General features: G+C 62.7%; 37 protein-coding genes. 14 read left to right on the forward strand and 23 right to left on the reverse strand.

The genetic code is table 11. From position 1 onward, the window contains the following. Positions 1 to 717 precede the first annotated feature (717 nt). Together ASD50_RS06210 and ASD50_RS06215 are read left to right on the forward strand one after the other, a co-directional pair. Positions 718 to 1,494 carry a VOC family protein gene (locus ASD50_RS06210; RefSeq protein WP_056237519.1) on the forward strand — a complete coding sequence of 259 codons (777 nt, stop codon included), beginning with the start codon at positions 718 to 720 and terminating at the stop codon, positions 1,492 to 1,494. Positions 1,495 to 1,646: 152 nt separating this feature from the next. After that, entirely contained in the window at positions 1,647 to 2,240 is a 594-nt protein-coding gene (locus tag ASD50_RS06215) for a hypothetical protein (protein WP_056237521.1), read from the forward strand. 46 nt (positions 2,241 to 2,286) lie between these two features. Here ASD50_RS06215 and ASD50_RS06220 read toward each other — a convergent pair whose 3' ends face one another. The 7 genes from ASD50_RS06220 to ASD50_RS06245 form a co-directional block, all read right to left on the reverse strand. Continuing rightward, positions 2,287 to 4,617 carry an ABC transporter ATP-binding protein gene (locus tag ASD50_RS06220; protein ID WP_244484446.1) on the reverse strand — a complete coding sequence of 777 codons (2,331 nt, stop codon included), beginning with the start codon at positions 4,615 to 4,617 and terminating at the stop codon, positions 2,287 to 2,289. Positions 4,618 to 4,627: 10 nt separating this feature from the next. After that, complete coding sequence (locus ASD50_RS06225; protein ID WP_056237525.1) at positions 4,628 to 5,785, reverse strand: ABC transporter permease; 1,158 nt, start codon at positions 5,783 to 5,785, stop codon at positions 4,628 to 4,630. A gap of 13 nt (positions 5,786 to 5,798) precedes the next feature. Beyond that, the gene (locus ASD50_RS06230; RefSeq protein WP_156464960.1) at positions 5,799 to 6,833 is read right to left on the reverse strand and encodes an ABC transporter permease; all 1,035 of its coding nucleotides are present in this window, start codon (positions 6,831 to 6,833) and stop codon (positions 5,799 to 5,801) included. A 163-nt stretch (positions 6,834 to 6,996) separates the two neighbouring features. After that, entirely contained in the window at positions 6,997 to 8,652 is a 1,656-nt protein-coding gene (locus ASD50_RS06235) for an ABC transporter substrate-binding protein (protein WP_056237533.1), read from the reverse strand. 43 nt (positions 8,653 to 8,695) lie between these two features. Beyond that, positions 8,696 to 8,902, reverse strand: a complete 207-nt coding sequence (locus ASD50_RS22965; RefSeq protein WP_156464961.1) for a hypothetical protein — start codon at positions 8,900 to 8,902, stop codon at positions 8,696 to 8,698. 54 nt (positions 8,903 to 8,956) lie between these two features. Continuing rightward, positions 8,957 to 13,132 carry a translocation/assembly module TamB domain-containing protein gene (locus tag ASD50_RS06240; protein ID WP_056237535.1) on the reverse strand — a complete coding sequence of 1,392 codons (4,176 nt, stop codon included), beginning with the start codon at positions 13,130 to 13,132 and terminating at the stop codon, positions 8,957 to 8,959. 25 nt (positions 13,133 to 13,157) lie between these two features. After that, positions 13,158 to 15,086: an autotransporter assembly complex protein TamA gene (locus ASD50_RS06245; protein WP_056237543.1), complete on the reverse strand. Its 1,929-nt coding sequence runs from the start codon at positions 15,084 to 15,086 to the stop codon at positions 13,158 to 13,160. Positions 15,087 to 15,355: 269 nt separating this feature from the next. Between ASD50_RS06245 and ASD50_RS06250 the strand changes: the two genes are divergently transcribed. From ASD50_RS06250 to ASD50_RS06285, 8 genes are all read left to right on the forward strand, one after another. After that, positions 15,356 to 20,824, forward strand: coding sequence for an alpha-2-macroglobulin family protein (locus ASD50_RS06250; protein ID WP_056237548.1), 5,469 nt, complete (start codon positions 15,356 to 15,358; stop codon positions 20,822 to 20,824). A gap of 4 nt (positions 20,825 to 20,828) precedes the next feature. Continuing rightward, positions 20,829 to 22,910 (forward strand): penicillin-binding protein 1C, encoded by a 2,082-nt coding sequence (gene pbpC / locus ASD50_RS06255; protein ID WP_056237553.1) that lies wholly within the window; start codon positions 20,829 to 20,831, stop codon positions 22,908 to 22,910. Positions 22,911 to 23,172: 262 nt separating this feature from the next. Further along, positions 23,173 to 24,201 carry a sulfate ABC transporter substrate-binding protein gene (locus ASD50_RS06260; protein WP_056237556.1) on the forward strand — a complete coding sequence of 343 codons (1,029 nt, stop codon included), beginning with the start codon at positions 23,173 to 23,175 and terminating at the stop codon, positions 24,199 to 24,201. 27 nt (positions 24,202 to 24,228) lie between these two features. Further along, the gene (gene cysT / locus ASD50_RS06265) at positions 24,229 to 25,080 is read left to right on the forward strand and encodes a sulfate ABC transporter permease subunit CysT (protein ID WP_056237559.1); all 852 of its coding nucleotides are present in this window, start codon (positions 24,229 to 24,231) and stop codon (positions 25,078 to 25,080) included. Then, positions 25,073 to 25,954: a sulfate ABC transporter permease subunit CysW gene (gene cysW, locus ASD50_RS06270; protein WP_056237562.1), complete on the forward strand. Its 882-nt coding sequence runs from the start codon at positions 25,073 to 25,075 to the stop codon at positions 25,952 to 25,954. Before cysT ends, cysW begins: the two co-directional genes overlap by 8 nt. Positions 25,955 to 25,966: 12 nt before the next feature. After that, positions 25,967 to 27,013: a sulfate/molybdate ABC transporter ATP-binding protein gene (locus ASD50_RS06275; protein ID WP_056237566.1), complete on the forward strand. Its 1,047-nt coding sequence runs from the start codon at positions 25,967 to 25,969 to the stop codon at positions 27,011 to 27,013. Between the two features lie 144 nt (positions 27,014 to 27,157). Then, on the forward strand, positions 27,158 to 28,144 hold the full coding sequence (cysP, locus tag ASD50_RS06280; protein ID WP_056237632.1) for a thiosulfate ABC transporter substrate-binding protein CysP: 987 nt from the start codon (positions 27,158 to 27,160) through the stop codon (positions 28,142 to 28,144). A 220-nt stretch (positions 28,145 to 28,364) separates the two neighbouring features. After that, the gene (locus tag ASD50_RS06285; protein ID WP_056237569.1) at positions 28,365 to 28,814 is read left to right on the forward strand and encodes an RrF2 family transcriptional regulator; all 450 of its coding nucleotides are present in this window, start codon (positions 28,365 to 28,367) and stop codon (positions 28,812 to 28,814) included. Here the strand turns inward: ASD50_RS06285 and ASD50_RS06290 are convergent. From ASD50_RS06290 to ASD50_RS06305, 4 genes are all read right to left on the reverse strand, one after another. Beyond that, the gene (locus tag ASD50_RS06290) at positions 28,811 to 30,040 is read right to left on the reverse strand and encodes an MFS transporter (protein ID WP_056237570.1); all 1,230 of its coding nucleotides are present in this window, start codon (positions 30,038 to 30,040) and stop codon (positions 28,811 to 28,813) included. The genes ASD50_RS06285 and ASD50_RS06290 overlap by 4 nt on opposite strands. A gap of 112 nt (positions 30,041 to 30,152) precedes the next feature. Next, a complete protein-coding gene (locus tag ASD50_RS06295; RefSeq protein ID WP_056237573.1) occupies positions 30,153 to 31,703 on the reverse strand; it encodes an alkaline phosphatase family protein in 1,551 nt (516 codons plus the stop codon). Between the two features lie 51 nt (positions 31,704 to 31,754). Continuing rightward, complete coding sequence (locus ASD50_RS06300) at positions 31,755 to 32,495, reverse strand: FadR/GntR family transcriptional regulator (RefSeq protein WP_056237577.1); 741 nt, start codon at positions 32,493 to 32,495, stop codon at positions 31,755 to 31,757. A 57-nt stretch (positions 32,496 to 32,552) separates the two neighbouring features. Continuing rightward, the gene (locus tag ASD50_RS06305; RefSeq protein WP_056237580.1) at positions 32,553 to 33,569 is read right to left on the reverse strand and encodes a sugar-binding transcriptional regulator; all 1,017 of its coding nucleotides are present in this window, start codon (positions 33,567 to 33,569) and stop codon (positions 32,553 to 32,555) included. Positions 33,570 to 33,723: 154 nt separating this feature from the next. On the opposite strand from ASD50_RS06305, the gene ASD50_RS06310 reads away from it, so the two are divergent. Then, on the forward strand, positions 33,724 to 34,530 hold the full coding sequence (locus ASD50_RS06310) for a hypothetical protein (protein ID WP_056237582.1): 807 nt from the start codon (positions 33,724 to 33,726) through the stop codon (positions 34,528 to 34,530). 92 nt (positions 34,531 to 34,622) lie between these two features. Here ASD50_RS06310 and ptsP read toward each other — a convergent pair whose 3' ends face one another. From ptsP to ASD50_RS06335, 5 genes are read right to left on the reverse strand one after another with little or no spacing between them, the layout of a single operon-like run. Further along, positions 34,623 to 36,593 carry a phosphoenolpyruvate--protein phosphotransferase gene (gene ptsP / locus ASD50_RS06315; RefSeq protein ID WP_056237585.1) on the reverse strand — a complete coding sequence of 657 codons (1,971 nt, stop codon included), beginning with the start codon at positions 36,591 to 36,593 and terminating at the stop codon, positions 34,623 to 34,625. Between the two features lie 46 nt (positions 36,594 to 36,639). Beyond that, positions 36,640 to 37,020 carry a PTS glucitol/sorbitol transporter subunit IIA gene (locus ASD50_RS06320; RefSeq protein WP_056237587.1) on the reverse strand — a complete coding sequence of 127 codons (381 nt, stop codon included), beginning with the start codon at positions 37,018 to 37,020 and terminating at the stop codon, positions 36,640 to 36,642. 21 nt (positions 37,021 to 37,041) lie between these two features. Beyond that, on the reverse strand, positions 37,042 to 38,052 hold the full coding sequence (locus tag ASD50_RS06325; RefSeq protein ID WP_056237590.1) for a PTS glucitol/sorbitol transporter subunit IIB: 1,011 nt from the start codon (positions 38,050 to 38,052) through the stop codon (positions 37,042 to 37,044). 17 nt (positions 38,053 to 38,069) lie between these two features. Next, complete coding sequence (locus ASD50_RS06330) at positions 38,070 to 38,831, reverse strand: PTS glucitol/sorbitol transporter subunit IIC (protein ID WP_156464962.1); 762 nt, start codon at positions 38,829 to 38,831, stop codon at positions 38,070 to 38,072. A gap of 53 nt (positions 38,832 to 38,884) precedes the next feature. Beyond that, positions 38,885 to 39,322, reverse strand: a complete 438-nt coding sequence (locus ASD50_RS06335) for a transcriptional regulator GutM (RefSeq protein WP_056237595.1) — start codon at positions 39,320 to 39,322, stop codon at positions 38,885 to 38,887. Positions 39,323 to 39,484: 162 nt separating this feature from the next. Between ASD50_RS06335 and ASD50_RS06340 the strand changes: the two genes are divergently transcribed. Then, a complete protein-coding gene (locus ASD50_RS06340; protein ID WP_056237598.1) occupies positions 39,485 to 40,135 on the forward strand; it encodes a hypothetical protein in 651 nt (216 codons plus the stop codon). Between the two features lie 75 nt (positions 40,136 to 40,210). Then, positions 40,211 to 40,885 (forward strand): HAD family hydrolase, encoded by a 675-nt coding sequence (locus ASD50_RS06345; protein WP_056237602.1) that lies wholly within the window; start codon positions 40,211 to 40,213, stop codon positions 40,883 to 40,885. Positions 40,886 to 40,898: 13 nt separating this feature from the next. On the opposite strand, the gene ASD50_RS06350 is transcribed toward ASD50_RS06345, so the two are convergent. The 5 genes from ASD50_RS06350 to ASD50_RS06370 form a co-directional block, all read right to left on the reverse strand. After that, entirely contained in the window at positions 40,899 to 41,636 is a 738-nt protein-coding gene (locus ASD50_RS06350; protein ID WP_056237604.1) for a 5'/3'-nucleotidase SurE, read from the reverse strand. Next, positions 41,624 to 42,802: an MBL fold metallo-hydrolase gene (locus ASD50_RS06355; RefSeq protein ID WP_056237606.1), complete on the reverse strand. Its 1,179-nt coding sequence runs from the start codon at positions 42,800 to 42,802 to the stop codon at positions 41,624 to 41,626. Before ASD50_RS06355 ends, ASD50_RS06350 begins: the two co-directional genes overlap by 13 nt. After that, the gene (locus ASD50_RS06360; protein ID WP_056237611.1) at positions 42,799 to 43,878 is read right to left on the reverse strand and encodes an ABC transporter ATP-binding protein; all 1,080 of its coding nucleotides are present in this window, start codon (positions 43,876 to 43,878) and stop codon (positions 42,799 to 42,801) included. The genes ASD50_RS06355 and ASD50_RS06360 overlap by 4 nt, the downstream gene beginning before the upstream one ends. After that, a complete protein-coding gene (locus ASD50_RS06365) occupies positions 43,866 to 45,569 on the reverse strand; it encodes an ABC transporter permease (protein ID WP_056237613.1) in 1,704 nt (567 codons plus the stop codon). Before ASD50_RS06365 ends, ASD50_RS06360 begins: the two co-directional genes overlap by 13 nt. Before the next feature lie 162 nt (positions 45,570 to 45,731). Beyond that, a complete protein-coding gene (locus ASD50_RS06370; RefSeq protein WP_056237617.1) occupies positions 45,732 to 46,718 on the reverse strand; it encodes an ABC transporter substrate-binding protein in 987 nt (328 codons plus the stop codon). 228 nt (positions 46,719 to 46,946) lie between these two features. On the opposite strand from ASD50_RS06370, the gene ASD50_RS06375 reads away from it, so the two are divergent. Next, entirely contained in the window at positions 46,947 to 47,918 is a 972-nt protein-coding gene (locus ASD50_RS06375) for a sugar-binding transcriptional regulator (RefSeq protein ID WP_056237619.1), read from the forward strand. 9 nt (positions 47,919 to 47,927) lie between these two features. On the opposite strand, the gene ASD50_RS06380 is transcribed toward ASD50_RS06375, so the two are convergent. Both ASD50_RS06380 and ASD50_RS22970 read right to left on the reverse strand, forming a co-directional pair. Continuing rightward, entirely contained in the window at positions 47,928 to 48,218 is a 291-nt protein-coding gene (locus ASD50_RS06380; protein WP_244484447.1) for a hypothetical protein, read from the reverse strand. 217 nt (positions 48,219 to 48,435) lie between these two features. After that, on the reverse strand, positions 48,436 to 48,536 hold a 101-nt coding region (locus ASD50_RS22970; RefSeq protein WP_200952383.1), incomplete at its 5' end, for a 2-oxo acid dehydrogenase subunit E2.

The following is a 48,536-nucleotide window of genomic DNA, read 5'->3' on the forward strand; positions in this document are numbered from 1 at the left end:
GGGGGCTCATCACCCAGCCGCACACCGTTATGCGACCAATCCGGCACCGACGCCCTTCCCTGATACCCGGTGCGCACCAGGTCTCCCGCAAGGGCGATGGCATGAGTATGGGGGAGATGCCGAGGAGGTGGATAAATGGGGTGAAGGATTTTGCGGGGAGGCGTGATTTGTCCACTACGCGATCAGAAGCCTCACAAGAACAACACCCCCCTCTGGCCTGCCGGCCATCTCCCCCTCAAGGGGGGAGATCGGCAGCTTCAAGCTTACAGCCGCCTCTGTGACCTCAGCACCGGATGAAAGCATGGCAATCGGGTGATCTCCCCCCTTGAGGGGGAGATGGCCGGCAGGCCAGAGGGGGGGTGCCTGACGAGGCACTCGATCGGCAACCGGATTGCGCCTCTTCATCAAAGGGGAGAGAAAGCGCGCTGGTGCCCAGAGTAGTGCCGCGATGTCACGGAATGGATCCCGGATATTCCTTCCTCGCTTCGCTGGAAAGCGAATTCCGTGATGACGAAACGTAGGGATGCCTTGCTTCAGCCGGGTTACGGGAAGCGGAGGTGTTGTGCGCTCGTGCTTGCGCAGGGGCGTGGCGGCTCCCCGGCTGGCGGGAAGTGTCAGCTTTGATCATCCGAAAAAAATATTGTCGGGTATCCGTCGCGATGATCGTCCTATGATGGAACTGCCACCGATCCCACCCCAGCCAAGGAGCAAGCCATCATGCCAAGCGCAGCGAAATCCTTCTTCTGGTACGAGTTGATGACCACCGACATGGACGCGGCGGAAGCGTTCTACACCAGGGTTGTGGGCTGGGGCGCCGAACCGTTCGACGGCGGGCCTGGAATGCCACGCTATACGGTCATGAAAGTCGGCGACCGCGGTGTCGGCGGCATCATGACCTTGCCCGAGGAGGCCGGCAAAATGGGCATGCCGCCGGCCTGGGTCGGATATATCCACGCCGACGACACCGACGCAGCGACCGCCTCGGTGAAGAAGGCGGGCGGCAAGGTGCACAGGGAACCTTCGGATATTCCGGACGTGGGGCGGTTCTCGGTCGTCGCCGATCCGCAAGGCGCGGTGTTCATGTTGCTGCAGCCGAGCGGTCCCGACCAGCCACCCGTAGCCATGGGCACGCCGGGCCATATCGGCTGGCGCGAACTCATGGCCACCGACTGGCAATCGGCGCTGGATTTCTATTCCGGCCAGTTCGGCTGGAAAAAGGACGACAGCATCGACATGGGCGAGATGGGCATCTACCAGCTGTTCTCGGTCAATGGCGAACAGAACGGCGGCATGATGAACCGCTCGCCGAACATGCCAGCCCCCGCATGGCAATTCTATTTCAACGTGCCGGCCATCGACGCCGCCGCCAAGCGCGTGACCGATGGCGGCGGCACCATCACCTTCGGCCCGATGGAAGTACCCGGCGGACAATGGGCGATGAATTGCATGGACCCGCAAGGCGCGCATTTCGGCCTCGTCGCGCCGGTGCGCTGACCTCGATCCAGCCAGGTTTTCCAATGGCTTGAACCGGATTGAAGACTCTGCATAGGAACAAGTTGAATCGGAACGCGAAGCCGCGCGTTCCGATGAAAACGTTAAGATCCGCAGCAAGATTCCCTTTATGAATTGCGCTTAAAGCTGCGGCCATGTCCGCGTACAGTTTTAGTCGAATTGTTCCTGTCCTCGCCCTGCTTGCGCTTGCGTCTTGTGCAACGCCGCCGAGCCAGATCAACAATGTCTGCGCCGTGTTCGACCAGCGCGACGGCTTCGTCGGCAATTGGCGCACCGCTGCCGAACAGACCGAACGCAAATATGGCGTGCCGGTGCCGGTGCTGATGGCGACGGTGCGCAAGGAATCCGGCTTCAAGGGCAATGCGCAACCGCCGCGCGCGACACTGCTGGGCTTCATTCCATGGAAGCGACCCTCCAGTGCCTACGGCTACTCGCAAGCGCTTGATGGAACCTGGGCGCAATACCGCGCCGAAAGCGGCAATTTCGCGGCCCGCCGCAGCAGCTTTGCCGACGCCATCGACTTTATCGGCTGGTATCACGCCAAGAGCGCCGACAGCCTCGGCATCGACCGGACCGACACCTACAATCTCTACCTTGCCTATTATTCCGGCTGGACCGCCTACAAGCGCGGCGACTGGCGCAGCAATACCGGCATCCAGAGATACGCCCGCGAGACGGACGAGATGGCCCGCAACTACGCGGCGCAGTTACAGACCTGCACGCAATAACCAAGACCTCGGTATCGCTGATACCGAGACTTGATCGGGGTCGCCGCTACTTGCTCTTGGCCGGCTTGGCCTTCGGTGCGGCTTTGCCCTGAGCTTTCGCAGCCTTGGTCTTGGCGGGCTGGGCCTTTGCGGGTTGGGCCTTCGCGGACCTGGCCTTCGGTGCCGCACCAGCCTTGGCTGACGCCGGTGCGGTGGCCACAGGCTTTGCTTTGGGCGCAGGCTTGGCCGACGCAGGTTTCACGGGTGCCTTTTTGGCCGGCGCTTCCTCCGCGTCGCCATTTGCGAAGCTGATCACCGGCTCCATCTTTGCCAGCACGTCATCGGCCAGCCAGCACAGGCTCTTGTGGCCGCCGCCGAGGTCCTTCACCGGCGGAACCTTTGTCTCGCACAGATTGTCCGGCACCAGATGCTTGTAGCGGCAGCGGGTCTGGAACGGGCAACCGGTGGGTGGGTTCATGGCCGAAGGAATGTCGCCCTCGAGCACGATGTGCTTCTTGACCACCGAGGTGTCGGCAATCGGGATCGCGGACAAAAGCGCCTCGGTGTAGGGATGATAAGGCGGCGAGAAGATCTGGTCCGTCGTGCCCTGCTCGACGATATAGCCGAGATACATGACGACGACGCGGTCGGCGATATAGCGCACCACCGACAGGTCATGGCTGATGAACAGGAGCGTCGTCTTGTTCTTGCGCTGGATATCCATCAACAGTTCGGTGACGGCGGCCTGAACCGACACGTCGAGCGCCGAGACGGGCTCGTCGGCCACCACCACCTTGGCCTGGCCGGCAAAGGCGCGGGCAACGCCGATGCGCTGCTTCTGGCCGCCGGAAAGCTGGCGCGGCTTGCGTTCGGCGAAGGCCCGCGGCAGCTTCACCAGGTCGAGCAGTTCCAGCATGCGCTGGCGCCGGTCTGCCGGTGTATTGCCGACGTTGAACTTCTCCAGCGTGCGGATGATCTGCGAGCCGACGGTGTGGCTGGGATTGAGCGTATCGAACGGGTTCTGGAACACCATCTGGATCGAGGAGACGGTATCGACGTTGCGCTTTTCGATCGGCGTCGATTCGATCTCGGTGTTGCCGAGCGAGACATCGCCGGAGCTTGCCGTTTCCAAGCCGAGCAGCACCTTGGCGAGCGTGGACTTGCCGCAGCCGGACTCGCCGACGATGGCCACCGTCTCGCTTTCGCGCGCCTCGAAGCTGATGGTTTCGTTGGCCTTGACGGTGCGCCCCTCGCCGCCGCCGAAGACGCCGCCGGCGCCGACCTGGTAGTACTTCTTGAGATTGTCGACCTTGAGCACCGGCGCGCCGGGCTTGACCGGCGCGCTGGCTTTCTTGGTGCCGGGCGGCAGCGCCTCCCAGTCGATCTCGTTGAAGCGCACGCAGCGCGAGAAATGGCCTTCATGGCCTTCCACCGGGATCATCGGGATTTCGGCGGCGTTGCACACGCCTTCGACGAAGTGGTGGCAGCGCGGGCCGAAATTGCAGCCTTTCGGCCGTTCGTGCGGCAGCGGCAGCTGGCCGGGAATGGCGATCAGCGGACGCGCGTTCTTGTCCGCGCCCGGCAACGGGATGGAGCGGAACAGCCCTTGCGTATAGGGATGGCGCATGCGGTCGAAGACATCCTTGATCTCGCCGGTCTCGACCGCCTCGCCGGAATACATCACCGTGATCTTGTCGCAGGTCTCGAGGATGAGGCCGAGATTGTGCGAAACGAAGATCATCGAGGTGCCGAAGCGCTGGCCGAGCCCCTTGACCAGTTCGACGATGCCGGCCTCGACGGTGACGTCGAGGGCCGTGGTCGGCTCGTCAAGCAGGAGCAGCGCCGGCTTCGACAAAAGCGCCATCGCGATGACGATGCGCTGCTGCTGTCCGCCCGAGAGCTGGTGCGGGAAGGACCGCATCATGCGCTCCGGGTCAGGCAACTTGACGGCGCGCACCATTTCGAGCGCTCTGCCGTAGGCTTCGCTCTTGGACACCTTGTCGTGGATCAGCGGCACTTCCATCAACTGCTGGCCGATCTTCATCGCAGGGTTGAGGCTCGCCATCGGCTCCTGGTAGATCATGGCGATCTTGTTGCCGCGGATGGAGCGAAGCTCCTCCTCCGACATATCGCCCATGTCCTTGCCCTGGAACCTGATGCGTCCGCCGACGATCCTGCCGACATTGGACAGGTCGCGCATGATGCCGAGCGAGACGGTCGACTTGCCGCAACCCGATTCACCGACGATGCCCATCGCCTCGCCGGGCATGACGGTGCAGGAAAAGTCCATCACCGCCGGGATCTCGCCCTTGCGGGTGAAGAAGGAGATCGACAGGTTTTCGATCTCGATGATGGGTTGGGCGCCTGCTGTGTTCGTAGCTTTGACGGCTTCGTTCATGGCTGGCTCCTCAATCCTTCATCGATTGCTCGCGTAGCGAGTCGGCTAGCAGGTTAAGACCGAGCACGAATGACATCAGTGCGATCGTCGGCGGCAGCGCCGGATGGATGAAGGAACGCAGCAGGCGGCTGGCGTCCTTGATCGCGGTGCCCCAGTCCGGGCTTTCCGGCGCAAGACCCAATCCGAAATAGCCGAGCGTGCCGAGCAGGATGGTGGTGTAGCCGATGCGCAGGCAGGCATCGACGATCAGCGGGCCGCGCGCATTGGGCAGCACTTCCCAGAGCATGATGTACCACGGGCTCTCGCCGCGGGTCTGCGCGGCGGCAACGTAGTCGCGCGTCTTGATGTCCATGGTGAGACCGCGCACGATGCGGAACACGCCGGGCGACGAGGCGAACACCACCGCCACGAAGATGTTGAGCTGGTTGGGATCGATATGGACGATGCCGAGCGGATCGGCGTCGAACACCAGCCCCACATACACCCAGCCTCCCAAGATGAGGGTGATGCCGAGCAGGAGGTAGAGCCGGTCCGGCCGCTTCTTGAAGCGTGTCCAGAACAGCGTGCAGAAGAAGATGATCGGGAACAGGAAGAACAGCCCGGCCATGCCGTAGGGGATCGGGGTGTCCATGATGCCTGGCGTCACCAGAAGATAGAACAGAAGGATGACGGGGAAGGCCAGCACAAGATTGGCGAGGAACGACAGGAAGGAGTCGATGCGCCCGCCATAATAACCGGCAGGCAGGCCGAGCGTTATGCCGACCATGAGCGCAAAGGCGGTAGCCGCCGGTGCGATGATGAGCACGATCTGGCTGCCATAGACCATGCGCGAGAACACGTCCCGCGCCAGCTTGTCGCCGCCAAACAGGAACACCTTGTGCGTGGCCGGCTCGATGGCGCCGGGTAGCGCATCCTTCATGACGACGATCTGCTCGAGCGGATTGAACGGCGAGATCGTCGAAGCGAAGATTGCCGTAAACAGCCAGAACAGGCAGATGCCGACGCCGGCAATGCCGACGCCGCTGTCGAACAACTGGCCGTAGAGGCCGAGCTTCTTCTTGAAATAGAAGCTGCTACCCATCACCAGCGCAATCGCCAGCCATGTCGGCCAGAAGCGCGCGATCACGCCTAAAATGACGCCGAGGGTTCCAACATACTCAAGCTGCATGGTCCGGATCCTCCTACTGAACCCGGATACGCGGGTTGAGATAAGCGTAGCCCACGTCGGAAATGAGTTGCGTAATGAGAACGATGAACACCGACACCAGCGAGCAGCCGAGCAGGAGATCGATGTCGTTGTTGCCTGCCGCTTCGACAAGCACGTAGCCGAAGCCCTGGTAGCGGAACATCACCTCGACGATGACGACGCCGGTGAGCAGCCACGGGAATTGCAGCATGATGACAGTGAAGGGAGCGATGAGCGCATTGCGCAGCGCGTGCTTGATGACGACGGACGAAAAGCTGAGGCCTTTCAACCGCGCAGTGCGGATATATTGCTGCGTCATGACTTCGACCATCGAGGCGCGCGTCATGCGGGCGATGTAGCCGATGCCGTAAATGGCGAGCGTCATCACCGGCAGCGTGAAATTGTAGAAGGTGATGCCCTGGCTGGCGGACGCAGCCGAGCCGTTCAGCCATCCGAACCAGGAGGCGAAGATGACGGTGAAGATAACGCCCGAGACATACTCCGGCGTCGCCGTCGTTGCGATCGAGGCGACGGACAAGGTGCGGTCTGTGCGCGAGCCTTCGCGCATGCCGGCAAGGATGCCGATCAAAAGCGATATCGGCACCATGACCGCCAGCACCCAGAACATCAGGATGCCGGTGGCGCCGAGCGCCGGAAACAGCTTTTTCGAGACGTCTGCCTTGAACTTGGTCGAGCAGCCGAAATCACCTTGCAATACGCCTGAATAGACCGGCTCGACGGGATCGCTGCAGAACGAGAAGCGTTGCGAAGCCTTGCCGGTCGCCGGATCGATGATCGGCGATTTCTTGATGACACCCAGCCATTGGCCATAGCGGACGAAGAAGTTCTGGCGGTAGCCGTGGTTGACCAGCCACCCTTCAAGCTGCTCCGCCGAAGTGTGCATCTCGGTCTGGCTGATGGCGAGCTTCTTGAGGTTAGGCTCGAGATTGACCAGGAAAAACACGACGAGCGTGAGGCACAACATGGTCAATGCCATTGTGCCCAGGCGTCTCAAAACAAAGGATAACATGGCGCCCCCTGCCGGCAGGGTCGGGGTCAGGTGCAATCAACCCACGAACGTTGGCATGAGCCGACCCGGAAAGTCAGGTGATTTTCGCAAAGCCGGCATGCTTGCGTATCGTACCCGCGAGGGAAGGGAGCGCAAGGCTCCCTCCCCTGCTGGGTTCGATTGGTCAGGCCTCGTCGAGCCAGACCTTACCGTAGTCGTGCTCGAAAGTTGGGTGCATGGCATAGCCCTTCACCGCGGCTACCGAGTGGCTGTAGAGCTTGCGCCAGTACGGCTGGATGAGAACGCCGGAATCCTGCAGGATCTGCTCGATGTCCTTCATCAGTTCCTTGCGCTTGGCAGCGTCGGCCACGGCCAGCGCAGCGTTCAGCTTGGCATCCCAATCCGGGTTGGACCAGGCTGCTTCGTTCCAGGCTTCGCCGGTGCGGTAAGCGATGGCCAGAACCTGCACGCCGAGCGGGCGCATGTTCCAGTTGGTCATCGACAGCGGATATTTCGTCCAGTCGTTCCAGAAGGTCGAGCCAGGCAGGACGGTGCGCTTCACCTTGATGCCGGCGTCGCGCATCTGCGCGGCGATGGCGTCACCGGTGTTCTTGTGCCAGTCCTCGTCCACAGTGATCAGCTCGTGCTCGAAATCAGCCTGACCGGCTTCCGCCATCAACGCCTTGGCCTTGGCCGGATCGCGCGCCACCTTCGGCAGCTCGTAATATTCCGGATGAATCTGGCAGACGTGATGGTTTTCGGCGACCGTTCCCGCATTGCCGTAGCCGAGCTGGAGGACGACGTTGTTGTCGACCGAAAGCTGCAACGCGCGGCGCACCTTTTCATCGTCGTAAGGCTTGTTGGCGACGTTGGTGCGGCAAACGATGGTCGATGCCGTGACGACTTCCGACTTGACCAGATCGAGGCCGTCGAGGATCGACACATAGTCGGCGGAGGTTTCGAAATTGGTGTGGACTTCGCCGGCTTCGAAGGCACTGACCATGGCGGCCGGATCGGTGCCGTAGTCGATCAGCTCGACGCCGTCCAGATAAACCTCGCCATCCCACCACTTGTTGTCTTCGCGGCGCTTGTAGACGACCTTCTGGCCGACATCGTAGGACACGAGTTCGAACGGACCGGTTCCGATCGGGCAGGCCTTGAAGTCGCCGCCCTTCTCATCGAAGCTCTTGTGCACGATGAGGCCCGGATAGTCGCACATGTTCGGGATCAGCGCGATGTCGGGCTTGGCGAGCTTGAGCTTGACGGTGTTGTCGTCGACCTTGGTGACGGCGCTTTCGTCGAGCTTGCCGGTCTTTTCATCGACCAGCGTGCCAAGGCGGCCAGGCATGGAGTTGCCTTCGGCGCTCTTGTCGCCCCAGCGCTTGAGGTTGAAGATCACATCGTCGGCGGTGAAGGCGTCGCCATTCGACCAGGTGACGCCCTTGCGCACATGCAGCGTGTATTCGGTGGCGTCGTCGTTGACGTCCCAGCTCTCCAGCAGATAGGGGCGGAAGGTGTAGTCGTTGGTGTACTTGACCAGCGGCTCGAGCGCCTGGCGCTCGGCATTGGCGATTTCCGACCAGTCGGCCTTGCGCGGGTCCTTGGGATCCTTGATCCACTGGGCAACCTTGAGGATGCCGCCCTTCTTGGGCTGGTCCTGAGCCTGAGCCGGCGTCGGGGCGGCAAGCCCGATCATGCCGTAAGCCATCGCCGTGGAAGCACCGAACACGCTGGCGAGAGCAAGGAACTCGCGACGGTCGACCTTGCCAGCTTTCGCCAACTCGGCCATTTCGACGATATGTGCGGGAACTTGGTCGCCATTACTTTTATAGGTTTTCATTTGTAACTCCCATTGTTGGCTTTCCGCCTTTTAACATTCCGCATCACATCGCCGATGTCAAAACCGGCGATAAATTTGGAACCTGCGCAAATGTGCAACTTTGAAAAGCAGGCAGTGTGCGCGATTGCGACAGGATTGACGTAAATTTGTTATTGGCGGCGCGTTTTTTTGATTTCCGCACGCCACGACGCGCAAGCATTTCATGCCCTTGCAGCAACGGCATATCTGCGCATCCGCTGTCAGCGGCCATTGCCCCGCTATGCAAATTTGCGTGAAGGAACCCGATCCCCAAGCTTGGGTCGGACTAGTATTCCTTCTCGTAGAAGATGCCGCCCTTGGCCTCGCCTGCATCGGAAGCTTCGCCGCGAAGCTTCACGCCGCGTCCGACATTGAGGTCGATGCGGGCCTTGCCGGAACCCGGCTTCTCACCCTTCTCAAGCGAAAGGTAAGTGCGGTCGTTAAGGTATTTGCCGGCGGAAACGGCGGTGCCGCCCTTCTCGTCGGTGGTGACATCAAGGTCGTCGATGCCGATGGCGTTGCGCAGGTTCTGCAACAGCGAGGTGGAGCCGCCGACGCCGGCAAGCTGGGCGGCGGCCGATGCGAGTTGCGCGATCTGCAGCGGCGACAGGTTCGACATCGAGCGCCCGAAGATGAGCCGGGCCAGCACCTCGTCTTCCGGCAGCGCAGGCACGGAGGAGAAGATGAACTTCGGATTGGTCGCCTCGCCCGAGACGGTGATGGTAACCGTCGCATCCGACGCGGTCGATTCCGCGACAAGGTTGAGATAGGGCACAAGCGAGCCGGAGAAGCTCAGGCTTCCTTCGGTGAAATTCAGCCGCTTGCCGAGGATTTCGAGGCGGCCGCGCCTGAGCGTGAACTTGCCGACCGCCTGCGGTGACGATGTCGGGCCGGTGAGCTTCAGCGAACCGCCGAGTTCGGCATCGACGCCCCTGCCCTGGACGAAGATTTCGTTCGGCGCATTGATGGTGAGATCGAGCGTGACCGCGCCGCTGCCGCTTGCTCCGCCACCTGCCGGGCGCAATGCCCTGTCCTGTTCCCTGACGGCCGCCGGCGCATTCTTGTGCCGGACGCCGAGTTCCGACAACGAGCCGGGCAACTTGTTGGGCACGGTGATGACGGTGCGCGCAAGATTGATGACACCGGAGAGAACCGGGGAACTGGTCAACTGCCCCTTGATGGCAAGGTCGCCGCCAAGGTTCGCCGTGACGATGCGGCCATCGGTGTAGCGCCCGTTGGTGAGCTTGAGATTAAGGTCGGCCGGGAAGCCGGACGCAGGGTCGATGCCAACCGTGCCGCCCGCAGTCAGACTGCCTCCGGACGACAGCGTGCCGGTGAGCCGGTTGACCGTTGCGACGCCATTGCCAAGGCCGATGTCGAGGGCGATGTCGTTGATGGCGATGCCGGCAGAGGCGGCGACGAAACGCGCGCCGTTTGCGCGGACCGACCCGCTGATGACGGGCTTGGAGGCAGGCCCGCGCACCTGGACGGCGACGTTGGCCGTGCCGCTGAGCGAGAGGCCCTGCGCCGCCATCTTGCGCGACAGGAAGGCGAACGGGACGTTGCCGTTGAAATCAAGCGACAGGTTGGGTGCGCCGGCAGTGGTCACAGTGCCGCCGCCCTTGAGGCCAAGACCGGCGCCATCGGCAATGTCGGCCGTAAAGGTCAGCTTGTTGGCCTGGAAGGTGCCGGACGAACCGACGTTCAGCGCACCGAGGCCGGCGCTGCGCGTCTGCGCCACCTGCACGCCGGAGGTCTTGATGTCATAGGCAATGCTCGGATTTGCCGGCGCGCCGGTCACTTTGACCGTGCCCGAAACCGAACCGGACGCATCGAGGCCTGGAGCGAAGTTATTGGCGACCGCAATCGGCACGCCGGCAAGCGCGGCGTTGATGGCGAGAGCGTCGCCGACCGAGCCGGTGACCGTTGCCTTGCCGCCGCCGATGGCGAGCACGATCTTTTCCAGCGTCGTCTTGCCGTTGGCGATCGCGATGGTCGATGGTGCTGCGATGCTGGCCTTGACGCCCCGGAAAGTCGCGTCTCCCGAGACAAGCTCGACAGTCGTCGTGCCGCTGGCGACTTTGACGCGGCCCTTGGCCTTGGCCGGAATGTCCTTGACGGTCGCGCCGCCTGAGAATGCCGTCCAGTCGCCGTCTCGCGCCAGATCGACGGCGATGCCGCTGATGACGGTGCCGCCCAAGGTGACGCCGTCGGCGCGGATGGCTCCCGAGATTGCAGGCGCAGCGGCATAGTTGGCGATGAGCGCATCGATGGTGACGCCCTTGGCGGAGAGGTCGCCGCGCGTGATGCCCGCCGTGCTTGCCTTGACGTCGACCTGCGGAACGCCGCCGGGCTTGGAAAAGACGACGGCGCCGCGCACTTCGCCCTCGGCCTTTTCAAGCGCGAGCGCGGCCAGCGGGCCGATGTCGGGCAGTTCGAAGCTGACCTTGCCTTCGGGCAGGAACGCATCGTCAAGCACGAGATCGCCAGCGATCCGGTTCTTGCCGAGCGACAGCGTGAGCCCATTGATCTCGCGCCGCCCGTCGGTGGTCTTGAGAACCGCCTTGCCCTGCAGGGCCTGGCCGGCGACATCGGCGGCAAGCGTCACCTCGGCTGCAGGATTTGCCGCATCCGCCTTGCCGGTGGCGCTGAGCTTGAGGCCGGTGATCTCGCGATTGGCGACGACGAGCTTGTCGCTGTTCAGCGTAGCGGCGACATCGGGCGCCAGAGGCGAACCCTTGGCGGTGACGGCAAGCGCAATGGCGCCGCTGGCATCCTTGGCGAGCGTGGAGATGTCGGCCAGCGCGCCCTTGAGGTCGGCTGCGATCTGGCCGTCGATGAAGGAACCGCTGCCGCTGGCCGACAGCGGGCCGGACAACAGGTCGAGCTGGTCGGCCGTGACGTTGCCGCTGCTGTCGCGCTTCACGGCGACGGAGAGCGTGGTGCGTTCGCCAAGTACGGGCCGCGCGGCGACCGGCAGCGCGGCGGACGCGGCATCGGCCTTGACGTTGAGTTCGATCGAACCATCGGCAAGCGAGACCTGGCCGTCGAAGCCGCCCTTCAGCGCATCGCTGGTGATGAGGCCCTTGCCGACCGTGATGGTGTCCTTGGTCACGTCGCCGTCCACCTGAGCGGTGATCTTGCCGGCGATGAGCGGCGCGATGGTGGGATTGTCGAGGCCGATCCTGTCGGCAGTCACGGTGCCCGAGATCGGGCCGCTGCGGTTGGCCACGTCGAAGGCGTCCGAATGCAGCGCCATCGCAATGTTGTCGACCTTGGTGACATTGGTCGCGACCTTGGAAAGACGCGCCTCGATATCGACGGCAGGCGCGCTGCCCTCGCCAAAGGCGCGCAGCGATGCCGATTTCAGCTCGATGTCGATCGGGCTTTCCTCGCTGCCGAGGGACAAAGGCACTGTCGGGCCGGCGGACTTGAACTCGACGGAAAAGTCGCTGGCGCCCTTAGGATTGATGCTGCCCTTGGCCTCGCCATGCACGGCGGCGGTGTCGAAGGTGGCGTTTTCGATCTCGATGCCGCCATCGTTGGTGGCCGTGCCGGCAAGGTCGAAACTGGTCCGGCCGCCGAGCAGCGACTTCAGGCGCAAAGGCACGAAGCCCGCGAAATCGCCATCGCCCCTTGCTTCCACGCGGCTGCCCTTGTCGGTGAACTGATGGCGGCCGGTGATCTGGGTGATCAACTGGCCATCGACGTTGAAGGCGGCGCGGCCGTTCCAGTCGGCGAGCGGCCCGTTGCCGGAAACGACGATGTTGACCGGCGGCGCATCCGGCAGCTTGAGCAGGTTGGCGATGATGCCGCCGGCCGGCTCGTCGGCGCGCACATCGAGGTCGAGCCGGTTGTCATCGGGCAGGAAATGCACGGAGGCATCGACGGTGCCTTGCTTGCCGTCATGGCGCGCGAGGCTGAGATCCGCCTCGACGGCGAGCGGCGAACGCTCGGCCCGCACACCACCCTTGGCGGCGAGTTCGGCAATGCCGGCTCCGGCCAGCGCCTCGCCGAGCGCGATCTGAGGCAGGTCGATTTCGCGGATGTCCACGGAAACGGGCAGCGAAAAGCCGTCGCTGTTCTTCGGCTGCGCGTTCGGATCGGCGACAGGCGCACGGGCCGCCTCGATGCGCCCGACTGCAACGCGGTCGGCGCGGAAGGTACGCGACAGCAGGGCGAGCGGCGACCAGTCCACCGCGACCTCGCGCAGCACCAGCCACGGCCCTTGCGTGTCTTCCAGGACGACATGATCGACGGTGAGGTTGCCGGACCAGACGCCGCCAATACCGCTGACGGTGACCTTGCTGCCCTCGGACGAGGCGGCATTGGAAATCAAGCCCGCAAGATTGTCGCGGCCACGCTCGGTGGTGGTGAGGACGACAAGCGCGCCGATGGCTGCGGCCACCACGACGAGGGCCGCATAAAACAACACGCGCAGGATGCGTCTCACGATTGCCATTTGGTCCGCTCGCCGTTCAGTCCCGTCAGAATGCCTGGCCGATGCCGGCATAGATGCCGAAACGCGGATCACCCGGGTCGCGGTTCAGCGGCACTGCCGCATCGACCCGAAGCGGTCCGAACGGTGTCAGATAGCGCAGACCGACGCCCGCGCCCACCTTTACGTCGGAAAAATCAGGAAACTGCTTCGTTGAAACCGTTCCGGCATCGATGAAAGGCACGATGCCGATGGTGTCGGTGACGGCGATGCGCATCTCCACCGATGTCTCGAAGAACGACAGACCACCGGTCGGTGTGCCGTTGATGTCCTTCGGGCCGATGCCTTGATAGGAATAGCCGCGCACCGACCCGCCGCCGCCAGCATAGAAGCGCCGGTCCGCCGGCACCTCGTCGACGTTGGCGCCGAGGATCGAGCCGATGGCTGCACGGCCGGCAAGCACGAACTTGTTCGAATCGGAAAGCGAGTAATAGGCGGACCCCTCGCCCTTCAGCTTGATGAAGGCATTGCCGTTTTCGATGTCGTAGCTGGGCTCGGCGAAGGCAAGCGCCCTGAAGCCCCTCGTCGGGTTCAGCTTGTTGTCGCGGTTGTCGAAGACATATTGCAACGGCACCGAAGCGATCAGGAACTCGTTCTTGCCGAAGGCGTCGGTGATTTTCGAATAGTCGAGCGAAAGTTCAGCCGAAACCGTCTGGTATCTGGTCAGCTCGTAGGAAAGCCCGACCCCGCCCTTGACCGAAAAGCGGTCGTATGCGTCGGGATGCTCGTAGACCGTTTTCAGATTGGCGAAGAATTTCGAGGCAGGCCCGACCACGCCCGGTTTCTCGAACATGATGCCGGCATTGTAGTTCAGTTCCGAGAGATCGTTGGAGCCGATGCCGCTGATCGAACCGTCTATGCCCAGCTTCTCCGCACGTCCGAACAGGTTGCGGTGGCCCCAGTAGCCTTCCAGCCCCAGACCTTCGGTATTGGAAACCGTGCCGCCGATGCCGAAATAGCGCGGCTTGCGCTCGCTGACCTGGACGGCAATGGGAATATTGCCGTCAGCATCGAGCTGATCGGCTTCCTTCAACGTAACGCTGTTGAACACCTCAAGGCCAAGCAACCGTTCGCGTGCCTGGTCGATCTGCTCGGGCGAATATTGCGCGCCGCGCTTCAGGCCGGTCATGTATTCGGTAAATTCGCGATCTACCTGCTCGGTGCCCTCGACGGTGGTGTTTCCATAACCGGCGACCGGACCGGCCGCGACCGTCAACGTCACGTCGAGCGTGGTGGTCTTGTGGTCGGCCACGATCTCGCGGTCGGTGATTTGCGCAAGGGGCCGGCCTTCTTCCTTCAACGCCCGGACGATCAGGCCCTCGGCCTTCAGGATCGCGCCGGAACTGGCGTCGCCGCCCGCGATCAGGCCGAAGTCGGCACTGGCAAGGCCAGCCGCATCGCCTTTCAGCACGATGTCGCCAAGCGTGAACTTCGGACCGGGCGCAACGTCGATCACGACCGGGATCGGTTGCGGTCCCTTGAATTCCGCATCCGGCGGCAGATCGTCAATCGACTGGCCGGCAATGGTGACGTTGACGACGCCCTCGTAGCGGGCATCGGAGTAAAGTGCCGCCACCAGTTGCTCGCGGTCGCCGCGCGCCTTGGTCAGCAAGCCGAGCGAACCGGACACCGGCCTGTCTTCGTCGCTCTTCAGCGCCGAGGCCGCTTCCAGTTTCTTCATGAGGTCCTTGTCGGCGTCCGGCGCGTTGATGGTGACGGAATAGCGCATGGGGTCGACAATGTCGGCATCGTCCTCCTCGGACGATCCCCACAACTTGATGCCGAAAAGTTCGAAGGCGGCGGCAGGTTGTATCTGGGGCAGAAAAACCGCCGAGCCGAGCAGCGCGAGCACAAGCCAGCGCGTAAGCCGCAGCTTCGCTTCCCGCCCTCCTGCTCTGAACGCAATACTCTTCAGCATCACCCCTGTTTAACGCACAAAGTTAAAATTCGACTGAAGTTTCACGCATTTCGTAAAGCGGCCACAATCCACTTGTCTGAAATGAGAAGACGTTGGAATTCACTCCTTCTGTCCCTTTGCAAGAATGCGTGACTTCAATTTAAGGCTGCATAGCGGCGATCGGTCCAGAATGAAACCGTTACATCACGGCACGTGGCCGTCGCCAGATTGACAAGCATGAGCGATATTTGAAACCTGCCGGCATGGCAGAAGCATCTGGAGGGAATGCGATGACAATTCGCGCTGCTCGTGGTTTCCCCGTCCTCATTCTCCTCTTCCTCGCTTTGACGGGAGCGGCATTCGCTGCCGAAACCCGGCGCATCGTCACCACCCAGAATGCCGACTATTTCGGCTTCGACCTGCGCTCGGAGCAGAACGTCACGCTCGACCAGTGCGAAAGCGCCTGCCTCGGCGACCCGGCCTGCCGCGCCTTCACCTACAACAACAAGGCCAAGTGGTGCTTCCTGAAGTCCGACTTCAACGCCTTGAAGGCCTTCAACGGCGCAACCGCAGGCAAGGTGGTGGTTGCCGACAGCGACCCCGACATCGGCGCGCCGCCCGCGCTCGCTTTCTTCCCGGCATGGATGGCCGATCAGGCCGACCAGTATCGCAACCGGCTGACCGGCCCCAACTATCCCAAGCCGGGCGACGGCCTGGGCGAGCTGATCAACCAGGCCGAGCAGTCATCGCTGACCGGCGACAGCCGCGGCGCCATGCAAAAATACGAAGCCGCCGTTTCGGCGATGCCCAGCGATGGCAAGCTCTGGCTTGAGCTGGCGCGCGCAACGCTTGCAACCCAACCGACCGACAGCCAGGAAACCGCAAACCTGCAGGCCAATGCGACCTCGGCCGCGCTCAACGCCTATAAATTGCTGCGGACGCAAACGACGCGCGCCGACGCGCTTGCGCAGATTGCCGCCGGCCTCGACCGCCGCGACCTCTACCGCCCGGCCCTGCAGGCCTATGAGGCAAGCCTTACCTTGCTGAACTCGGCGTCCGTTCGCGCCGGCTACGAGGATCTCAAGGCACGCAAGGGTTTCCGCGTCATCGAACACAGCGTCGATGCCGACACCAGCGCACCCCGCATCTGCGCGCAGTTTTCCGAGGATTTGGTCAAGACCGGCGTTGACTATACGCAGTTCGTGCGCGTGGACGGCGGACCGCCCAAGGGCATCGAAGCCAAGGACCGCCAGATCTGCGTCGAGGGCCTCGAACACGGCCAGCATTATGAAGTTTCGTTCCGCTCCGGCCTGCCGGCTGCCGTCGGCGAGGTCATCGCAGCGCCTGTGGTGCTGTCCATCTATGTGCAGGACCGTGCGCCGTCAGCCCGCTTTACCGGCGACAGCTTCGTGCTGCCGGCTGGCGCGCGGCGCGGCATTCCGATGGTCAGCGTCAACATGGCCGCCGCCGACATGAAGCTCTACCGCATCGGCGACCGTGCGCTGACCCAGCTTCTTTCCGGCTACCAGTTCCTGCGGCAACTGGATGGCTACGATATCTCAAGCATCGCCGACCAGATGGGCGCACCCGTGTGGGAAGGCCAGCTCGAAATCGCCAACGACCTCAACAAGGAAGTCACGACCTCCTTCCCGGTGGACGAGGCGCTGCCGCAGCGCAAGCCGGGCGTCTATGTGCTGACCGCGCAGCCGGTGGATGACCACAGCGACGAGTGGAACTCGCGTGCAACGCAATGGTTCGTCGTCTCCGACATCGGTCTTTCGACTTATACCGGACAGGACGGCTTGAGCGTGTTTGCCCGCTCGCTTGGCAGCGCCAAGCCGCTGGCAGGCGCGGAACTGACGCTGCTTGCCCGCAACAATGAAATCCTCGGCACCGCGACCACCGACGCTGACGGCCGCGCGGTGTTCAATCCCGGGCTAACACGCGGCGAAGGCAGCATGGTTCCCGCCGTGCTTATGGCCAAGCAGGGCGATCAGGATTTCGTCTTCCTCGACATGGCGCGCGCCGGATTCGACCTGTCCGACCGCGGCGTGGCTGGCCGTGCTGCCCCCGGCGCACTGGACGTCTATGCATGGACCGAGCGCGGCATCTACCGCGTCGGCGAAACGGTGCATGTTTCGGCGCTTGCCCGCGACGACACCGCAAAGGCCGTGGACAACCTGCCGCTGACCTTCATCTTCACCCGCCCCGACGGCGTCGAGGACAGGCGGATCGTCAGTGACGGCGCGACTGCTGGCGGCCATGCTGTCGATCTTGCGCTTGAAGCCAACGCCATGCGCGGCACCTGGTCGGTTGCCATCCACACCGACCCCAAGCAGGCGGCGGTCGCCAGCCAGATGTTTCTGGTCGAGGACTTCGTGCCCGATCGCATCGAGTTCGACCTGACCGCCGACAAGACGGAAATCGCCGCAGGCGAAACGGCCAACGTGACCGTTGACGGGCGCTTCCTCTATGGCGCGCCAGCGGCGGGGCTTGCCATCGAAGGCGAGCGCACGCTCTCGACCACGCGCGAATGGGATCGCTTCAAGGGCTTCGTGTTCGGCCTTGCCGACGAGCAGGCCGGCGAACCGTCGGTTACGCCGCTGGCCGACCTGCCGCGGGTGGGCGACGACGGCAAGGCGACCTTCCCCCTGGCGGTGGACCAACTGCCTTCGACGACGCAACTGGTCAATGCCAAGGTGACGGTGCGCATGCGTGAGACCGGAGGGCGGGCCGTCGAGCGATCGCTGACGCTCAACATTCGCCCGCAAGGCGAAATGATCGGCATCCGCCCCGACTTTACGGACGTGCCGCAAGGCGGAACGGCGAAGTTCAGCCTGATCGCCGTCGATCAGGCGGGCAATCGCAAGGCACTGGCAGGCGCGAACTGGTCGCTGGTCAAGGTCGAGCGGAACTACCAGTGGTACCGTTCCGGTAATTCGTGGAACTATGAGCCGGTGACCTTCACCAAGGCGGTTGCCGACGGCACGCTCGACATCGCCGCCGACAACGAAGGCACGGTGTCCCTGCCCGTGGACTGGGGCCGCTACCGGCTGGAGGTGGATTCGCCCGATCCGGATGGCCCGGCGACAAGCTATGAGTTCGACGCCGGCTGGTATGTCGAGGCAAGCTCGACGGAGACGCCGGACGGACTGGAAATCGCGCTCGACAAGGAAAGCTATGCCGCTGGCGACACGGCCAAGCTCAAGGTCTCGCCGCACTTCGCCGGCGAGCTTCTGGTGGCGATCGGCGCGGACCGGCTGGTGAAGACGGTGACGGCATCGATCCCGGCTGAAGGCGGCACCGTCGATATTCCGGTCGGCGAAGACTTGGGCGCAGGCGCCTACGTCACGGCGACGCTGTTCAGGCCCGGCGACGCGCAGGAAACGCGCATGCCTGCCCGCGCCATCGGCGTGAAGTGGCTTTCGATCGACCCCGGCGCAAAGAAGCTGGCGTTGACGCTGACGCCGCCGGAGAAGACGGAGCCGCGTCAGGTCCTGTCGATCCCGGTGCAGGTAACCGGCGCCGAAGCCGGCAGCAAGGCCTATGTGACGGTTGCGGCGGTCGATCTCGGCATCCTCAACCTTACCAACTATAAAGTTCCCGATCCCGAGGACTGGTTCTTCGGTCAGCGCATGCTGGGGCTGGAGATGCGCGACCTTTATGGCCGCCTGATCGACGGCTCGCTCGGCGCGATGGGCCGCCTGCGCACCGGCGGCGACGGGGCCGCCATGCAGTCGCAAGGCAGCCCGCCGACCGAACAACTGGTCGCGTTCTTCTCCGGCGTGGTGGAACTCGACGCCGAGGGCAAGGCCAACGTCGCCTTCGATATCCCGCAGTTCAACGGAACAGTGCGGGTGATGGCAGTTGCCTGGACCAAGGATGCGGTCGGCCACGCGACGAGCGACGTCATCGTGCGCGACCCGGTGGTGATCACCGCCGGCCTGCCGCGCTTCCTGGCCCCCGGCGATGCGGCGACGATGCGGCTCGACTTCGCCAATACGGACGGTCCGGCCGGCGATTATGCGCTCAACGTCACCAAAACGGGCGACATCACCATCGGCGACGATGCGGTGCCGCAGAAGGTGACGATGGAACAAGGCAAGCGCCAGACGCTGACCGTACCGCTGATCGCGGTCGAGCCGGGCGATGCCTCGGTGACGGTGAGCCTGACGCATGCCGACGGGCCAGCCATCGAACAGACGCTTTATTTGCCGGTGCGTCCGGCGCAACTGCCGGTGACGACACGCATGGTGGTCGATCTCGGACCCGGCAGGTCGCTCAGGGTAGACAAGGAACTGCTGGCGGCGAGCCTGTTGCAGGGCGCATCCGTCAGTGTCGGCGTGTCGCAATCCTCGGCGCTCGACGTGCCCTCGCTGCTGCTTGCGCTCGACCGCTACCCCTATGGCTGTGCCGAGCAGACGACGAGCCGCGCGCTGCCCTTGCTCTATGTCAGCGAAATGTCGAAGGGCTACGGCATGGCGGTGGACAAGGACCTGCACGAACGGGTGCAGCAGGCGATCGGCCGCGTGTTGAACTACCAGGCCTCCGCAGGTAGCTTCGGCCTTTGGGGACCCGGGTCGGGCGATTTGTGGCTCGACGCCTATGTCACCGACTTCCTGACCCGCGCCCGCGAACAGGGCTATGCGGTGCCGGCGCAGGCATTGAGCCAGGCGCTGAACAACCTCCAGAACTCGCTCGGCTACGACCAGGACGTGGAGGATCGCGGCACCGACATCGCCTATGCGCTCTACGTACTGGCACGCAACAAGAAGGCGTCCATCGGCGACCTGCGCTACTATGCAGATACGCAGCTCGAATCGTTCACCAGCCCGATGGCGGTGGCGCAGCTTGGCGCGGCGCTCGCGCTTTATGGCGATGCGCAACGCTCGGAGGCGACGTTCGAGGCGGCTCTCAATCTGGCCGACGATACCACCGGGTTCGACTACTACCGCGCCGACTATGCCTCGCCACTACGCGACGGGGCGGCGATGCTGGCCCTTGCGGCGGAAAGCAAGCCGACCCCTGCGGTGGTGCCGCAACTGGTGAAGCTGGTGGCGAAGGAGCGCGAGGCGGCGCGCTGGACGAGCACGCAGGACAATGCCTGGATGCTGCTGGCCGCACGTGCGCTTAAGGATGGCAACGATACCATTTCGCTGAGCGTTGATGGCGCGGCCCACAAGGGCGCCTATTCGAACGAGATCGCCGGCGGCGATCTGGTCCAGAACCCGCTCACCATCGCCAACACCGGCAAGACGCCGCTGGAAGCTGTGGTGACCACGGTGGCGGCACCCAGCCAGCCGCTGCCGGCAGGCGGCGACGGCTTTACCATCGAGCGCACCTACTATCGCCTCGACGGCAGCGAAGCCAACGTGACGGAGGCCGAGCAGAACGAGCGCTACGTGGTGGTGCTGAAGGTGCGCGAACTGAACGACTGGCCGTCGCGCGTGCTGGTGACCGACCTGCTGCCGGCAGGATTCGAGATCGACAATCCGAGCCTTGTTTCCAGTGCGCAATTGTCGAATTTCGGCTGGCTTGGCCAGACCGAGGCCGCGCATCTGGAATTCCGCAACGACCGCTTCGTCGCTGCCTTCAATCCGAACGAAGGCGACGGCAGCCGCGACCTCACGCTCGCCTATGTCGTGCGCGCGGTAACGCCCGGCGTCTATGCCCATCCGGCGGCAAGCGTGGAGGACATGTACCGGCCTCAATATTCGGCCCGTACCGCCACCGGCATGATGGAGGTGAAGGCGCAGTAGGTCGATGACCCGTCTCCGCAAATTAGCAATCGGGACAGCCGGCACGGCCATATTGGTTGCGCTTGGCTCGGTTGCGCTCTGGCGGCTTGACAGTGCCTACCCTCCTCCGTTGCCGGAGAAGTTGACGGTGTCTGCCGAAGTGCTCGACCGCGACGGCCAGTTGCTGCGCGCTTTCGCGACACCGGACGGCTATTGGCGGCTTGAAACCGGTATCGACAAGGTCGACAAGGCCTTCATCGACATGCTGGTCGCCTATGAGGACAAGCGCTTCTGGGACCACAGTGGCGTCGATGTGCTGGCGCTCGGGCGCGCGGCGCTGCAGTTCGCCGGCAATGGCCGCATCGTTTCCGGCGGCTCGACGCTGTCGATGCAACTGGCCCGCCTGATCGAGCCGCGCGAAAGCCGCAGCGTATGGGCGAAACTGCGCCAGATCGCCCGCGCGGTGCAGATCGAGCGACGGCTTTCCAAGCGCGAAATACTGGAACGCTACCTGACGCTGGCGCCGTATGGCGGCAATCTGGAAGGCGTGCGCGCCGCATCTCTGGCCTATTTCGGCAAGGAGCCGAAGCGCCTCACCGTGTCGGAAGCCGCCCTGCTCGTCGCGCTGCCACAACTGCCGGAAAAGCGCCGCCCCGACCGAAACGCCAAGACAGGGCAAACGGCGCGCGACCGGGTGCTGGCGCGCATGGTGTCGGCAAAGATGCTTGGCGAACGCGAGGCCGCGCGCGCGGCGCTGGAGGACGTGCCGACCACGCGGCGCGACCTGCCGGCGCTCGCCGCGCATGCCAGCCTGGCCGCGCTACGCACCGCAAAGCCGGGAACCCTGCCACAACTCACCATCCGCAAGAGTGTCCAGCAAGGGCTGGAAACAGTGGCGCGTGAGGCTGTGACCCGGCTCGGCCCGAAACTGTCGGTCGCCATGGTGCTGGCCGATTCGCGCACCGGCGACATTCTGGGTGAAGTCGGATCATCCTCTTTCACAGATTCCGGACGATCCGGCTGGATCGACATGACCCGCACCCTGCGCTCGCCGGGTTCGACCCTGAAGCCGTTCATCTACGGCCTCGCCTTCGAGCAAGGGCTGGTGGCGCAGGAAACGCTGATCGAGGACAGCCCGGCCGATTTCGGCGGCTACCGGCCGAAGAATTTTGACATGGGCTATCAGGGCGATGTCAGTGTGCGACAGGCCCTGCAACTGTCGCTGAATGTGCCGGCGGTGCGCATACTGGATGCGGTGGGACCGGCCCGGCTGACCGCCCGCTTCCGGCAAGCCGGCGCAAACACGGTGCTGCCGCCGAACGAAGCGCCGGGGTTGGCAATCGGCCTTGGCGGCGTCGGCATTACCCTTCGAGACCTGGTGCAGCTTTACACAGGTCTCGCCAATGGCGGCAAAGTGCATCCGCTGCGCGACGGCACCGAAGCCGTACCGGTGACAGGCGCTGCCACTACCTTGCTCGACCCGCAGGCCAACTGGCAGATCACCGACATTCTTTCGGGCGTGAAACCGCCGGAAGGCGCGTCGGTGCGCGGCATCGCCTACAAGACCGGCACCTCCTATGGGTATCGCGATGCCTGGTCGGTTGGCTTCGACGGACGCTACGTGCTTGGCGTATGGGTCGGACGGGCCGATGCCGGCGCGGTACCCGGCCTGTCCGGCTACGTCTCCGCCGCCCCCATCCTGTTCGAGGCCTTTGCCCGTTCCGGTATCGCGACCGTTCCACTGCCCAGCCAGCCCGCCGGCACCTTACGGCCACGGCGCGATGACCTGCCGGTGACGCTCGCGCGTTTCGGCTTGTCGGGCGATGGACTTGTCGCGGCGACCGCAACCGAACCTGCGCCGCACATCGTCTTTCCACCCGACGGCGCCCGCGTCGATCTGGACGTTGCTTCAGCCGGCGCAACGCCGCTTGTGTTGAAACTGCAAGGCGGGCGCGCGCCGTTTCGCTGGCTGGCCAACGGCAAGCCGCTCGTCGGGCAGGATCGCCGCCGCACCGCTACCTGGCAGCCGGATGGTGCTGGCTATGCTACGCTTACGGTGATCGATGCAGCCGGCCGCGCGGCGAGCGTGAAAGTATTTGTGGAATAAAATTCGCCAGGCGATTCACAAGATTCGCGTTTCCCAGCCAAGCCCGCCGGGTCAACGCGGACGCAGAAACCGCCACGGCTTGCCTCGCTGCCGGATTTATTGTGCTGCACAGCGGTCAAGCGAGGACGGTCGAGCAAAAATCTCCCTCTCCCAGCGGCATTTTGGGAACAGAAGCACCATCTGATACATAAAAACGCAATGATGGGCGCATTCCAATTTCTACAAATTCAGTAGAGTAAAGCTGTGCTCAACGGAGGGTTCCATGACCCATTCTCACCTCAACAAATGGCTCGGCATTTTGCTGGCCGGTTCGGTTCAGTTCGGCACCTTGGGCTTTGCGCTCGCCGATACGACCATCCTGAATGTCTCCTACGATCCGACCCGCGAACTCTACAAGGTCTACGACGAGGCCTTTGCCAAGCATTGGAAAGCCGAAACCGGTGAAACGGTCACCATCCAGCAATCGCATGGCGGTTCCGGCAAGCAGGCGCGTGCGGTCATCGACGGCCTTGACGCCGATGTCGTGACGCTGGCGCTCGAAAGCGACATCAACGCGATTGTCGATAATTCGAAGAAGATCAATCCTGACTGGCGCTCGAAGTTCGAGAACAACTCGGCCCCCTACACGTCAACCATCGTGTTCCTTGTCCGCAAGGGCAACCCCAAGGCTATCAAGGACTGGGGCGACCTGATCAAGGAAGGCGTGCAGGTCATCACGCCAAACCCGAAGACCTCCGGCGGCGCGCGCTGGAACTATCTGGCGGCATGGTCGTGGGCGAACACCGAGTACGGTGGTGACGAAGGCAAGATCAAGCAGTTCATTGCCAACCTCTATGCGCACGTACCCGTGCTGGACACCGGAGCGCGCGGCTCCACGGTGACCTTTGCGGAACGTGAACTGGGCGACGTGCTGCTGGCTTGGGAAAACGAAGCCTATCTCGCGCTCGACGAATTCGGCGCGGACAAGTTCGACATCGTGATCCCGCCGACATCGATACTGGCCGAACCGCCGGTTGCCATCGTCGATGCAAATGTCGATGCGAAGGGTACAAGAAAGGTCGCGGAAGCCTATTTGAGCTACCTCTATTCGGCAGAAGGCCAGACCATCATCGCCAAGAACCATTACCGGCCGGCAAAGCGCGACCTGGTGCCGGCGGAAGACCTGGCGGCGTTGCCCGATATCAAGCTGGTCACCATCGACGACCCGCTTTTCGGCGGATGGAAGAAGGCCCAGCCTTACCATTTCGGTGACGGTGGGATATTCGACCAAGTCTACAAGCCGGCACAGTAATCACCGTACAAAGAAGCAAGGGACCGCATGACCACAGCTTCCGCGCAAGCGGGGTGGCGATTCAAGAAACCGAGTGTCATTCCGGGCTTCGGATTGACGCTCGGCTTTGCGCTTGTCTACCTCACCCTCATCATCCTCATTCCGTTGTCCGGCCTTGCCTGGCGCTCCGCTTCGCTGGGCTGGACCGATTTCTGGGCCATCGCCACCGACCGGCGCACCATCAACGCGCTTAAGATCAGCTTCGGCACCGCCCTTGCGGCCGCAGCCGTCAATGTCGTGTTCGGAACCATCGTTGCCTGGGTGCTGGTGCGCTACCCCTTTCCGGGACGCCGGATCGTCGACGCCATGGTCGACCTGCCCTTCGCCTTGCCGACCGCTGTTGCCGGCATTGCGTTGACGACACTTTACGCGCCAAAAGGCTGGATCGGCATCCTGCTCGCCCCGCTGGGCATCAAAATCGCCTACACGCCTGTCGGGATCATCGTGGCGCTGGTTTTCATCGGTTTGCCGTTCGTCGTGCGCACCGTCCAGCCGATCATCGAGGAAATCGACAAAGAGGTCGAGGAAGCAGCGGCTACGCTTGGCGCGACGCGCTGGCAAACCATCGCGCGTGTGCTGTTTCCCGGGCTGGCGCCGGCCATCGTCACCGGGTTTGCACTGGCCTTCGCGCGCGGCGTTGGCGAGTACGGTTCCGTCATCTTCATCGCCGGCAACCTGCCCAACGTGTCGGAGATCGCACCGCTGCTTATCATCATCCGGCTGGAAGAGTTCAACTATCCGGCGGCGACGGCGATCGCGGCAATCATGCTGGTGATCTCATTCGCCATGTTGCTGGTGATCAACCTGCTGCAGGCATGGAGCCGCAAACGCTATGGCTGATCCGGTTCTTTTTGCTGCCGATCCAAATCCGGAAATCGCTTCCGGCATCACCGAATCACGGCCGGCGCGCTGGGGGCTGATGGCAATCGCCTTCATCTTCCTGACGCTGTTCCTAGTTTTGCCGCTGGTTCTGGTGTTCATGGAGGCCTCGCGCAAAGGCCTCGGATACTTCTTCGAAACGCTGGGCGAGCCCGATACCTTGTCGGCCATCCAGCTGACGCTGCTGGTCGCGGCCATTTCTGTTCCGCTCAACCTGGTGTTCGGTGTGGCTGCAGCCTGGGCCATCGCCAAGTTCGAGTTCAAGGGCAAAGCCTTCCTGACCACACTGGTCGACCTGCCCTTTTCGGTTTCTCCGGTCATTTCCGGCCTTGTCTACGTGCTTCTGTTCGGGGCGCAGAGCGCCCTTGGACCGTGGCTGAAGGCAAACGGCATCGAAATCCTTTTCGCGGTGCCCGGCATCGTGCTGGCAACGATTTTCGTGACGTTTCCGTTCGTGGCGCGCGAACTGATTCCGCTGATGGAAGAACAGGGCACGGGCGACGAGGAGGCCGCGATTTCGCTTGGCGCAAACGGTTGGCAGACCTTCTGGTATGTGACCTTGCCCAATATCAAATGGGGCCTGCTCTACGGCGTATTGCTGTGCAACGCCCGCGCCATGGGCGAGTTCGGTGCGGTCTCGGTGGTGTCCGGCCACATTCGCGGCCAGACCAACACCATGCCGCTGCACGTAGAAATCCTCTACAACGAGTACAACGCCGCCGGAGCCTTTGCCGTGGCCTCGCTGCTGGCTGGGCTGGCGCTGGTCACTTTGGCGCTGAAAACGCTTCTGGAAATGCGCTACGGCGCTGAAATCGCCGCCACACGCGGACATTGACAGGGTCATCTCATGCAAGTTCGCGTAGAAAATGTCCGCAAGGAATTCGATACCTTCCCTGCCCTGCACGATGTCTCGCTCGACATCCGCTCGGGCGAGTTGATCGCGCTTCTCGGGCCGTCCGGCTCGGGCAAGACGACATTGCTGCGGCTGATCGCCGGGCTGGAACAGCCGACCATCGGCAAGATCTTCTTTGGCGACGACGATGCTTCGGAACGATCGATCCGCGAGCGCAATGTCGGCTTCGTGTTCCAGCATTATGCGCTGTTTCGCCATATGACCGTGGCCGACAATATCGGCTTCGGCCTCAAGGTGCGGCCTTCGGCAACGCGGCCGCCGGCGGACGAAATCCGCAAGCGCGCTTCGACGCTGCTCGACCTGGTACAGTTGTCGGGCCTCGAGAAACGTTATCCGGCGCAGTTGTCCGGCGGCCAGCGCCAGCGCGTGGCACTCGCCCGCGCCATGGCGATCGAGCCGAAGGTGCTTCTGCTCGACGAGCCTTTCGGCGCACTGGACGCCCAGGTACGCCGCGAGTTGCGGCGTTGGCTGCGCGAGATCCACGACGCCACCGGTCACACCACCGTGTTCGTGACGCACGATCAGGAGGAAGCGCTGGAACTCGCCGACCGCGTCGTCGTCATGAGCCAGGGCCGCATCGAGCAGGTCGGCACCGCCGATGAGGTCTACGACCAGCCGAACTCGCCTTTCGTCTACGGCTTCATCGGCGATTCCAGTTCGCTTCCAGTCAAGGTCGAGGACGGGCAGGTCTGGTTGACCGACCGCCCGATCGGTCTTGCGGCACCCGATGCGCCGACCGGCCCGGCGACGCTGTTCTTCCGCCCACACGATGTCGAATTGCTGGACGAGTGCGCCGGCTGCCTTGCCGGCACGGTCGCCGCCAGCCGGCGCGTGGCAGGCACCAAGCGCGTGGAACTGGAGATCGGTGGCCATCGTGAGCGTGTCGAGATCGAGCTTCCGGTCGATCACCCGGCGGCGCAGAGGAGCCGCATCGCATTCAGGCCACGCAAATGGAAGGTTTTTCCATCGGCCGCGAATTGATTCCACAGCGCAGGAATATTCGCCTCGGAAATGGTTCTCATTGAGGTTGAATTTCTATTCAGCCTCTGCTGGCGGCAGCCATGTACCTCGCGCGGCAAGGCCGGCCGCGGCTATATGATGGCACCACTCTCATTGGAGCCCATCATGAAACGCCTTCTGCTTGCCGCCACCGCCGCTGCGGGTCTGCTTTTGTCCTCGGCCTCGGCATGGTCCGCCGACAAGCTGCTCAACGCTTCCTATGATGTTGCCCGCGAATTGTTCGTGGCGATCAACAAGGCTTACGTCGCCGAACACCCCGGCGTCACCATCGACCAGTCGCATGCCGGCACCTCCAAGCAGGCGCGGGCCATCGTCGAGGGCCTGGCGGCAGACGTGGTCACCTTCAACCAGGTCACCGACATCGATTTCCTGGTCAAGAACGGCCTTGTCACGGACGATTGGCAAAAGGATTTCCCCAACAACGCCTCGCCCTTCTATTCGCTGCCCTCCTTCCTCGTGCGCTCGGGCAACCCGAAGAACATCAAGGATTGGGACGATCTGGTGCGCGACGACGTGCAGGTGATCTTCCCGAATCCAAAGACCTCCGGCAACGCGCGCTACACCTATCTGGCGGCAACCGCCTACGCCAAGGAGAAGTTCAACAACGACGACGCCAAGGTGAAGGAATTCATCACCAAGATCTTCGACCACGTGCCGGTGTTCGATACCGGCGGCCGTGCCGCCACCACCACCTTCGTGGAGCGTGAACTGGGCGACGTGCTGATCACCTTCGAATCCGAAACCTATGGCGTGCGCAAGGAATTCGGCGAAGGCAATTTCGAACAGGTGACGCCTTCGGTCAGCCTTCTGGCGGAATTCCCGGTCGCCATCGTCGACAAGGTGGCGGACGCCAACGGTTCGCGCGATCTGGCAAAGTCCTACCTTGAATTCCTGTATTCGCCGGCAGGCCAGAAGATCGAAGCCGAGAATGGCTTGCGCGTGCACGACGAAAAAGTGCTGGCTGAATTCAAGGCCAATTTCCCCGATGTCAGGCTGGTCACGGTGGAAGACGTGTTCGGCGGCTGGGACAAGGTCCAGGCCGAGCACTTCGCTTCCGGCGCGCTGCTCGACCAGATCTACGGCAATCGCTGACCGTCGTTTACATGCCCAGGGAAAGCCGGCTTCGCGCCGGCTTTTCCGCTTTCGTGGCCCGGCCTCCGATTCGGCCAAAAAGTCACGAAAAATCAATATGTTTTATATTGTATATGGATTTAGTGGGCCCTATCATGTGGAGAGCGACGGTGAGCCTGCGACCAAGCGAAAAGCCGGCTGGTGACGCCGCCGCATGACCACTCCAAGAACTGTCTCGGGCATGCTCACGAAAAAAGGCAAATACGGTCTGAAGGCACTGGTGCACCTGTCGCGCCTGCCGCCTGAGCAACTTGCCTTTGTGAACGACATCGCGGTTGCCAACCACATCCCCAAGAAGTTCCTTGATGCTATTTTGGGCGAATTGCGCAACGCGGGCTTCGTCCAGAGCCGCAAGGGCAAGGACGGCGGCTACCGGCTCGCCCGCCCCGCCGCGGATATCAAGATCGGCCATGTCATTCGCGTGCTCGACGGACCGCTGGCGCCGATTTCCTGCGCCAGCCGCACGCAATACCAGCGTTGCGACGACTGCGACGAGACGACTTGCGAAGTCCGCCACATGATGTTGGAGGTCCGCCAGGCGATTGCCGATGTGCTAGACAACCGCAGTCTTGCCGCCATGCGCGATGCCGACAACGACGACTTTCCGGCGGAACTGGCTTCGAGCCTTTAGGCCGCGACCTGAGCCCGCCTACGTGACTGCGACAGGATCGTCAGCATGACGAAGATGTTGAGCAGGTTCCAGCCAATGCCGTTGAGGAACGCTGCTGCATAAGACCCGGTCAGGTCGTAGATCCAGCCGGACATCCATCCACCGAGCGCCATGCCGAGGATCGTTGCGGTGATGACGATGCCGACGCGCTGCCCTGCTTCCTTCGCCGGCAGATATTCCCGGATTACCACCGCATAGCTTGGAACGATGCCGCCTTGCGACAGGCCGAATACCAGCGAGACAACGTAAAGCGAGGCTAGGCCGTCGAAAGGTATGTAGAGCAAAAGCGCCAGGCACTGCAGGATCGAGCCCAGCAGGACCGTCCTGACCCCGCCGATCCAATCTGCGATGAACCCTGAGCCGATACGGCTGACGATGCCGGCCGCCATCATCAGCGCCAGCATTTCCGATCCGCGCGCCATGCCGTAGCCAAGGTCCATGCAATAGGCGACCAGATGGACCTGCGGCATCGACATGGCAACGCAACAGGCGAGCCCCGCGATGACGAGCAGCACCTGAAGGGCACGAGGCGAAAGCGAACTTGCCAGCATCGGCTTCGCGTTGCCTTCCACCGAGAAGGCTTCATGCGGAGCCGGTCGCCTCAGCAACAGGATCAGAGGTATCATCGTGAAAAGGCAGATCACGCCAATGCCGGCATAGGTGAAACGCCATCCCTCCGCCTCGATTGCCCACGGCATCAGCGCAGGCCAGATCGTGCCTGCGATGTAATTTCCCGCCGCGGCCACCGCGACTGCCACGCCACGGCGGCGCTGGAACCAATGCGAGATGTCGGCGATCAACGGCCCGAAGTTAGCCGCCGTGCCGATGCCGATGAGGAAGCCGTGCGCCAGTACGAACTGCATGTTCGAATGCGCCAGCGAGGCGAGGATGAAACCTGACCCCAGGGCGAGGCACGAAATCAGCGCCGGACGCCAGTAGCCGACCGTATCGATCGCCCGACCGACGACGACATTGCCCACAGCCACGCCGACCAGTGTCGCCGCATATGACAAAGAGGCGCCGGCGCGGTCGATGCCGAACTCCGCCTGCACGGAAGGCAGTACGACGATCACTGCCCACATGCCAGCGCCGCCTATGGTGCCGAGGACCAGCGAAATCGCCAGCCGGAGCCAAGCGTACGGACCGTCGATTGGAGAAACGCCGGATGCGGTCGAGGAAGGATGCACTGTGCCGCTGGTCCGATTGCGCCTGATGATGGTTCACGACGAGCATATCCACTCACTTGCGGGCGCTGCTGCACCACACACGGAAAGCCGTCGTTCCAACGTCGGCTCAACTTCAGGGTCGGGAAAACACGCCTTCGCTGGTCAACTGCATATTGGTCAGCGTGCGTTCGGCATGGGTGAGCCGCCAGTTCAGCATCTTTTGCGCATAGTCGCGCACGACCGCCGCCATCTCGGGACGATCGGCCAGATTGTGCATCTCATCGGGATCGCTGGAGAGGTCGAACAAGAGCGGCGGCAAGGCCGCGAAGTGCACGTATTTGTAGCGCGCGTCGCGGATAACGGCGTAGCTGCACTCGTCCGACTTGATGCCAAGGGCGGTTTCGGCTCGCTGTGCCTTCACCGTGCGGAAATCGTGCTCGAAAAACACTTCCTCGCGCCAGTTCGCAGGCGGCGTGCCATGCACATGGCCGAGCAGCGACGTGCCATCGCAAGTGCGCGGCACGGGCAGGCCAAGCCAATCGAGAATGGTCGGCATGATGTCTATCGCTTCGGTGAAGGCTTCCACACGAGCACCCCTTGAGACATTGGCCTCCAGCCTCGGGTCGCGGATCACCAACGGCAGGTGAAACGCCTGGTCGAAGTAGATTTCCTTGCCCCAGACATGATGCTGGCCCAGCATCTCGGCGTGATCGCTGGTGACGACGATCAGTGTGCGCTCGTACTGCCCCGTCGCCTTGAGATGGGCGATGATACGGCCAAGATGATGATCCACCTCCGAAACCAGGCCATAATAGGCGGCGCGCATCTGTCGGATTTCGAGGTCGTCGGCCTCTACCGGATTGAATGGACTGTGATCGTCGTATTTACCGGGCTCGCCGATGCGTTCCAACTCATACGCCAGCAGCGGATGCTGGCGTCTTTCCTCCGCCAGTGTAGGCGCACGCGCGGGAAACACCACGTCCTTCGGATCGACCATTGCATTGTAGGGTTCAGGGACGATCAGCGGAGGATGCGGGCGATAGAACACGAAATGTGCGAACCACGGCGCTTGTTCGCGCTCCGACATCCAATCGATGAAACGGTCGGTAAGGAAAGCGGTCTCGCTTTGCCCGGCCGGATAGACCGCAGGAATGAAACGAAAGCCGCGATCTTGCGGCAAGTCGAATGGCTGGCGCGGTCGAAAGGCATCGTCGCGGCCATTGGGAAGGCTGTAGCCAAGCGTCTCGAGATGGGCGACCCATGCCGCCATGTCGTCGGGCAGATGGAGCGCGGCGTCGAAGCCCGGCAACACGCCCTTGTCGTAGCCGGTAAGCACCGGATCGTCCGGATCGCGCCCACGCGGGTCCATGCTGGTGTCGGTGTAGCCGAACAGTGCAGGTTCGTAGCCGGCCTTGCGCGCCTCCAGCGCGACATTGGCATGGCGGGCATCAAGCGGCGTGCCGTTCCTGCCCGACCGGTGGTTCATCAAATAGAGGCCGGTTAGCAGGCTCGCCCGCGACGGCCCGCACGGCGTGCATTGGCCAAAGTGGTTCTTGAACAGCACGCCATCAGCGGCAAGCGCATCGAGATTGGGCGTGCGCACATTGGGGTGGCCGAGTGCAGAAATGCAGTCCGCCCGCCACTGGTCGGCGCAAATGAACAGGACATTCGGCTTACTGGTCAAAGGCTTGCTCTCGTTCCCGGAATCAGTTTGCGAACCCAATCATGGAGACCTTCAGGAGCCGCGCGCAATAGTCCTGTCGGTGGCGGCGAGCAGTTTGCGCACGGCGCGGCGCGCGGCTTGCGGGCGCTGCAGGCGAATATTGCGCTCAACCGTTTCGTGCAGCACTTGCGCCAGCGCCAGATCGTCGCCTTCGCGCGTAGTGAAGAGAAACAAATGATGGAAAGCCTGCTCGATCAGCACGCCGAGCGGCACCAGAAGATCGTTTCCAGACGCCTGCAAAATGGCGAGGTGAAAGCGCGTGTCGGCGCTCGTGCGCTCTTCCAGCGAATTTGCTGCGCCCATGACGCGACAGGCTGAGCTGATTTCGGCCATCTGAGCCTCGGTGCGTCGCGTCGCAGCAAGGGCGGCAGCCTCCGGTTCAATGATGTGGCGAAACTCCTGCACCGACTTCAGGAACGCCTCGCGGTCGGGTGCAGCCGCGTACCAGGCCAGCACGTCGCGGTCGAGCAGGTTCCAGCGCTCCCTCGGCTCGACGCGGCTGCCGATCTTGGGTCGAGATGCCAACAGGCTCTTGGCCATGAGCATCTTGATCGCTTCGCGCACGGCCGAACGGCTGATGTCGAATTCCTGCGACCAATGCGCCTCGTTGGGAAGGATCGTTCCCGGCGCGTAGTCGCCGCGCACGATACGCTGCCCGATTTCATTGGCGAGAGAGGCGTGCAGGCTGGTCCCTGAATCGGAAAGCGACTCGCGCGAGCGAGATGTCCTCGATCTGGATTTCTTCTCGTCCATGCTTTCCTCGCCTACGAGCCGCAGCCCTGTGCCAGAAAGGCGGCGAAGAAGAAAGTGTCAAGGCTTGCCGGCTTTGTGCGCATCGAGCATGCGGCGTGCGCTTTCCTCGTCGGTGATGAGCACGGTGGGCGCAAAAAGGTTCATCGCGCCAAGCAGCGCCTCGATCTTTTCCTGCCCGCCGGAGGTCAGGATGCGCATAGGCGCGCGGCGCAGGCGATCCACCTCGACCGACATGACAAGATCGTTGACCGGGTGATCGACAAGATCGCCGTTCCTATCGAAGAAATGGAACAGAAGGTCGCCCACCGCCCCGCGCGCCAGCAAGGCCTCCCGGTCGGAATCCTTGAGGAAGCCGCCACGGTAGAACGTCGTGGCCGAAGCGATGCCGCCAATGCTGACCAGCACGGCGTCGAGCGTATCGGCAAGCTGGAAGATTTCCTGCAGGCCGCACCGTTCGACCAGCGCAACCTTGGTCGCAACGCTGTCGACCACGGCGGGAGTCGGGATGAGATAGCCGTCGCCCTGGAAGGCCTGCGCGAATCGCCAGGCAAATTCGGCCGGGTTGAACCGACGCGCCACGCCGACGCCGCCGAGCAGGGAGATTACCTTGAAGTCGCTCAGCGATTTCGAGCTGATGAAAGGCAGGCTCCCGAACAGCGTCTGGCCCCAACCGACACCCACCCGCATGCCCGACTTCATGGTTTCGGACACGAAGCTTCCGGCCTTGGCGGCAATGGCCGGGATCGGATCGGCTTCCGGCGCTGACAATGGCGCAACGATGGCCTGTTCGAGACCGAACGCCTTTTCCAGCGCCCGCTCCAGCCGAACGATCTCGACCAGTTCGCTTTCAATGGCGATCTTGACCTCGGCGCGCGCGCGCGCTTCGGCCAGCATGCGCACCACGGTAACCCGCCCGATGCCGAGGACATCCGCGATTTCGTTCTGCGTCATCTGCTCGATGAAATACATCCAAGCCGCGCGTATCCTGAGACGATCGCTGCGGTTTTCGCTGGCCAGATGGCTGGTTGCCTGGTCTTCGACCGACCCGGCGCTCCTGCGCGGCTTTCTTGCCAATGCTCTCAACTCCCCCGAGATTCGTTCACCATTCCTTAGCAATTCGGCGCAACTGCACAATATGATCTATTGACCGAGTATGTGGGTTGGGAACAATCCTACTTTCGACACTGCACAAGTTCAGCACGCGACCCACACCAAGCCGAGGCGTTAAATGCTGCGTGAAATCTCCGAAGAGGTACGCATCAACCTGAAGGATCGGCTGCGCGACGTGCGCCAGGCCATCCGCCAGCGCCGCCACGACAGCGGCCGCTCGAACCTGCTGCCATTGCCGGGCGCGGGAGGCTCGGTGCCGTTTCCGCTGCGCGAGATCGAAGGCCTGCTCGGGCATGCCGTGAGCGCGTTCGACGACGCCATGACGGCAGCCGAAACGCTGGTGCCTTATGAGGGTCGACCCACAGGCGCTCCGCGTTCGCTGGAAGCCTACTTCTCGCTCAAGGGCAAGCAGAACCTGCTGGCCGGGGAACGGGCATTCCGCCGCGACATGTATTATCTGGTCAAGACCATGCTGGCGCGAAGGAACGCCAGCGCCGACCGTGTGCATGAGGCGAGCTTTGCCGCCGTCCACGCCGCGATGCTGCAGCGCCATCCTGACCTGCTCACAGCGCTCGGCAACACGACGGGCGAGACGGACCGGACGGCACAGGTGGCGCAGATTTGCGCGGCACTGGTCGTCGAATTCCTGCACCAGCGTCCGTTGCGGCTCGAGATACCTGAAGGCGCCGTCAAGAACCCGATGGAGGCCGAAAGCGCGCTTACCATCTCGCTGCTGGCCCCGGCGGCACTCGCCTGCGGGCTTGCCAGCATCGGCACAGGCGAAGAGCCGGATTCCGATCCGCTGGAAATCGCGGCGCTGGCGGTCGAGGCGCGGCTCGACAGGATCATAGCGGCTTGCCGCGGGGGCGATCCGGTTGCCGAGCTGACACCCGTCTTTGCGATGCTCCTGTTTCACCTGCGCTGAGGCAGGCATCTGAGGCGAAGAAGCCAAAAGACCGTAAAAACAACGTCGTAGGCGCTTCCGCTGAATCAAGTTCAACGGAAGCCATCGTTGCATCACCCGGCCTTGCCCAATTCGACGACCACCTTCTTGGCGCGCGGGACTGATGCCGGGCTCATGCTGAGCTCGGTCAGGCCCATGCGGAGGAAAGCTGGAATGAGATCGGGGCGGCCAGCCGCCTCGCCGCACATGCCGACCATGATGCCGGCCTCGACGCCTGCCTTCGCCGTCATTTCGATTGCCGCCATCACCGCCGGATTGGCGACATCGTTGAGCTTCACCACGGTTGGATTAAGCCGGTCGGCGGCCATCACATACTGGGTCAGGTCGTTGGTGCCGATGGAGAAAAACGCCACTTCCCTGGCCAGCGCAGGCGCGATCAGAACAGCTGCCGGCGTCTCGATCATCACCCCCAGCGCGAATTCGCCGAACGCCGTGCCCTGCTGCTTCAATTCCACCTTGCATTCCTCGATCAGCACGCGGGTGCGGCGAACCTCGTCGAGGTCGGAAACCATCGGCAGCATCACCTTGACGTTGCCGTGGACGGCGGCGCGCAAAAGCGCCCTCAACTGCTGCTTGAAGATATCCGGCCGGTCGAGGCACATGCGGATGCCGCGCCAGCCGAGGAACGGGTTCTCTTCCTCGGGGAACTCGATGCCCGCGATAGGTTTGTCGCCACCGATGTCGAGAGTGCGCACGATGACCGGATACGGTGCGAACGCCTTGGCAAGCGCGCTGTAGGTCTCGGCCTGCATGTCTTCGGACGGCAGGTGCATGTGGCGCATGAACAGAAGCTCGGTGCGAAACAGCCCGACGCCCATAGCGCCCGCCTCTTTCGCCGCATCGATTTCCTCAAGCGAGCCAAGATTGGCCGCGACCTCGATGACGGTGCCGTTGGCGAGCGTCGGCACAGTGTCCCTGAACATGGTCAGCGCGTCGCGTTCGGCCCTGGCGTCGCTCATGCGTCTCTCGTAATCCGCACGCGCGTCAGCATCGGGATCGGCAATGATGGCGCCGGAATTGCCGTTGACCGCAACGACCTTTGCCGAGCGCAACTCAGCAACCCGCTCGCCCAATCCCAGCACGGCGGGAATGCCGTGCGAGCGCGCGATGATGGCGATGTGTGACGTCGCTCCGCCGTGACCACAAACGACGGCACCAATGCGCTTCAATGGTGCACGGGCGAGATCCCATGCCCCTATATCGTCGGCAATGAGCACCGCGCCCTGGGGAATCTGTTCGAGGCTGACATCGTCTTGTCCGAGCAGCGCAAGGCATATCTGCCGCCCCACCGCCTGCATGTCGTCGGCCCGCGCGTTGAGGTAGGGGTCCTCGACTGCGCCGAATTCCTCCGCCAGCCTTGAACTGACAGCAATGGTTGCGGCAACGGCATCGGCGCCCTCGCGGATCATCGCGACCGTGTCGCCCACCAGCGTCTCGTCACCGGCGATATCGCGCAGCGCCGCGACGATGCCGCGATCGCCACCTGCCAGCGTCTCGTCGGCAAGGGCCTTGTCCATGCGGGTGCGCACGGCGGCAATTGCTGCCTGGAATTTCGCCAGTTCCGGCTCGATCTCGTGCGCCGCGAGCGCACGGCCATCGGAGCGGATCTCAGGCGGGAAATGCGCGAATGCCGGACCGAGATGCACACCCTCGCTGGCGGCGATGCCGACAAGTCCTGAATCGGAAGCCGCCTGCGACAGCGGCGGCGCAGGCTGAAGGGCAACCGCGTCCGCACCATCGGCCTTTGCAGCGTCATCTTCTTCCAGGCCGGCGCGAGGGTTTTCCAGATAACCGATCAGCGCCTCGACCGCCTCGATGGCATCCGCCCCGTTGGCGCGCACGGTGACTTCCTGCCCTTCCTTGACGCCGAGCAGCATCAGCTTGACGGAGCTCTTGGCGCTGACCGCCTTGCCGTCCTTGACGATATCGACCTCGGATTCGAAGCTCTTGGCGAGCTTGACGAACCTTGTAGCCGGACGGGCATGCAGTCCTTCATGCACCCTGACGATCGTCGAGCGTTCCATCACATCTACTCTGTTGTTCTCAATACGACCGCGAAACGGCCAGATTTCAGGCCGTGATCGTGATGACCGTATCCGGCTTCAATGCGGCGACGAGTTCATCCGTCTCGACCGTCGAGGCGCAAATCTCGCCCGGTCTTTCGGCGCTTCCCGCGCCATTGAACGTGATCACGACATGGCCGATTTCGCGCACTTTCGCCCACGCGCTCGGGCCAATGGCTGTGATCGTAGCGGATACCGGGCCAATGGCGATCGACGCACCGACCTGCGGTGCGCCGACGCTGGGCCCCTCTTCCGTTTTGTGCAGAACGGAGACTTCGGCCAGTTCAGGCGGCGAGCCATCTGCGAACAGGATGATAACGCCGCCTTCGGCGAGGTCCGCCACTTCGGGCCCGATAGCCGTAACCCGTGTTCTCAAAAGAACTGTCATGTGGCGAACCTCGATTTTAACTTACAGAACGAACAGGCTGACGACCCATGCGATCAGCACGGAGACGGGGCCCATGATCTGGCGGCTGATCAGCACCGCCGGCACGCCGATCTCGATCGTCTTCGGCTTGGCTTCGCCAAGCGCCAGGCCGACCGGGACGAAGTCGCAACCCACCTGCGTGTTGTAGGCAAACAGCGCCGGCAGGGCCATTGCGGGCGAGATCGTGCCATTGGCTATCTGCGGGCCGATGATGGCGACGCCGATGACCTGCGCGATCACCGCGCCCGGCCCCAATATGGGCGACAGGAACGGCAGGCCGCAGATGGCCGAGATGATCAACAGACCGATGATGTTGTTGGCGAGCGGTCCCATCGGCTGTGCCAGCACGTCACCGATGCCGGTATAGAGGATGAGGCCGATCAGCATGGTCACGAACGCCATGAACGGCAGGACGTTGCGGATCACCTGGTCGATGGTGCGGCGACCGGCATTGAAGAAGATGCCGACCACGCGTCCCATGATGCGGCCGATCGAGCTGATCAGGTTGACGAAACCGCCTTCGTTCGGCAGCGGCTGGGCCGCCGACGCCTTGGAAGACGAACTGCTGCTGCTTGATGCCATGGATGCGCCCCCCGCGCTTGTCACTGCTTCCGAGCCGTCGGCCATGGCGACGTTCTCCGGCTTGACGCCTGATACATAGATGTCTTCGGTGATGAACTGGGCAAGCGGCCCAGCCTGTCCGACCGGCGTCAGGTTGACGGTCGGGATGCGCTTGCGCGGATAGACGCCGCAACGAGCGGTTCCGCCGCAATCGACGACGACGACCGCCATTTCGCCTTCGACGGGCGGCGCCTTGAAGCCATCCACGGCTTCGGCGCCGGTCATCTCGGCGATCAGCGCGGCGACCGGATGAATGCCGCCGCCTGTGACGGACACCACCTTGTTGCGCTGCTCGTCAGGCTGGATGACGAGCGGGCCGCCCCAGCCACCGGAGCCCTTGGAAATCTTTACGGCTTTGTATGTCTTGGCCATGTTGTCCTCCCGCCCGCTTAGAGCTCAACGCCCTGGCGGCGTGCCATGATGGCGGTGATGCGTTCGGTCAGCATGCCCTTGAACAGGATGACGACGAGGCCGACGATGGCGTACCAGATCGCAACCTGGATATGGTAGCCGCTGGCGACTGCGCCCTTCTTCTCAAGCTCGAGAAGCGCCACCAGAATACCGCCCCAGACGAAGTATTCGCCCGGATTGATATGCGGGAACAGGCCGAGCGGCGGATGAACGTAGGAAACGGCCGCATCGTAGAAGGCCGGCTTGTGCTTTTCTTCGAGAAACGAACCGAAGGTGTAAGCCATCGGGTTGGTCAGGAAGAAGACGGCGAGCAAAGGCAGCACCGTATAGCGGGTGAGCGCGATCCTGCCGGCGCCGCGGGCAAGACCATGCACGCGTTCCTCACCGACCAGCTCGGTCACCGCATAAAATGCCGTCATCAGCACGACGAGCGTCGGAATGATGCCGGTGACGAAGCCGGCAAACACTTCGCCGCCCTTCTGGAAGATGCCGATAAAGTACTTGCCGATGGCGGTAAGCCAGCCAAGCTGCTCTTCCTGCTGCACTTCGTTCAGCTTTTCGCGGAACTGGTCGACGGTGAGGTTGCCACTGTCGGCTTGAGCCAGAACGACGAGTTGGTCTGAGGCATGCTCCACGGCAAGCTTGCCGTGCAAGGCAGCATCCGAGACCATCGAACCCGCGACATGCAGGTTCTGCATGGCCAAGTCGGCATGCTGCGCCAACATTGAAAATACAGACATTTTTCCTCCTAATGCCGCGCTGCCCTACTATCCCGGTAGGCTTGCGGCGCCCTCTATGCGCTTGCTGCACTCAAGCCGGACAAGCCCGGCTCTTTCCCCGGCTCCGACCGTGCCCGGTCGATCTGCTCGATCGCCCGCTTCACGGCCTCGGCCACACCGGGTTCCCCCTCCCCAAGAACTGCAGGGTTGGACCGGATGCTGTCGAGGGTTGCCCCTTCAAATTCCTCGTGACGCTTGAACTTGGTGAACACCGAGCGCCCGCTCATGATCAAAAGCCTGCGCACGATCAGGTCGGGCGTCACCACGAGCAGCACGATCGTGCCCTTGCGAAAACGGCCGCGACTGTTACCGGCGCCGACGAAGCCGTCCTTGTACTTCTCGGTGATGCCCTTGAAGACATCGGTGTAGTGGCGCATCTGCATCCACACGCCGAGCGCCTGCAGCCCCCAGACGAGCGCCAGCAGTAGCAATGCCCATTGCCAAATTGCCATCAGGCCCTTCCTCCCAAGCCTCCGCGCGGCCGCACGCTCGGTGGCGCAACATGCCCAATTAGAGAACATTTGTTTTCTTGAGTGTCAATATGTATGATTTCAACAGCCCCGTTGGCACAGCGGATCGGCATGCTAGAATCACCCTTCAAAAGGGATTTGACGATGGATATTCGGTTCAAGGATGAGTTGGCGTCAATGCCCGACCTGCGCCACCGCCTGAGGCGACTGCGTTGGTTTCGCGCCACTTTTCGCGCCAGCGCTCGTGCCGTGACCGAAGCCTATGGCATTCGTTTCGTCATTGACGACGCGAAACTTACCCGCGCCTTCCTCGACTGGATCGAGATTGCCGAAGCCGACAAGAAGTTTGCGGAAATCGACCGCGCCGATTTCATCGTCTTTGCCGCCGGTCTCGTCCTGCGCGAATTGATTCGCCAGGATCCCGCCAAGGCAACAGGCGAAGTGTCGCGCCAAAATGACGAGGCCGCAGGTCAGGAAAGCACGGAAGAAATCGTGCGCTTCTGGCCGGAAGGCTTCCTCTATACCAACTATTGCGTCTCCGCGGTCGCGGCCATCCACGAACAGGAGTTCGGCACGGCTCCGACCATCGACAAATGCGCCGACGACCTGCGCACATGGTGGTCCTATCGGGAAAACGTCACGGAAATGCCGGCCTACGCCGTGGCTTTCCTGGATCGTTTCCTCGGCAGCGAACCGAACTGGGTTTCGCCCGACCATGTGCCGTCGCGACGTGCCATGCGACAGATGCTGCAATCGCTGTCAGGCCAGCCTGCGACAGGTTTGCCCACACAGTAATCCATCGGCGCTATTGAACATTTGCATTTTCAACTATAGCGATGTGCGCGTTTTGCGAATTGGAGAAGGCAGCGCGTGGCATCATCCCCACTGATCATCTTCGACTGCGACGGCGTACTGGTGGATAGCGAGCCGCTGGCGGCGCTCGCTTATGAGCGTGTTTACGAGAAGCACGGCATGAGCGGTGTGAGCGCCGACATCATTGCCCAGTGCATCGGCATGAAGCAGGCCGACATCATCGTGCGCATCAAGGAGCTTACCGGCCATCAGTTCCCGGCAGAAGCAGGCGACGACATCTGGGCGGAAACAAAGGCGCTTTTTACCGAGCAGCTTGCCCAGACCCGGGACCTCGCTGCATTCCTGTCATCGCTTGGAGAGAAGCGCTGCGTGGCGTCCTCCTCCTCGCTCGAACGCATTCACCACAGCCTCGATGTCACTGGATTGGCTACGTTTTTCGGTGATGCAATCTTTTCCTCTTCGATGGTCAAGCGCGGCAAGCCGGCGCCGGACATCTTCCTTTTCGCAGCCGAGAAGATGGGAGCGGAGCCGGCCAACTGCGTGGTGATCGAAGACTCACCCTTCGGCGTCGAAGGTGCGGTCGCAGCCGGCATGACGGCAATTGGCTATACAGGCGGCAGCCACAGCTATTCCAGCCACGGCGAGGTTCTGTCTGCCCGAGGAGCAACTGCGATCTGCAAGGACTGGATCGAAGTCGGCAGCAAACTTCGCGAGTTGGGCTTTACTGCCTGATCCGGCTGCCGGCTCAAAGGCTGACGACCAGCTCATCGCCAAGGCGCGTTTCGCCAAACCAGTTCAGACGGTTGATGCTGACGGAACCAGCATCGACAACGCTGTTTTCATCACCCGGCGTCGTGTCGTGCCCACGTCCGCGCGGCAATAAGAGCACGGTACGGTCGCCATCGGTTTCAACCACTTCGGCGGTCCGGCCAATCTTGTCGCGACCGATGCGGGGCTGCCTGATTGCGGCGGGTAGCGCGGCGGGCAGGTTGATGCTGAGCCAGTGCCCTTCGACCGCCCATTCGTCACGCTTTTCCCATAGCGATCCGATCAGGCCCGCCAGCCAGGTTTCATCCCCAGGGCCGACAGTCGGATTTTTCACACGCGAGATGCCGATTGCGGGAATCCCCCAGAAGGTTGCCTCGCGGGCAATGCCGAGCGTTCCGGAATAGGCGAGGTCCTCGGCCACGTTGCGGCCGTCATTGACGCCGGCAAGCACGAGGTCCGGCTTGGGCTGATCCTTGAACAGCCACGCCATCGCTGTAATCACGCAGTCGGCGGGTCGGCCGGAACAGGAAAAGCGTTTCTCAGCCCGTCGCTGCATGGTGATGGGCTGAGCCAGCGTCAGCGACGGCCCCGCAGCCGTGTGCTTCTTCTCGGGCGCGACCACCCAGACATCGTCACTCAAATGCCGTGCCGCTTCGGCAAGACGGGCAATGCCCGGCGCATCGATGCCATCATCGTTGGAGATCAGGATGCGCATCGTATCTCTCCGTTTCCTACCGCCAGCCGGTCGCCGGTGCGGCTTTCGACCTGCAATGCAGGTATGCGGGAGGCCAATCGGGAAAGCTCCGCCGGCCCGCATGAATGTCCGAGCACCGGGGGACGTCCGGCCTGCTCCCAGATGGCGACATTTCCCGACACGGTCGGATGCGTTGGCATCCTGATCCAGTCCGCGCGACCCTTTGCATGGAGGATTTCGCCCGGCGTACCGGCCGGTAGATGGCCGCTGAGCAGGATCGGACAGTTGGCCGCGTCTGCCAGCGGAATCAATCGAGCCGACGGGCCGGCGCGGCCCATTCCATCGTCGGCAAGCAGAGGGCAGTCCGGCAAAGGCTGTCCATCCGACCAGTCGAGAGCTTGCGCGAGACGCTTGCGAAGCACATCGGCAATACTCGGCCTGAGCGCCGCATCCGCCTCGATCTGGGCCTGCAAGGATGCGCGCATTGAGGCATGGATGGCGAACCGGCCCGGCATCGCAGCGATAAGTTCCAGCGACCGGCCCGACAGCGGCGTCGGCAGCAGGCAACCTCCATTGTGCGCTTCGATCCAAGCGGCAATCTGCCTGGCGCGATCGGTGCCGGAGACAGGGTCGGCTCCGTAGGAAGCATCCAGCATGACGAGATCACAGGCCGGGATCGGATCCATGACGAAGACCGCGCTATCTGGCACCACGTCCGCGCAATAGACGACGCGGGTCTCGCCAGCGCTCGCGGCGAACCAGACGCCACCGACCACGTGGCCCGACCGCCCGGTGCCGATACTCAAGCCCGCAACCTCCAGACTATCGCCGGGCCGAAACAGCTCGATCCTGTCGGCGGGAAACGGGAAGGCGCGCAAAAGCTCAGGCTCGGCATAGGCTTCCAGCGTCGCCGGCGCCTCATCCAGCGTTTCAGCCGTCATCAGGATGCGGCCGGAAAAACCCTTCGATAACAACCAATTCAATGCACCGACATGATCCTCATGCGCGTGCGAGACCAGCACCGCTTCAAGATCGGCAACAGAATCGACTTGCGGGTAATACTCCTTGCCGCTCGCGCCGACCTTGATGCCGGCGTCGAGCATCACGCGTCGCCCGCCATGACCAATGACGATGCTGGTCCGGCCCTTTTCGCCGAACCCGCCAGCAAGTTCGATTGAAAGCGTCATGCCGGTTTTCCGTTCGGAATGAGCCAGCCGGACATGATCTTCAGCCTGATCTGCGATCCGGGTTCGAACGACCCAGGCTCTTGACGCTCGACATGCAGATGGAGGTCGGGCTGAAGCGTCGGCGAAAGCTCGACGCGCACCGCACCGCCCTTGTAGATGGCGCGGGTGACGGTGGCGTCGAAACCAGCCTCACCTTTGCCGGCTATCTCCAGATCGGGGGATCGGATGCAGATTTTGGCATCGGCGCGCGGCAACTCACCGGGACGGCAGCGGACCACGACCTCATGTCCAAGCACCTCGACCCGAACATGTCCCTCCTGTTCAGCGCTCAAGACCCTGGCCGGCAGCACGATGCCCTGTGCGATGAAGGAGGCGACCATCTCGTTGGCGGGTTCGCGGTAGAGGTCGCGCGGCGCGGCAAGCTGCGCCAGCCGGCCATGATCCATGACCGCGATGCGATCGGCCAGCGCCATCGCCTCGGCCTGGTCGTGGGTGATGTAGACGATCGTGGTACCGGTGCGCTTGTGGAAGGCGGCGAACTCGTCCTCCATCGACGCGCGCAGATGCACGTCGAGATTTGCCAGCGGCTCGTCGAACAGCACCAGCGAAGGCGCGGCGACAAGGCATCGCGCCAGCGCCACGCGCTGCCGCTGGCCGCCGGAGAGATTGGCGGGACGCCGGTCCGCCAGGCCGTCGAGATTGACCAGGGACAATGCATCCGCAACTCGCTGGCGCGCCACGGCCTTGTCCACCTTGGCGACCTTCAGCGAATAGCCGACATTTTCCGCAACAGTCATGTGCGGCCACAGCGCATAGTTCTGGAAGACGATGCCGACGCGGCGCTTTTCCGGCGGCACGCTGCCGCTGGCATCCGAAACCACGTCGCTGCCGATACGGATCTGACCGGAACTGATCTTCTCGAACCCGGCGACAAGCCTCAGCAAAGTGGTCTTCCCGCAGCCGGAAGGACCAAGCACGGCAAGAAACTCGCCGTCGCGAACATCGAGTGACACATCCTTGACGGCGTCATAGTCGCCGAAGGTCTTGGTCACATTGGCGATGGTCAGTCCCGCCATGGCAGCACTCCACTTGGAAGGTAAGGGGCAAGCAGGTTGGTCACCAGCATCAGGACGAAGGTGATCGCGACCGTGATGGCCGACATTGCCGCCGCGTAGTTGGAATCGCCGCCTTGCTCGAACGAGAACATGACGACACCGATGGTTTCGGAACCGGACGACCACAACAGCGCCGAAACCGTCAGTTCGCTGAGCGCGGTCATGAAGATGAGTAGCCCGCCCGCAATAGCGGCAGGCGCTACCAGCGGAAATACGATGGTGCGCAAGCGCGTGAACAGCCCTGCCCCGGCAACCTGCGCCGCTTCCTCGAGCGCCCGGTCGATCTGATGGTAGCCGCTGACGGTGGGCCGCAGCGCCAGCACCAGGAAGCGGGCGAGGTAGGCGTAGAGGATGATCCAGACGGTATTGTAAAGCTGGATGCCGGTGAACGGGATCGGCCGCAGGAACATCAAGAGCGCCGCAATGGCAAGCACCACGCCGGGCAGCGCGTAAGGCAATTCGATCAACAGGTTGACCAGCCTGATCCACCTTTGCTTGCCCCAGGCGATCAGATAGCCAACCGGCACGGCGACAAGCACGGCGAACACCGCAGCGGCGATGGAAAGGGCAAAGCTGTTGAAAAAGGCGCGCCTCGATCCAGCATGTTCGAACAGGACGAAGCGATAGTTGTCGAGCGTCGCGGTGGCTGACGAAAGGGCAATGCCATAGCCCGGAACGAGCGAGGTCAGGACCAGACCGAACAGCGGCAGGACAAGGATCAATATGATGAGCAGCCAGATACCCGCCTCGACCGGCACGCGCCAGCGTCCCAGTTCATAAGGTTCGGCCGAAAGCGACGTCGAAGAGATGCGATAGTCGCGCCGCCTGCTCATGATTTCCTGGGTGACGATGCCGGCCATGGCGATGACGCCGATCAGTACCGACAGGAACGCCGTCTCGCCCAGAACCGCTGGACCGCCGCCGGCCAGCTTCTGGTAGATGAGCGTTGGCAGGACGAGATAGTTGGCGGGAATGCCGAGGAAGGCAGGGATGCCGAAATTGCCGACGCAGGACACGAAGGCCAGTGCTGCTGCCGCCATTATAGAGGGCGTCATGAGCGGCAGCACCACTGTGCGCAGTACTGTGAACCAGCCTGCGCCGCCCGCTCGTGCGGCTTCGACCAGTTCACGCGGCAGCTTGCGTAGACCGGCACGCACGAGAAGGAAGACCAGCGGCCCGTATTGAACGCCGAGCAGCAGGATTATGCCTTCAGTGGAATAAAGCGGATTGCGGGTGCCGAGCGGCGGCGCAAGGCCGAGCAGCTTGAGGAAGGGACTGGCCGGGCCGAACAGTTGCAGCCAGGCAAGCGCCGTCACCTGCGGCGCGATCATCAGCGGCATGACATAGCACAGCACAAGCACGCCGCGTCCGCGAATATCGGTCAGCGTGACCAGAAGCGCCACGAACGTGCCGAGCACGACGGCGAGCAATGTGCCGAATACGCCGACGACGAGCGTGTGCCATGTCGCCACCCACGTCGCCGAACTGGACAGTCCAAGGCGGATCGCGGTGTCGGAGACAACGCCGCCCGGCGCCACCACCTCCTTCAAGAGGCGCAGCATCGGTAGCAGCGACAGAAGCACGATGACAACGGCTACCGCCGCCGTCAGGGCCATTTCCTGGCCCCGGCTTTCCTTCACCCTTGCAGTCATGGTTGCGTTCCTAAGCCCTTGAATATGCGTAACGACTGCACGGCAAGCCTCGGGATTTCCCCATCCGCGATTGCCGAGGGATCATGCGTCGTTTTCCGCGCGGCGCAAATGAGGCATTCGCTGCGGCAGGATCACCCGCCGCAGCGAACGGCCACTGTTCAATTAACCGCCGAACAGCTCGGAGAACTTGGCCTTGTCGGCTTCCGTCTTCTCGACGATCGCCTTGGTGTCGAACGACATCACCTTGACGGCAACCCCCTCGGGCAGCCAGGCGGGACGTCCGACCGAAGCCTTGGCCGGCAGGTAACCCATGTCCAGCGCCAGCTTCTGGCCTTCATCTGACAGGATGAAATCGACAAATGCCTTGGCGCCCTCGACATTCTTGGCGCTCTTCATGATCGCGACCGGCTCGGTCACGGCAGGCACGCCTTCTTCGGGGAACACGAACTCGACCGGCGAACCCTTGGCCTTGGCATTCATGGCCATGAAGTCGACGAGGATGCCGTAGGGCTTCTCGCCGCTTGCCACCGACTTCAACACCGCGCCGTTGCCGCGCACACTTACCGTATTGTTATCCTTCAACTTCTGGAAGAAATCCCAGCCATAGTTGGAATCGCCGGCGAAGCCCGAAAGCAGATAGGCCGCGGCACCGGAATAGAGTGGGCTCGGCATGACGAGACCATCCTTGTATTCAGGCTTTGCAAGATCTGCCCAGTGCGCTGGCTTTTCGGCAGCAGCGGTATTGTAGGCGATGCCGGTGGTGATCAGCTTGGAGCCGAAATAGGTCTTGTCCTTGTCGTAGGCGTCTGCCTCGATACCGTCGAGCTTGGCTTCTGGATAGGCAAGCAGCCGGTCATCTTTCTTCAAGAGCTCCATGCTGACCGCATCCGCGATCAGGAGCACATCGGCCTGCGGGCTGTTGGCGGCGAACTCGGCAGCCAGTTTGGTCATGATATCGCTGGTGCCGGAGCGATAGATATTCACTTCCGTGCCGGGATGGGCGGCCTTGAAGGCCTCGACCGTCTTTGCCGCATCAGCCTCGGGCTGCGACGTGTAAAGAGTAAGCGTATCGGCGCTGGCCGACCCCGAAACGAGCATGGCGGCAAGCGTGATCTGGCTCGCCAAAAGTGTGATGAAACGCGTCTTCATTGAGACCTCCTGATCCTTTGTGCATGGCGTCCCCGGACTTGACCGGATACAACCTGCTCCTCCCTGCACGGCGTATATGACCCGTGGATGACAACACGCCTGCAGTTATATGATATGTTCATTTGTTCGTTGTCAAATACAAATGAACATTGTTAGAGTGACAAAATCGTCACGCACAGTGGGCACACTATGCGGGGGATCGAGCGTGAATGCGGAGGGTCAGGCGCGATGGGCAAACGCAAGGTGGACAAGTCCGGCATCGAGGTGCCGATGGTGTCTTCCGACCTTAACGTCAAGACCGCATGGCTCTACTACGTCGAGGGTCTGACCCAGGAACAGATCGCCGAAAAGCTTGGAGTGAGCCGCGTCAAGGTGATGCGCACGCTGGCGGCTTGCACAGCCGAAGGCCTTGTCGTCACAACCATCAATGCCGAAACGACCGCACAGGTGGCGCTGGAACGAGCGCTTGAAAAGCGCTGGGGTCTCGATGCCGCAGTGGTCATACCGACGCCTTCGGACAAGGATCATCTCGAAAAGGCGATCGGCCATGCCGTTGCGCTCTATATTGGCGAACAGATGCAGGACGGCATGACACTGGCCATCGGTGGCGGGGCGACACTGCACGCCAGCCTCGCCTTCATGGCCAGACGCCAGCTTAAATCGGCCTCCGTGATCGGACTGGTCGGCTCGCTGCCGCATTCGCAATGGATCAATCCGTCGATCGTCGCCGCCAAGGTGGCGGAAGTACTGGGTGTCGACAGCTACCAGATCACCGCGCCGGTCATGCTGCACGACCCGGCCTTGCGCGATCTTTTGTGGGCCCAGCCGGAACTGCTCGATGTCAGGCGGCGCGCCGCCGATGCCGATATCGCGCTCATCACGGTCGGCGAGATCTCGCCAGAAGCCACCATTTTTCGCCATGCAATCGTGCCTGCAGCGCTTATCCCCTCGCTCAGAGCAAAAGGCGCGGCAGCCAACATCCTGTCTTATTTTGTTGATTCGGCAGGTAAATTAATCGAGCACGAGATTAACGACCGCGTCATGGCCATCGGTCTCGATGTGGTCAGCGCAATTCCCAATGTGGTGCTGGCTGCAGGAGGCCGCCACAAGATCGCGGCGATCCGCGCAGCCCTGAAGGCAGTGGAGGCCAACGTGCTGATCACCGACAGCGAGACGGCAAAGGCGCTCAGCGAAGGATAGGAAGCAATTCTAGATCAGGCCGCGTTCGCGCAGGAAATCATCGATCCCGACATGGGTCATTTCCTCGAACTCGGCGATCGCTTCGGCCATGCGCTGGCGCTGGCTGGCAAGCAGTGTGAACACCTGCCGCATTTCACCCGAAACGCCAAAGCGGCCCCAGCGTTCGGCAATATGGGCCGGAAGGCCAATGTCGGCGCAGAACGCTTCCAGGCTTTCATAGCCGAGCTCACGCACGAAGGCCTTGGTATCTTCCGCCGACATGCGCTGCTCGAAGGCATGGTCGTGAAGGCGTTGCGCCATCAGCCTTATGTCTGCGGGAGACGCCCCCATGAGCCTGGAGACGAAATTCCGGACTTCAGAAGGCTGGAAGGGGGGCAGGGGCTGAACTCCTCGTGGCCGGGATGCGTTCGCGAAGCGAAAGGCATCTCCTGTAACTAGCTCAATATAACCGATCTTCCAGACAGGTCACTGCGCAAGATCAAACAGATGCCAGAGGCGGCAACACCACCGCTATCTGTCACACCAGCATGGCCATCGGGTTTTCGATGAGGCGCTTGAAGGCGCCGATGAGTTCGGCTCCGAGTGCGCCGTCCACCGCCCGATGGTCGGTCGAGAGCG

It is taken from the genome of Mesorhizobium sp. Root552 (genome assembly GCF_001427285.1).
In the GTDB taxonomy this organism is placed as follows: domain Bacteria; phylum Pseudomonadota; class Alphaproteobacteria; order Rhizobiales; family Rhizobiaceae; genus Mesorhizobium.

Bases quoted from the DNA above. Each gene is read 5' to 3' on its own strand.
- ASD50_RS06320 (WP_056237587.1), bottom strand. From the start codon at position 37,020: ATGACAGTTCTTTTGAGAACACGGGTTACGGCTATCGGGCCCGAAGTG.
- ASD50_RS06235 (WP_056237533.1), bottom strand. From the start codon at position 8,652: ATGAAAACCTATAAAAGTAATGGCGACCAAGTTCCCGCACATATCGTC.
- ASD50_RS06310 (WP_056237582.1), top strand. From the start codon at position 33,724: ATGCTGCGTGAAATCTCCGAAGAGGTACGCATCAACCTGAAGGATCGG.
- ASD50_RS06355 (WP_056237606.1), bottom strand. From the start codon at position 42,802: ATGACGCTTTCAATCGAACTTGCTGGCGGGTTCGGCGAAAAGGGCCGG.
- ASD50_RS06325 (WP_056237590.1), bottom strand. From the start codon at position 38,052: ATGGCCAAGACATACAAAGCCGTAAAGATTTCCAAGGGCTCCGGTGGC.
- ASD50_RS06365 (WP_056237613.1), bottom strand. From the start codon at position 45,569: ATGACTGCAAGGGTGAAGGAAAGCCGGGGCCAGGAAATGGCCCTGACG.
- ASD50_RS06230 (WP_156464960.1), bottom strand. From the start codon at position 6,833: ATGTTATCCTTTGTTTTGAGACGCCTGGGCACAATGGCATTGACCATG.
- ASD50_RS06245 (WP_056237543.1), bottom strand. From the start codon at position 15,086: ATGCTGAAGAGTATTGCGTTCAGAGCAGGAGGGCGGGAAGCGAAGCTG.
- ASD50_RS06380 (WP_244484447.1), bottom strand. From the start codon at position 48,218: ATGGCGCAACGCCTTCACGACCATGCCTTCGAGCAGCGCATGTCGGCG.
- cysP (WP_056237632.1), top strand. From the start codon at position 27,158: ATGAAACGCCTTCTGCTTGCCGCCACCGCCGCTGCGGGTCTGCTTTTG.
- ASD50_RS06260 (WP_056237556.1), top strand. From the start codon at position 23,173: ATGACCCATTCTCACCTCAACAAATGGCTCGGCATTTTGCTGGCCGGT.
- ASD50_RS06360 (WP_056237611.1), bottom strand. From the start codon at position 43,878: ATGGCGGGACTGACCATCGCCAATGTGACCAAGACCTTCGGCGACTAT.
- ASD50_RS06340 (WP_056237598.1), top strand. From the start codon at position 39,485: ATGGATATTCGGTTCAAGGATGAGTTGGCGTCAATGCCCGACCTGCGC.
- ptsP (WP_056237585.1), bottom strand. From the start codon at position 36,593: ATGGAACGCTCGACGATCGTCAGGGTGCATGAAGGACTGCATGCCCGT.
- ASD50_RS06225 (WP_056237525.1), bottom strand. From the start codon at position 5,785: ATGCAGCTTGAGTATGTTGGAACCCTCGGCGTCATTTTAGGCGTGATC.
- ASD50_RS06330 (WP_156464962.1), bottom strand. From the start codon at position 38,831: ATGTCTGTATTTTCAATGTTGGCGCAGCATGCCGACTTGGCCATGCAG.
- ASD50_RS06215 (WP_056237521.1), top strand. From the start codon at position 1,647: ATGTCCGCGTACAGTTTTAGTCGAATTGTTCCTGTCCTCGCCCTGCTT.
- ASD50_RS06275 (WP_056237566.1), top strand. From the start codon at position 25,967: ATGCAAGTTCGCGTAGAAAATGTCCGCAAGGAATTCGATACCTTCCCT.
- cysT (WP_056237559.1), top strand. From the start codon at position 24,229: ATGACCACAGCTTCCGCGCAAGCGGGGTGGCGATTCAAGAAACCGAGT.
- ASD50_RS06350 (WP_056237604.1), bottom strand. From the start codon at position 41,636: ATGCGCATCCTGATCTCCAACGATGATGGCATCGATGCGCCGGGCATT.
- ASD50_RS06285 (WP_056237569.1), top strand. From the start codon at position 28,365: ATGCTCACGAAAAAAGGCAAATACGGTCTGAAGGCACTGGTGCACCTG.
- ASD50_RS06300 (WP_056237577.1), bottom strand. From the start codon at position 32,495: ATGGACGAGAAGAAATCCAGATCGAGGACATCTCGCTCGCGCGAGTCG.
- ASD50_RS06370 (WP_056237617.1), bottom strand. From the start codon at position 46,718: ATGAAGACGCGTTTCATCACACTTTTGGCGAGCCAGATCACGCTTGCC.
- ASD50_RS06210 (WP_056237519.1), top strand. From the start codon at position 718: ATGCCAAGCGCAGCGAAATCCTTCTTCTGGTACGAGTTGATGACCACC.
- ASD50_RS06250 (WP_056237548.1), top strand. From the start codon at position 15,356: ATGACAATTCGCGCTGCTCGTGGTTTCCCCGTCCTCATTCTCCTCTTC.
- ASD50_RS22965 (WP_156464961.1), bottom strand. From the start codon at position 8,902: ATGGCCGCTGACAGCGGATGCGCAGATATGCCGTTGCTGCAAGGGCAT.
- ASD50_RS06375 (WP_056237619.1), top strand. From the start codon at position 46,947: ATGGGCAAACGCAAGGTGGACAAGTCCGGCATCGAGGTGCCGATGGTG.
- ASD50_RS06240 (WP_056237535.1), bottom strand. From the start codon at position 13,132: ATGGCAATCGTGAGACGCATCCTGCGCGTGTTGTTTTATGCGGCCCTC.
- ASD50_RS06335 (WP_056237595.1), bottom strand. From the start codon at position 39,322: ATGGCAATTTGGCAATGGGCATTGCTACTGCTGGCGCTCGTCTGGGGG.
- ASD50_RS06220 (WP_244484446.1), bottom strand. From the start codon at position 4,617: ATGAACGAAGCCGTCAAAGCTACGAACACAGCAGGCGCCCAACCCATC.
- pbpC (WP_056237553.1), top strand. From the start codon at position 20,829: ATGACCCGTCTCCGCAAATTAGCAATCGGGACAGCCGGCACGGCCATA.
- cysW (WP_056237562.1), top strand. From the start codon at position 25,073: ATGGCTGATCCGGTTCTTTTTGCTGCCGATCCAAATCCGGAAATCGCT.